Origin of the sequence: Rhizobium sp. R634 (genome assembly GCF_002211305.1) — a bacterium.
Lineage (GTDB): Bacteria > Pseudomonadota > Alphaproteobacteria > Rhizobiales > Rhizobiaceae > Rhizobium.
In genome coordinates, this window is sequence record NZ_LOKW01000023.1 from 114,393 (window position 1) to 172,063 (window position 57,671).

A 57,671-nucleotide genomic window follows, 5' to 3' on the forward strand; every position below is an offset into this window, starting at 1 on the left:
CCCGATTGCAGTTATTGCCGCGCATTACGAGGGCGACCTAACGGTCCAGCACCAGGGACCGGCGGAGGCAAACATTATCATGCTTCCACTATATGGGCGATCGGTCGTTACCGTGGACGGCAGACAAATCCTGTCAGAGGGAAGGCGTGGCGTTTTCGTGAACAGTATGTCGGCGAGTACAACCCAATTCATTGGGCCCAGGAAACATTTGGGTCTTAGGATCTCCCATGATGAGCTGACGCGCCGTTTAGCACGTCGGCTCAATACGCCAATAAGAGGCAGCCTCGATTTTTCGCCAGAAATCGACCTATCGGTCGGGTTCGGCTCCCTTTTGGTGCAACTGGTACCAGTGCTTTATGCTGGATTACGAGACGGAACCCTCCTTCAATCGCCGATAGCACTTAATCTCCTCACCGAAACGACGATAGAGCTTTTGATCGAAGCTGCGCAGCATCGCTACTCACCTGAGTTATGCCGCGTTGCTGAACCACCCTTACCCAAGGCCGTTAAGCGGGCGGTCGACTATATGCGTGCCAATATTGCTCGGCCGCTATCTCTTGAGGAAATCGCAACGGCTTGTGGCGTGAGCCGACGCACTCTTCAGAGCGGTTTTCGCAACTTCCGAAATACGACCCCTCTGGCATTTCTGCAGCACCTACGGTTGGAATCAGTGCATCAGGAACTGATGACAGGCGAGCCTGGCATCTCGGTCAAGCAGGTCGCTCTGAAATGGGGCTTCATTCATAGAGGCAGATTTTCTGCGGACTATCGCAAGCGCTATGGAGTATATCCCTCTGAAACATTGCGTATATCGGAGGCGGATTGCGCCGACTGATCTACGATCAGTCAGCGCGCTCGACCGTCTTCGAGGCTTGATAGCAACAGAACTCTCCAGCAAACCGACTGGCTCGGCCCAAGATCTGTCTTGCAGATGATCCCCTGAACGCAACGATGTTCCGATCTGCGCAACGCAGTTTCAAATCAGTACAGGGGTTAATCATATGGTAAGTCTGCCGAGCTCATCTCATATGTAGCGGTCGATTTCACAATGTTCTTGACCGCGTCGCTAATGGAATCCGGTGTAATTTATAGTCCATGAGGAACGTATGTCCAGACTGCCGCTATCCCTACTTTTAATGATTTTGGCAATTATTCCGTTGACGGCGTTCGTACTCATCGGAGTATCAACATCACTGGGATATTACCACGAATATTCTATGTTCCGAAGCGCACAAACAACGCAGCAACTTGGGCGGGAAGGCGGATTCCTCGCCCAGGCTATAGCGGCGGAAGCGTTTGCAGGCGCCGACGTCCGTCGGGCGAAGCGAGCCGCATCGGACAGGGCTTTTACAGCGGTCTTTTCCGCTTACGACTCTTGGAAAAAGGCATTTGACGATCCGGCCATAGAACGGGCAGTGCAAATCATTCGTGAAAGGCGAGACAATATCGATAGCTTCCGCCGGCGCATCGATGACGGAACGGCGGGCGAGGCGGAGGGAGCCGTTGCCTTGCGCCCAGCTGCCGTTGCGGGTTTGGAGCTCGTCCGTCGCACTGGGGCGACTGTCAATAATTTGGATTTGGCACGCCAAATTACCGGTTTTCACGCGCTGATGCAGATCACGGAAGCTAGTTTGCTGGAGATCAGGCCCGGCCGAGCTTTCATCAAAAATTCAGCGATGTCCGTCGATCTATTTTCGTCCCTCTTACAATCAAAAAATCTAAAGCAGCTTTATGTGCCTACGATGCGCGAATTTCTCCCTGCCGATCTCGTCAAATCTTATGACGACTTCGAGGCCAGCGCCGCAGGCAAGTTCATCGCGGGCGTTCGCGATCAGATGTATGCGAACCAGCCGGGCGTTTCCTTCCCCCCCGAGACGTTGGATCGATGGAATGAAATCACCCAACAGCGGGCTGCTTTGTTGACCGAGCTCATAATGCGCACCGGCGACAAGTTGGACGAGATGGCATTTCAGCGGTACGCCGATCTTCGCAATGCCTTTATCGGCTACTCCGGCGCCACGCTTCTGATCATGTCTACGGTACTCATTCTGTGCATTTCGGTCGTTCGGAGAATTTCAAATTCCATTCGGACTCTGACAAGCCGAATGAAGGCACTCGCAGAAGGCGATACGTCGGCGCCGGTACCCTTGACGATCCGACGCGACGAGATCGGGGACATGGCGCGTTGCCTTGAGTTTTTCCGCGGCGCGGCCATACAAAAAAATCAAATGGAGACATCCGCGGAAGCTGAGCGCATTCGTTCTGAGAAAGAGAAGCTGGATATTCAGATAAGGGCTGAAAAAGAAGCAGATGAGCGCCTCGTTCGAGCGACGACGGCATTGGCAACCGGGTTGAAGCGGATGGCGGATGGAGACTTGATTTATGAGATTGAGGAGCCGTTAGCGCCACAGTTTGAAAGGTTGCGCGGCGATTTCAACGCTTCCATTCGTCAGCTCCGGGGCGCGCTTGTTACCGTCGGCCATTCAGTCGAAACGGTCACGAATGGCAGCTCGGGCGTCTCGGCCGCATCTGAAAATCTTTCAAGACGCACCGAGCAGCAGGCGGCTTCGCTCGAGGAAACTGCAGCGGCGTTGGAGGAAATAACCGTCAACGTTGCATCGACGACAAAGAGGACGGCCGAGGCGCGCGGAGCCGTCCAACAGATGCGAGATCATGCGGAAATGTCCGGTCGGGTTGTACGCAATGCTATCGGAGCCATGCATCGCATTGAAAACTCCTCCAAACAGATTTCGCAGATCATCAGCGTCATCGACACGATCGCCTTTCAAACGAACCTCCTGGCGCTGAACGCCGGCGTCGAAGCAGCGCGTGCTGGCGACGCGGGAAAAGGCTTTGCGGTTGTTGCCCAGGAGGTCAGGGAGCTTGCGCAGCGCTCAGCGACAGCGGCAAAAGAAATCAAGGATCTCATCGGCAATTCAGCTCTGGCCGTCGACGAGGGCGTAAGGCTCGTGAGCGAAACCGGATCGGGCCTGAGAACGATTGAAGAGCTTGTGCAGGATGTAAATCTTCATATGGACGCAATCGCAACGGCCTCCCAAGAACAATCGTCGGGCCTGCGCGAGATCAACGGCGCGGTTAATCATATGGACCATGCCACTCAAGAAAATGCGAGCATGGTCGCGGAGATGAATTCTGCAGGATCACACCTCGCCCAAGAGAGCCAAAGCCTAGCCGCGCTGTTGAGACATTTCCACTTCAAAGACGAGAGCGGGGATTTCAAGCCACAGAAGGTCTCGGGCGAACCTGGCAAGAGTTTCCCGGCCGGTCAGACAATGGTTGACCGCGGAAACTATCCGATGCGCCGCGGTAACCTGGCGCTCGCGCCTTCGAATGATGATTGGCAAGCGTTCTAAATCATATGGGCGGCGTCGCCGACCACAGTCAAATACACATCTTTGATGATTGTGAACGAGAGCGATATCCCGGTGGGGTAGCGGCATGGTACTCCGCCAAATGACTTGTGCGGTCCTAACAAAACCCTGGCTTGACGCATGATTGTTCAGCCACGTTACAAGAGGACTTGGCACATGAAACAGATACGTCAATCGGAACTAACATCCCGCCTCGGACAGCCTGTAGAAACGCAGATGGCGACTGATGCTCAAAACATCCAGGGGCGTCACGCCTTACGCAATGCGGTCAATGCCAGTCCTCCGCTTGCTACGGGCACGGCACCGCCATTTTCGGAGGCCTCCATTGTCCGGCCATCGCCCGGTCACGACGAGGATGTCGCGAGGCTTGGGCAACCCTTTGAGAAGTCTTTTCGGGCGCCCCCCCGGCAACCTGAGATAAACGTCGACATGCCATTCAACGCCGAAGAGATGTCCAGTGCCGTCGTACTCGACGCGATCCCGTTACCCGTCTTCTTCAAGAACAGAGATGGGGTACACCTTGGTTGCAACAGGGCGTTTGAAAGCTTCTCCGGTCGCTCAAGAGCAGAGATTATCGGAAAAACCGTTTTCGATTTGGTACCCGCACCCATAGCCGAGACGTATGCCGCGTTGGACGAGGCGCTTTTTGCAAATGGCGGTGTTCAGCAATATGAAGCAAAGGCCACCGCCGAAGATGGTGGCGTAGTTGATCTTTTACTCAGCAAAACAGCGATCACTGATATAGCTGGCAATAGGGTCGGCTTGGTTGGCGCGATGTTGGACATCACAGAGCGGAAACGTACGGAGCATGATCTCAAAGAGGCTCTTGAATTCGCAGAGGGAATTATCGCCGCCATTCCTGACGTTCTGTTCGAGGTAGATGCCGACGGTCGCTACCTGCAGGTCTGGGCCAGGGATCAGGAGCTCCTGGCGCAACCAAAAGAGGTGCTGCTCGGCAAGCTTGTCCGCGATTCGCTCCTTCCAGATCAGGCCGACATCGCTATGCTGGCTCTTGAAGAAGCCGATGAAACCGGCGCCTCCTACGGTCGATGTATCCGTATCGCCCTTCCGAATGGCGAATCCCGTTGGTTTGAACTGTCGGTCGCAAAGCGACCAAGCAGCAATCACTCAACCGTCACTTTTCTTGTGTTATCTCGCGATATTACAGAGCGAAAGCACGCCGAGGGAACAATCATTGAAGCTCGGACTCGCCTCTTGAGTGTACTGCAGACCATTCCGGACATGGTATGGCTGAAAGACGTAACAGGCAAATATCTGTTGTGCAATCATGCCTTCGAAGGATTGGTCGGCAAGGCAGAAGCGGAAATCGTCGGGAGAACGGATTATGATCTGTTTACTCCCGAACTCGCCCAGTTTTTTCGGGACAAGGATAAAGAGGCCATGCAAGCCGGCCGTATTCTCATCAATGAGGAACGGATCACCGATCACGAGGATGATCGATCAGTGCTTTTGGAAACTCGTAAGGTTCCGGTATTCGCGGGGGGAAAGCTGACCGGGATTCTCGGCGTGGCCCGCGATATCACCGAACTGGACACGTCCCGTAAGAAAATCCGTCAGATGGCATTCTATGATTCTCTGACCGGCCTCCCTAACCGGACACTTTTCAATGAGCAGTTACGCGAGATGATCAGGGACGCGGCTTCGGCGGGCCAGCGAGCCGGGGTGATGCTGATCGACATGGACCATTTCAAAGCGATCAATGACACTATGGGACATCCCGTCGGTGACGATTTGCTGCGGCAGGTGGCGACACGCATGAAAGAAGGCGTCCGTGCCAGCGACACAGTCGCGAGACTCGGTGGCGATGAATTTGCAGTTTTGCTGCCGAATGTTCAGGACAATGACGATTTGGCTCAAATTGCCAGCAGAATGCTCGCCGCATTCGGCGAACGCTTCATGCTTTCCGACAGGGAGATCTTTGTATCCTGCAGCATCGGGATATCGGTATTTCCAAATGACGGCGACGCTCCCGACGATTTGGTGAAATATGCAGATTCTGCGATGTATTTAGCGAAGCGTTCGGGGCGTAGCAACTTCCGATTCTACTCAAGGGATCTCACGATTGGGGCTGAAAAGCGCCTGGCGCTAGAATCAGACCTACGCCTAGCTATGAAACATGGGCAACTTGAACTCCATTATCAGCCAAAGGTCCTATTGGACAACGGAAAGGTGATTGGTTCAGAAGCACTGCTTCGATGGCATCATCCGAAGATGGGAATGATCCCTCCGGGAGAATTCATAGGTGTCGCCGAGGAAACCGGACTGATCATCGATCTCGGACGATGGGTGCTGCATGAGGCGTGTCGCACGGCTGCCATCATGAATGCAGATGGACTGCCCCCGCACAAGATCGCAATAAATTTGTCTCCTAAGCAGTTTCAATGCCCTCATTTGTCGCAAACGGTCGCGGACGTATTGCAGGAAACCGGTTGTCTTGCGGAGTGGATCGAGGTCGAAATAACTGAGAGTCTCCTGCTCCACAACTGCGAGGGCGTTTCGACGACACTCTCTCAATTGCATGCGAGCGGAATTTCCATAGCGATCGATGATTTCGGCACCGGCTACTCATCTCTGAGCTATTTGGCTAACTTTCCCATTGATACCCTGAAGATTGATCGGTCATTCATCAATCGATCAGACAAGCGAAGTAGAGAACTGGTGAAGGCAATTCTCTCGATCGCGCGCTGCCTAGGGCAAAATGTGGTCGCTGAGGGCGTGGAGACGGTCGATCAAGAAAAATTCTTGGTTGAAAGCGGCTGCGCTGTGGCACAAGGGTTCTACTATAGTAAGCCCGTCCCGAAGTCCGAACTTCTCGTCGCAAACGCACGCCCCGAGGCATCGAAACGTTAACGGACCTTGGGATTCGCTGTGCGATGATTGAGCATGACAGACCGGGACCACCTTATCGCCGCCACCGCTTTCCTGCTGAATTGTTGCCCACGCAGTGTGGCTTTATCTCCGTTTCCCTTTTGAGCCTAGGGATGGTCGAGGACATGCCGGCCGCTCGTGGAATCATTGTCTCGCACCAGACGATCCGCCTGCGGGCAGGTAAATTTGGTCGTACCTTCGCCAACGACATTCGCCGCCGCAGTTCCGGTCGGCTCGGCCACAAGTGGCATCTGGATGAGGCCGTTTCCGTGACAAGAAGCACTGGCTCTGGCGAACCCTAAATCAGGACGGATCTGTTCTGGATGTGCTCATACAAAGCCACCGCTATACCAGGCGGCCATGCGGGCCGCGCATCAGCCTGCTGCTGATGCTTGTTTCCATTCCAATCGTGATTGTTGCCGTGGCGCTGCTGATTGTGCGCGTGAAGTATGCGCTCGAGGCCGAAGCATAAACGTCACGGAATTTGATGTTCCGATGTGAGGGACGAGGGCGGACCGTCATTTTCACGCCAATGGGGGCGCAGGAAAGTGACCTTTATACAATGATTCTAGAGGCTTAGCGAAAATCAGGTAATCAATATTATGGAACAGGATCAGTAACAGCCCAGTAGAATATGCCCAGCATCCGGGGCGAGAGTGCCCAGGCCTTTCTTCGGAACCGGATTGTTTCTATAATTCCTGCTGACGCGACCAGCGGCATCCACCATGTCGTCAACCCCGCCCCAGGCCGGGCGGGGTAGCGTTTCGCAGCCTATACAGCGTGCAAGATCAGTTTGTTGGCCGCCAAGAAAGCGGATCTGCTGGATTGTCGAAATATTTAGCGGCAGCGTCAGCAGTCCACCAAGCTGCATCCTTCGGTTCGAGCCAGTCTTCAGTATTGGGATCGCAATCGGCTGGCAAATCCGCTTTTACATCATCGATCGTGTAAGGAATTGCCGGTCGCAGAATGGACTGTATCTTCGGACCTTGGCCCTCCAGAGTGCGCATCATCACGTCCCATACGAAACGAGCCTCGGAGCGCGGCGGCCAGAAGTGAAAGCTCCTGCTTACAAATTCAGGATTCTTACGCCAGAAGCATGATGCCGAAGCCTCTCCGCCAAGCACGATCGGCACTATCTCGCGCCCGGACTGGCGGACGGCGTTGATCACACCAGACTCAGCTCCCGACTGAACAATAATACCGTCAATTCGGCCAGGGTTAGCGGCGAGAAATTTCTGCAATTCTGATTGTGCGACGCTGTCTGTCCATTTCCCGTCAACCTGTCCGACGACGTTGATCTCGGGATAGTACTCCAAGGCTTTCGTGGCGCCGACTTGGAAGCTGTCTGAGGAGGCGAAGCCAGTGATTCCGGACACAAGCAACACATTGCCGCTGCCTTCGATCTCTTCAGCCAACCACTTTGACGCCTCAAAACCGCCTTGCATGTTATTCTCTGTCGCATTGATTGCGAACGGCGACGTCACATAACCGGAGTATGAGATAACAGGCACGCCTTTCGAATAGGCGTACTCTATTGTCGGGTTGAGCGCTGTAAGGTTGGAGCAGCATATGATTATGGCGTCGACACCATCATCTACCATCTGCCGCATTTGGCTGATCTGGGCGTTATCATCGAGATTGGACTGTGTAACGACGAGCTCGGATACCAGCCCAGCTTTCTTAAAAGTCGGCAGAAGCTCATTTGTAAACTCATCAAGGACGTTCGCACGCCATGTGTTGTCAGCGTAGCTCGAGGCGTAACCAATTTTCCACGGTGGCGCTCGCTTTGCTCTGAAATTCCGAAATACAGATTCTCCCGTGGGCAACCGCGGGTCCAATAACTCGTAGGTCTTCCGCTCTTCCCGTGGCAGTTCACTAAGCCCACCAGCCTTCACCGTCAGCGGCATGGCCAGCGTTGCGGCGAGAAAAAATCCAATAATCAACTCACGTACGCACACGGATAGACACCTTTCAAAGTCTGAGCACTGGAAGATAGTTTCTTTGTCTTTAGGTTGACCCGGCTGTGCTGAATCCTGCGGGACGGAGAGCGACAAAGAGCTACCAGGAGAGAGACCGGCGCATCGAAGCAAAATCGTGCGCTCGGTTATGTGACCTTCATTCGATTGGATGGCCGCATGGCGCGCCATCGGAATGCTTCGAATCTAACTACGGCTCCCTTATGCAGCGAGACTTACCCGATGAGCCGGCCTATCATCTGTCAACTTGAACCCAGCAAGCCGTTCGCTGAGTTCGATAGTCTGATCAGAAAGCGTCTTCGTTGCAGCGTTTGTCTGCTCAGCCATGGCTGCATTCTGTTGCGTCCCCTGATCAAGAACATTGACGTTGTTATTGATCTCAGCCAGCGAACTCGCTTGTTCGCGGCTGGAACTCACAATCTGGTCGATGCGATCAGAAATCTGCACGATTGATGCCGCTATACTGTGCAGAGCCTCCCCGGTCCTGCCGACGTAATCCGAACCGACGGCCACCTCTGACGAAGATTCTGAAATCAACTGCCGGATCTCGAGCGCTGCGGCTGACGATCTTTGGGCAAGCTCGCGTACTTCTTGTGCAACGACCGCGAAGCCTTTTCCAGCATCGCCGGCACGAGCTGCTTCAACGCCGGCATTCAGCGCAAGCAAGTTCGTCTGGAATGCAATCGTATCGATCAATCCTATGATCTGACCGATCTTGTAAGATGCATCCTGAATTCGTGCCATGGCGCTTATAGCATCAGTTACAATGATGGCCGCGCCCTCTGCATGTTCCTTGACTGCAGAAACAAACGCTTGTGTCTCGCAGGCATTCTCCGAGGAGTTCCTCACCGTCGCAGTCACCTGCTCAACGGCTGCTGCGGTTTCTTCGAGGGAAGCAGCTTGTCGTTCAGTCCGGCGTGACAAATCATCAGAGGCTTTGAAAAGTTCGTCGGTTCCCCATTTGATTTGTTGGGTGTTTTCGTCGATATGGGACACGGTATCCCTGAGGACGCACAGTGAGTGGTTGAAGTCACGCCGCAGTTGCTCGAGATTGGGATGGAAGTGGCGGTCGATGGTCTGCGAGATGTCTCCTCGCGCCAATCTAGAGAGTGCCTCCCCGAGTGTTTGTACAGCGCTGGACACTTCTTTCTCAAGCTGAGCACGTTCAAACTCACGATCCGTCCGCTCCTGATCAGCCGTTTTACGGTCGTCTTGCGCGCGGGCTTCAACCTCGAGCTTCGAGACCGCATTTCCGCGAAAAACTTCAAGCGCGCGAGCCATATCGCCAATTTCGTCTTTCCGCTGGCAGCCAACGATGTCTGATTGAAGATCACCGGTTGCTAGCCCCTGCATGCGCCTTGCGATCCGTTCGATTGGAGCGCGCAATGTCACCATGAGGCCGGCTCCGGCCAAGAGGGCGACCAAAACACCGGAGACGGTAGCAGCTGCGGACAATAGTCGGGCGAAATCACTTTCCCGGTGAGCGTCATGTTCCTGAGTCGACGCGAACGACACGAGATTTTTCCATATCGACTGGACGGTTTTATCCGCCTCTGCGTATTGCGCCTGCCGCCCTTCCGCGATCTTGACCAACTTCTCGGTATTCTGTTCGATGGCATTCCCCTGTAAGTAGAGGACCTCCTCCATTTTGGGGAAGTCTGGCAATGAACCGGCTACGCCTCCAACCGCTACGGTGTCACGAGTCAGTTTCGTAAGCTGCTCAATGAGTCGCTCCTGGTTTTCAATGCTGGCCGCCCGCAACAGGTTGTTTATCTCAATCTCTATCGAATCGGCATCCTGGCCTACCGATGCCACTGCCGCAATGAGCGTCTCCGATTCCGCCAATGGCTTATCCAAGGCTCGAACTGCGTGGGTTCCCTCGATCATATGCTGTATGGCGTGATCTCGCAGTCGCGGGGCAAACGCACTAAGGTCGATCCCTAGGCTGTGACGGAAAGCGCTATCCAGCCCGGAATTGGCGACGACGCTGGAGATTGCCTGTTCCAAGTTTGCGACTGCTTGTCCACCATCGCCCGTTGCAACGACGCGCTTGACGGTTTTCATCGCCTTTTTGATCATGAGCGCCTGTTGCTGTGCCTCGGGGGTTTGCATCGCGCTGGCCGGCAGATTCACCAAATTTTCCGACAACCGCTGCATAATTGCCGCCGTGTCGATTGAGCGGGTAGCCTCTCTGAGCATCGTTTTGCCAGAGTTTTCCTGGTTGCGGACCTGCGCACGGACTTTAACCGCGGCCAGCTTCAGGTCGGCCGCGACCTGCTTGATCTCGGTCAAGCTTGCGGCAACGTCACGACGAATGGACAGCTCATCGTTGTGCAGGGACCACATGCGGTCCATGCTGTCAGAAATCGCGGACATCGCGGACTCACTGCTTTCAAGAGCACGAGTGTCACTACCAACGTCAGTGGCGACTTCCTGAAGCGACAGCATCGTGGCGCCCTGCCCCCTTAGACTTGCCAGGGCCTCATCACGGTTCTCCGTAGAACTCTGCGCCAAAAACCGGTTCATGCTCTCAGAGACGTCCCGAAATCCGCTCAAAGTCTCGAGAACTTCGCTCGATAGCCGAAGGCGAGATTGCAGCAATCCGGTCGCCTGTAGGCTCACGACACCGACGGCCGCCAGGATCATGACCAGCGGCACCAGTACTAATAAGACTTTCGCTCTGATGCTGAAAGCGGATAGCAAGCGATCGACGAACATAAAACCTCCAGATGACTAAAGCGGGCACTGCCACCCATTTCTGGAGTTTTAGTTATTCGACCTAAACGAAGAGGAAGAAAGTTCGAATGCGGAAATGCAAAGTGCTTTACATCTTGTTAGGATTTCCACGTCGAATTGACGCTCAAACTATCAACTTTAACGACAAGTTAATGTCTTCTCGAGTTATCTTCGGAAGGGACTATCGTCAGGTTTCAGGTCGATGTGCAGGACGTTCCCCGTGAGCTTTCCAGACAGTTCTGGATTTGCGAGGAATTGGACAGCTTGAACAAGTGTCCTAAGCGTCTCACTTTGAACGTAAGATGTAGAACGCGCATTTCTGGTATGAACAGCGTTTATCCTAAGCCCCGAGTCGAAATACTTCTTCGCCATCGCACTCGTCGTAGTTCGTAAGGCCGCTTGGAGCACAGCTTCGCGGTCGGCCTCTAGCAGCGACTTCTCGTCAAACCAGGCGATATTCACAACAGCGAGTTCCTCTCCCTGGAGGCGGGAGCCGAAAGCACTTGTCACCCTTATCAGGTTGGAGACGGCATCAAGCCCAAGATCCGTAGCGGAAAGCGGTTCGGCGCATTCACGGCGACGGAAGGCTATGTTCACCAGAATATCGACCCGGCTCCAGCGTAGGTAGACCTGATCGACCATTGAATTGACATACACGTCCCTATTCAAATTGACCTTAACCGGAAACAAATTCGTCCCCGAGACTGCGGTTAATGAACTGAAGTCTGAAGGGTCGAGGTCACCTACGGCGACACGGTAGCCAGTTTCGAGGAAAGACTGCGCAAGACAGAAACCGACTGGGTTTGACGCGCCCACCAACACGCATACTTTGCCTGCATGAGAGCCGGCATCGGTTTGTCCTCCTTGGATAAACCCTTCCGTCGGCGGCGTCCGGCAAGCGTTGTGAGCCTTAGATCCTGGTTTCACGCGGAAAACGGTCCATGTGTGAAACCGTGAGATCCAGCAACTCGTTCGTATCTCAACAGGGAAACCACCACACACTTATCTCCAAATCACGTTGTCTCCCGCCTCTCCGACCCCAAGCCATGAGGACATGGAAGATGATCGACGGACAATCCAGCGATCCGGTTTCACGAGGTCTTTGGCCCGCGCCGGTTTGGTCTCGCCGTGCCACAGTTGGACCTTCCATGGAACAGCCCGTGGATGTCTCTGGGGAACGGCATCTTTCCGGAAAGTCCTACGCTTTCACACGCGGCTCTCTGACGCGTATGCATTCGTTTGGCCCTCAACGCTTGCACGCGCAGCATCGTCGAGCGCGTCAACGTCTATTGCAGACTGGCCTTCAGATAGGCACTCGCATTCTCGCGTTCCACGGTCGAGGTCGGTGGAATGATAATGCTGTCTTTCAAAAACTCGCTCATGTTTCGTTCCTTCAATAGCTGCAGGTGACAAGGTCGTTCCGCGCAATGCTCACGAAAGCGTGGCGTGCTTCCGCCACGTCACTGATAAATCCCTGCTAGACCTCGTCCTTCAGCGTCTCCTTCTGGGTAATAAGGCGGGCAGAGTGGTGTCCGGAGGTAAATGCCCAAAGCCAGCTCAGCGCGACCGCCATGCGGCTCCGTGTTCCGATCAAAAAGTAGATGTGGGCAAAGCCCCAGATCCACCAGGCGATGGAGCCCTTGAGCCGAAGCCTGCCGAAATCGATCACCGCGGAGCTTGGCCCTATGGTGGCAAGATTACCAAGATGCCTGTACTTGAAGGGAGGCGGCGCTGAGCGCTGCTTAAGGCGGGCGTTGATCACCTGGGCGACGTATTTTCCCTGCTGCTTTGCGGCAGGAGCGATACCAGGAACCGGCATTCCCTCGCCGGTCTTAACGCTCGCGGTATCGCCGACAACGAAGATCTCCGGGTGTTCTGAGATCGTGAGGTCGGGCTGCACGATAGCCCGCCCTGCTCGATCTGTCTCCGCCCCGACCCATACGGCGGCCTTGGATGCCTGCACGCCCGCCGCCCATATGACCGTACGGCTCGGGACGAACTCGTCCCCGATCGATATACCTTCCTCGGTGCAGTCGGTTACCGGCCGTCCCGTGCGAACCTCGACGCCCATCGACGCAAGGGATCGCTCGGCGTATTGCGATAACGCCTCGTGGAAAACAGGCAGAACACGCGGTCCTGCCTCTACAAGAAGAATACGCGCCAAAGTCGTATCGATGTTTCTGAATTCCTCGACAAGCGTCCTTTGAGCCAGTTCGGCGATGATCCCGGCCATCTCGACGCCTGTCGGTCCGGCGCCGATTATCGAGAAGGTCAGCATTGCGGCCCGCGCTTGGGGATCGGTTTCCAGCTCCGCCTTTTCGAACGCCAGGAGAAGACGACGGCGGATGGTGGTGGCGTCTTCCAACGCCTTCAGTCCGGGCGCAAAAGGCTCCCATTCATCCCGGCCGAAATACGCGTGACGGGCCCCTGTTGCGAGAACAAGGGTATCGTAGGGAATGGCATGACCGCCCTTGAGCGAGACGAGCCGCTTCTCGACATCGACGCCCACGACCTCGCCAAGAAGCGTTGTGACATCTTTCCTTCCACGGAAGACTGCGCGAATGGGCCAGGCAATCTCGGAGGTCGCCAGGACGGTCGTTGCGACCTGATAGAGCAGCGGCTGGAACAGGTGATGATTGCGTCTGTCGACGATCGTGATCGAAAGGTTTGGACATTTGAGATCCTTGGCCAATTGGAGACCGGCGAAACCGCCTCCCACGATGACAACTCGATGCTCCATTTCGTCCTCCCGCGAGCCTTTGAAAAAAACCCACCTCGAGCGCGTCCTTCGGTGTTGCACGATCGCAAGCTCAGTCGCTGATGCGACTGCTCACAATGATGGAAGGGGGGCTTACCAGCAACGGAAGCAACGGTTCGAGAACACGCTTGACGTTCGCAGATTCTCCGTGACGCGCGGCTGCCTCCTCGTTTGCCCAACCATCGAGAATGAAGAACGTATTCGGCTCGTCGGAGCGCTGGTAGAGATTGTAGTAGAGGCAGCCCTCTTCCTCGCGGGCAGGGCCGACAAACTCCTGGAGCAGTGTTTTGACACGGTCCCGGTTACGCGTCGATGTTTTAAACTCAACGATGAGATGCTGTTCGTCGGACTTGCTCGATGGCATGTGGGAAGCTCCTAATTGAAGACGATGACGGGCTTGATCACGCGGCCAGCTTCGGCATCGGCGATGGCCTCGTTGATTTTCTCGAACGGATACTTTGTGATCAGCTTCTGGAACGGGAACAGGCCGGCCTGGTTTAGTTCGACCAGTTGGGGGATGAAGAGCTGCGGGATCTGATCCCCGAGGATGGCACCCTGAATTTTCCGGTTGAAGACCATGAGGTCCAGCGGGATTGGAATATCCTTGCCGAGCGCGTCGAGCCCGAGGAGGACGACATGACCCCCTGCCCGCGTGCATTTGATCGTGTTCAGGATGACGGGAATGATACCCACGGCGTCGATGGCAAAATCGGCACCGCCGCCCGTCAAGGCGTGGATCTGCTCCACGACGTCTGGGTCCCTGCCGTTGATAGCGTGGGTCGCGCCCAACGTCTCAGCCATGGCCAAACGCTGCTCGTTCAGGTCGATGATGATGATCTTGCTGCACCGCCGGACCTTGGCGGCCATCACCGCAGCCATGCCGACCGCTCCCGCGCCGAACACGGCAATGGTTTGACCGATCTCCGGCTTCATGGCGTTGATGACGGTACCTGCTCCCGTTGCCATGCCGCAACCGAGCGGGGCCGCATTCGTCAGGTCGAAATCCTTGGGAAGCTGCGCGGCGTTGTTTTCAGTCGCCAGGATGTGGGTCGCGAAGGATGACTGGCCGACAAAGTTGCTGCCGATGCCGACTTCATCACACAGCAAGGCCTTCTTGCCGTTCGGACGAAGCCCCGTCAGATTGTACTGGGTGTAGTTCTGGCAGTTCATCGGGTGAGAGCGCCGGCAATCGCCGCAGAAGCCACATGAACTCTGGCTGAGCGCAACGTGGTCGCCCACCCTTAAATCTTGGACGTCCGCCCCGATGGCCTCGACGATACCAACACCTTCATGTCCTGGTATGACCGGGGCGGGAGGTCCAAATATCCCATCACGGAGCAACAGGTCGGTATGGCAGATGCCCGTGGCGACCGTCCGCACGAGAATTTCATTGCCTTCTGGATCCGCCAGCTCAAGTTCACGAAACTCAAGCGGAGCTTTCGGTTTTGCGGCCACGGCCGCCGTTATCTTCACCATTCTTATCTCCTGCATTCTCCCGCGTTGACACCGGGAATGACCTGTTTGGCAGATCCTTGCGGCTAGACGCGACCGACGCGTGCTCCGTAAATGATCGCAGCAAGCGCGATGATCCCGCCCTGGACGATCAGCTTGCCGGGCTCCTGGATGCCGAACACCGTCAACATCGCGAAGAGGAAACTGAAGGCGACGACCGCCACGAAAGGCCCCGCGACGCCACCGCGGTCGACGCCGAACGTCACCCCACCGAGAATCGTCGCGGCGAGAGCGTTCATGAAGGTGTCGAAGCCGGGCTTGATCGTGCCAACGGCCAGAGCCGACACCTGAACCAGGGCGGCGATGCCTGTCAGCGTGCCCGCAAGCGTATGGGAGACAAAAATCGTGCGGGCCAGAGGTATGCCTGTTATCTCCGCCGCCCTTGGATTGTCGCCGACAGCGCGGAAGTAGCGCCCGAGGATCAAGAAGCGGAACGCTAATGCGACGAGAACGGAAATCCCGATCCAGACGATCACGGAGTAAGACAGGCCGTAGATGTTCCCGCTCGTCAGGACGCGAAGCCAGCTTGGTGTCGAACCCGGTGCACGGCCCGAACTCATGAATTGGATGATCCCGATGAGGATCGCCGATACGCTCAGCGTCGCGATGACCGCGGAGGCGCGGACATAGGCCACGAGGGCGCCGTTGATCAGACCGACGGCAAGGCCGATGACGATCGGCATCAGGACCGTGACGAAGGGCGGGTAACTGTTGAGGAGCCCGGAGCTGGCGAGATAGATCGAAAAAGCAAAAACGCCACTGACCGAGAGATCAATAGAACGCACCCGCATGACAAGAGATTGCGCCAGCACCGCGATCCCAAGCGGTGCTGACTGTTTCAGGATCACGAACCAATAGTTTGGATTGATCAGCGTCGCGCTTACAGCGGGGGCCACAGCGATCAGGATTGCGAGCACGTAATATGCCGGGGGCAAACCGAGCACCCAGGAAAGTATGCGCCTGGCGGTGAGAGTGCGCGATGGCGTCACAATTTTCGCATCCGTTGTGGTCATCGAGAGGTCCATCTCTTTCAAAGTCCGATCGTTTTGCGACGCTGTGAGACGACGAGTGCTAGCAGCAGAAGGCCCTTCACGACCGACTGGAGGAATGCCGAGACGTTGGCGAGGTTCATCACGTTGTTGACGATGCCGAGGATAGCCGCGCCGGCCACAGTGCCGAGGATGCTGCCGATACCGCCAGCTAGGTGAACACCCCCCAGCGCTGCTGCGGTAACGGATTCAATTCCGAATGTGGCGCCCCCCTTGGGATCGCCCGAGGCAAGGCGACCTGCGAGGAACATCCCGGCAGCGCAAGCAAATAGCGCCGACAGGATGTAGGCCTTGATGACTGTGCGCTCGACCGGGACGCCATTCATGCGGGCATTGAAGTCGTTACCACCTGAAGCGAACAGGTAAAGGCCAAACGGCCTGCGATAAAGCAACCAGGCAGCAACGAACGTGGCGACGATCAGCCAGAGCAGCGAGTTTGGCACGGGCCCAACGGAACCCGCGACTGACGCCGAAAGCCATTCGGGCACCTTCCCGCCGGGGATAGGAAGAATGATGAGCGCCAATCCCTGGCCGATACCCATGGTTGCCAGGGTCATGATGATCGGATGGACTTTGAGCCTGGCTACGCCGTAGCCATTCGAGAATCCGAATGCGATCGCAACCGCAATGCAAAGCATGACACGGACAACCTCGGGCATGTCGAGTGTCATGATCGTAGTCGTCACGCTGATGATCGAACCAACGGAAACGTCTAGGCCGCCCGTCAGGATCACAAAGGTCTGGCCGAGCGCAGAAATGACAAGAACAGTGGATTGGGCCAGCAGGTTCGACAGATTCTCCGGCGCCAGAAATTGTGGAAGCAGGATAACCGAGGCGACCACCAGCACGAATAGCGTCCCGATCGACAGCCGGATCGCACCCGCCCTATAGGGTGCCTTCAGGAACTTTGCGACGGTATTCATGTATCCTCCTCAATGAACAGCGGCGCGCGGATCGTGCGCGGAGTTCGAACCGAGTGCGGTTCCCAGGATGGTTTCCTCTGTGGCATCAAGCGCGGGCATCTGTCCGACGATCTTTTTGTCGTGAACGACCAGGATGTTGTCACAGAGCCCGATCAGTTCGGGGTGCTCGCGTGACGAGACGATCACTGCACCGCCACGATCGGCAAAGTCGCGAAGCAGCTTATAGATTTCCGCTTTAGCGCCGACATCGACGCCACGTGTCGGCTCCTCGATGACAAGGATATCAACCCCCGAAAGCAGCCAGCGGCCAAGAAGGACCTTTTGCTGGTTTCCGCCCGAAAGTTTGCCGACGGGCGAGGCTGGGTCGGCAGCCGCAACACGGAGCGACTTTATGACATCGTGAACCCTGGAGATGGAACGCCATGCAACGCTCGCCATGTTCCGGTTCAACTGCTTGCCAAGTGCGATGTTATCGTAGATCGGAAGCCGAAGAAATAAGCCTTCCTGCTTGCGGTCTTCAGGAATGAAACCAATGCCGGCTGAGATCGCACTCGAAAAGCCGGAGGATACGTTCACACCGATCATGCTATCGTCGCGGCGACGCCGGACGGTCACAACTGCGGCGGTTTCGACCCCGACGACCGCACGCATGATTTCGCGCTGCCCCTGGCCTTCCAGCCCGGCCAGTCCGATGATCTCGCCCGTGCGTACGGAAAAACCGACTGGCGGGCCATGGTCATTGAGACGAAGCCCTGCCACGTCGAGCATCGGCGACCCAATGGTCTGCGCCCTCGGCGGAAAGAAATTCTGAAGCTCGCGTCCAACCATGTTTGCCACAAGCGTTTGGAGATTGAAGTCTTCTGCCCTGGCTGTCTTTACCCAAGCCCCATCCTTCATGACGGTGATGGTGTCGCACAGTTCGAACACCTCGTTCATCCGATGCGAGATGTAGACGACAGCCTTCCCTTGCGCCTTCAGATCGCGGATGACCTTGAAGAGATGAGCGACGTCCGTCGAGTTTAGTGCCGCGGTCGGTTCATCGAAAATGAAGACATCGGCATTGGATGTCAGACCTTTGGCGATTTCCACTGCCTGCTGCTGGGCAACCGTCAGCGTTTCCACAATCGCCGTGGCGTACAGTTGAGGGAAAACGTCGGCAAGCAGCTTGCGGGATCGCTCGACGACCTCGGCGGTGTCTATCGACCCATCGGCACGCCGCGGTTCGTGTCCAAGAAACATGTTTTCGGCGACCGTGAGATTGGGGATCAGGGTGAACTCCTGAAACACTGTCGACACCCCGGCGAGACGCGCTTCCTTGGGGGAACGGAAGGTCACCTCTTCTCCTCGCAGACGGATGCGTCCAGCGGTCTGTTGATAGACGCCGGCCAGAATTCGCATCAGCGTGGATTTTCCCGCCCCGTTCTCGCCCATCAATGCGTGGACGGAGCCGCGTTCAAGCGAAAATTGAACATTCGACAGGACTTTGGCCGCACCAAAGGACTTGTTGATGCCGACCATCTCGACAAGCATACTCATGAACACTTCCATCTGCGAGGGTGAAGAGGGCGCGCTTTGTCCGCGCCCTCCATGCGTCAGGCCTTGAAGTACTCGAGGAGCTTCTCATTCGGCATTTCTGTCGGAGCCCAGTAAGCGTCCGTGAGATCGGAGCGGTAAAACTGTGCAAGATTGTCGTCGACGATCGGCTTGGGCCGGTTGGTCCAGTTGCGCTGGATCGGCTTGCCTTCGAGAAGCGCGAAGGCCGCACGCAGGGCTGCCGTCGAAAGAGCCGGAGGGCAAATGGGCCCAATCGAAGAGAGCTTTTCGTCATTCCAACGACGCATCCAACCGTTGAGCGCTTCTCCCGTGATCGGTGGAATGGTGGAAGCCCCGGCTTCCTGCAGCGCGTCCAAGACCCCGAGCGACATGTTCGCGCCGTCAGTCCAGACCCCGGCGACATCTGGATCAGACAGATAGAGGCTTTCGGCTATCTTCTTTGAGTCCTCGTAGGACCAGCTGCCGTGCTGGGTTGAGGTGATTTGGAGACCGGACTTGCTGAAGACTTCCATCGCCCCGGCATAACGATCAGCATCGATCGGATGTCCGGCGACGCCACGCAGCACCCACACTTTTCCCTTGTTGCCCAGCTTATCGACCAGGAACTGCGCCATCACCCGGCCGAAGTAGAAGTCGTCGCCTTGGACCTGCACCGTGAATTCGTCGGTGTCGACGCGACCGAGATAGACGACCGTCGGAATGCCGGCAGCCTTCGCCTTCCTGATGCCTTCCACGGCCGAGCCTGTCGTAAGCGGCGCAATGATGATTGCATCTACCTTTTGTGCGATCAGATCCTCGATGTCGGCGACCTGTTTTGAGGCGTTGAGGTCGGCGCTTCGGAATTGATAGTCGCCGACACGAGCCTTGTTCCTGCTGATTTCGTATTCGGCCTCGAATGCGGTTTGATAGGTGTGCGTCGAACCGGCCAGGCCATAGTGGCTGTGACCAATCTTCCAGAGACCTGACTTGGCAAACTTACCAGCGTCGACGACGGGGTTTTCCCCTTCGGACGGCCAAGTGTCGGGTAGCAGGGTGATCGTATCCTCTGCCCGCAGGATGCCCGGTATTCCGAACGCGCCAGCTGCAATCAAGGCACTGCCCGTCTGTAGGAATGTACGTCTTTTCATCGAAATTCTCCTCCTCTTGCCACCCAACGTGGCCATTTTGTCTGCGATCTGGAGCGCCGCTATCCTCCAGACATCGCCGAATTCTCCCCACAAACGGCAGATCGCATCATTATGAATAAGCAGACAATCTGTCAATAAACTATATTGAATTTCAGCTTTTCGACGTGTCTTCTGTGTTATCATACTGATTTATTTATTCTTTTATTGGTGCTTGGTTCGATATAGCAATAAGACAAAGCAGCCACCCGTTACCTCACCCCACGAGCGCGCCAACAGGAAACAGAGGAGACCGCGCCTCGCCGGCGAGGTTCATAAAAAGGACGTTTGGAGCCATAATCGCTACCATCGCCCGGAAAACGAGACCGCGAGGCAGGAAATACGGGCACCACCGTCAGCCGGCGCGTTCGATGAACGCCACGTCAGTCAATCTGTCACGCGAATTCCAGTTTTAAGACAGCCAACAATTCGGACCAAGATCTAGATCGGCCGAATGCCCTGAGGAAGCAATTGATATTACATTGATTTGGTTCTTTACATGTCCGTGTAACGCGCTGGGATGGCCTCAGCGAGCATCTTGGCTCACTGAAGATAATTGACTGATTGTCTGCGAACGCCTACAAGTGTCACCTACCGGCCGAGCGCGCACTGAAGGAGTCATTTTATGAAAGAAGCATACGCTGCAATTTCGCGCGAAAAGGCAAAGCCTCTTGTTCTGGAGTGCATCGGTATCGATCAACCTCGCCCCGACGAAATCCTCGTCCGTATCGTGGCGAGCGGTGTCTGCCACACCGACATGGTTGTTCGCGACCAAGGATATGACGTACCGCAGCCCGTGGTTCTCGGCCATGAAGGCTCCGGCGTCGTGGAAGTGGTCGGGGCCGATGTAAAAGAGCTTTCGCCCGGCGACCACGTGGCTCTAAGCTACGCATATTGCGGGAAATGCGAGAAGTGCCGGGGAGGCACGCCTTATTATTGTGAAGACTTTTTCGGCAGAAATTTCCGTGGCACCCGGCCGGATGGCAGTTGCCCGCTACATGATTCACACGGTACCCAGATCAGCGGGTGCTTCTTCGAGCAGTCTTCTTTCGCCACCTATGCCATCGCCAGCGAGCGCAACGCGGTCAAGGTTTCCAAAGATGTTCCTCTCGAACTCATGGGACCGCTGGGCTGCGGGCTGCAAACTGGCGCCGGAGCGGTTCTCAACTGCCTCAAGCCCCAACCGGGATCTTCCATTGCAGTGTTCGGCGCGGGTGCGGTCGGCATGGCAGCCGTCATGGCGGCGAAGATCGCCGGATGCTCGACCATTATCGTGATCGACCTTAACGATGAACGTCTCTCACTGGCGATTGAACTGGGTGCAACCCACATCATAAACGCCCGCAATAGGGATAGCGTCAAGGCGATCAGGGAAATCATTCCCGAAGGCGCAGACTTCAGTCTCGAATGCACGAGCTCGCCGAAGGTGTTTCGCCAGGCGGTCGATTGCCTCGGCACCCCAGGAACCTGTGGACTGGTCGGATCGTCCGCGCTCGGAACGGAAGGGATCGTCGATATCGGCAACTTTCTGTTCGGCCGTACGCTCGTCGGTGTGGTCGAAGGCCAGAGCATTCCCTCCAAATTCATACCCGAGCTCATCGAATACTGGCAGCAGGGACGGTTCCCGTTCGACAAGCTCGTCCAGTTCTACGATCTAAACCAGATCAACGAGGCAATGGCCGATTCCGAGAGCGGCAAGGTCATCAAGCCAATCCTGCGCATGAAGCACTAAGCTCTCGTCACAAACATTGTCCAGAAGTCAGCCTCCCAAGGCAACGTCCGGCGGGGCCGTGGTCGTCACGGTCTCGCCCGGACACTCTGGAACGCAGGTGTGAGGCGCAACCCCGTTTCATCATTGCAACGCGACCAGGTCGCGGTAACGGTAGTGGGCTCTTCCAGGTCAAAATATTAGTCTGCGACGGCGCAATTTCTCGGCGATCCGTGCCCCCCTCATCAAGGCCTTGCGGCAGTTGACGACCGCACGTCATTCAACTGATGCTGCCCTTGGGCCATAAGAGCACTCGGGCCGGCAGGCCGAGCGTCCCCCGACACGTGCGCCTTGCGTCGACGTGCCACCAGCAAAATGCCAGACAATCGGCGATGATTTTGCCAGCGAGTGGCCGGTGGCGCGCTTTCTCCGTCCCGTCGAAAAATACCAACGAAACTTTCGAGATGGGTCATCAGGCGTTGGGCCAACGGAAGCCTTAAGCAGACAGACCCACGACAAAGCCGAGTCTCGCCCCTGCCTCTCTCCGCACGTTCCGACGTTCCATTGCCGTTCTGCCCTCGACGTTCGCCTGGGCAGCGTGATCGGCCGGGTCCTGCTCGCGGTCGGCCGCCTCGTTTTGAAGGCTGTCGGCGCGGTCTTGACCAAGACTCTCCCCGCCTTCTGCAGAATGTGTCATCGGGCTTCCGTGACGAGCTCAAACCTTGCTGGTGGCGAGCCTTAAGACCCACCACCAGCCGTTGGACTATGACTGTATGCCGCCCATGCAGACGTATTTCATGGAAAGGAAGTCATCCATGCCGTATTTCGAGCCCTCGCGGCCGAACCCCGACTGCTTGACGCCGCCGAACGGTGCAACCTCCGTGGAGATCAGGCCCGTGTTGACGCCGACCATCCCGTACTCCAGGGCCTCCGTAACCTTCCAGACGTTTCGAAGGTCGTTGGCGTAGAAGTAGGCGGCCAGACCGAACTCTGTGTCGTTGGCCAGTTCAATGACCTCTTCCGTCGTTTTGAACCTGAAGACAGGAGCGAGCGGCGCAAAGGTCTCCTCTCGTGCGACCTTCATTTCCTTCGTGGCTTCCGAGAGAAGCGTCGGCTGGACGAAGGTGCCACCACGCTCGTCCCTTGCGCCGCCCACAACGATCTTCGCACCCTTACCGACCGCGTCATCGATGTGACTATAGAGCTTCGCCACCGCATCCTCGTTGATCAGCGGACCGATGGTGGCTCCATCCTCGAACCCGTCAAGGACCTTGAGCGCGGAAACCCGCGCCGCGAGTTTCTCTATGAAGCGGTCGTAGACCCCGCTCTGGACGTAGAGACGGTTGGCGCAAACGCAGGTCTGGCCGGCATTGCGGAACTTGGACAGCATCGCTCCTTCCACGGCCTCGTCGAGGTCGGCATCGTCGAAGACGATGAAGGGAGCGTTGCCGCCGAGTTCGAGGCTGAGCTTCATGATCTTTTGTGCGCCCTGCGCCATCAGGATTCGGCCGACCTCGGTAGACCCTGTGAAGGTCAGCTTCTTGACAACGGGGTTCGAGCAGACTTCTTCACCGAACATCCGGGCGTTGTCTGTCGGCAGGACGCTGAACAGGCCGCCAGGTATTCCCGCGCGCTCAGCGAGTATGGCAAGAGCAAGGGCCGACAATGGGGTTTCGGCGGCCGGCTTGAAGATGATGGCGCAGCCGGATGCCAGCGCCGGGGCGATCTTGCGGCAGACCATGGCGGAAGGAAAGTTCCAGGGCGCGATGGCCGCCACCACGCCGACGGGCTGTTTGATGACTATCAGGCGCTTGTCGGCCTGATGCCCCGGAATGGTGTCGCCGTAAACGCGCTTGGCTTCTTCCCCGAACCATTCAATGTAGGAAGCGCCGTAGGCGACCTCTCCGCGTGCCTCGGCCAGAGGCTTGCCCATCTCGGACGTCAGGATGATCGCGAGGTCCTCGGTGTTGGCCGTGACGAGGTCGAAGAACTTCCGCATGACGCCGGCACGTTCCTTGCCCGATCGTGCGGCCCACTTTTTCTGGGCGAGTTTGGCGACGTCGATGGCTTCGCGGACGTCCTGGAGTCCTGCGCTCGGGAGGCTCGCAATCACGTCCCCGGTCGAGGGATTGTGGACCTGGATCGTCTTGCCGCTCGCGCCCTCTTTTCGCCACTCGCCTCCTACCAGCATTTCCTCGCGTACCAGGGAGGGGTCTTTCAGGCGATCCAGTAGAGCGGTGGAGATAGCCATTGGTATTCCTTTCGATGCAACGTTCAAATCTGATTACGGATGTGTGGTGAGCGGGCGTAGATCGCGACCATGGGGACGATCAGCAACCCTACGACGGCCTGTTGTGCCGGGAAACTGAGCCCCAGGCCGACGAGAAGCGAGGTCAGGACAGTAAGGACGAGGACGCCGAGGACCGTCGCTCCATACCCGCCGGCACCGCCTAGAAGAGACGTTCCGCCGATAACGACCGCCGCCACGGTGGTGAACAGATAGGGATCACCGACCCCGACAAAACCGCCGCCGGAGAAACCGAGGAGCAGCATTCCGGTGAGTGCCGACATCGCCCCGCTGACGCTGTGGATCACTGTCCAGATCTTGAATTCCGAGATTCCGAGGCGGGCGGCGGCCGTGCGGCTCCCGCCAACAGCATAGAGGCTCCGGCCAAACCAGGTGTTGTGCATTATCCAGCCCAGAGCGACGGCGATGAAAGCCCATATGACGATAACCGGTGGAAATGGCAGACCGAAGAACCTGCCATTGAACGCCGAAAGGTTGCGAAGCCATCCGGGGACGGGCGCAAAGACGGTACCGCCGAACTGCGATCCGAGCGAGGTGTAGATCTGGACCGCCCCGACGGCGGCAAAACCAAGACCGAGCGACATGATCAGCGCCTGACCCTGCAGCCGGAAGCTGAGGGCGCCGTTGCAAGCCCCGACCAAAATGCCAAGGAGAAGCACGACGATCATGGCGACGGGGGCGGGAAGACCCGCCACCATGAGGCTTGGAAGCAGGATATTGGCGCCACCGATGATGTATGGGATGGAAAGATCCAGCGCTCCAACGAGCGCGCAGAGCGTCTGCCCAACAGACGCCAGCCCAAGGAAGGCGGCGAGAAGGAGGATCGATCGCGCGTTCTGCGGCGACACGAAGCCCGGCACGAGCAGGGCTCCAAGAATGAGCAGACACGCAAGGAGACAGAAGCCGATCGAAATACTCTTGTGCTTGCGCAAAGGGCTGGCGCCACGGGTCGCGCCGATTTCTGTGTTCAAGACAGTGGAGATCATTTCCTTACTCCTCACGCGACAGTGCGGCGGCTGATGACGAAGACGTTCACGAGAAGTGACCCAACGAGGATCAGGCCAAAGGCCAGTTGCGTGACGAAGCCGGAAACCGTCCCGAAGTTGAAAGTGGACAGAAGATACGAGATGAGGAACATGTTGATCGCGCCGAGCGTCGAGCCGAGCGCACCGCCGCGGCCCCCGGAGAGACTAGCTCCGCCAAGGACCAGCGCCGTCACCGCTTGCAGCGTGTAGGTGCTGCCCTGGGTCGGGTCGCCGGATGAGATCAGCGCGGTGTAGCTCAATGCGGCGAGCCCAGCAAAAACGCCGCCGACCGTATGGGCGATGATGCGCACTACGTCGACCTGCACACCGCTGGTATAGGCCATCCGCTCGTCAGCGCCTGTCATCCGCAGGTTGCGGTAAAACATCGTGCCCCTCAGGACGCCCCAGATTGCGAAAGCGCCGAGCAGAAGCAACAGGACAGGCGAAAATATGCTCGTTCCCGCGCCCCAGCTTAGCATCCAGTCTGGAGCGACACCGCCGGGACGCGACATGACCATCAGGTTGACGCCCGACAGAACGAGGAAACCGGAGAGCGTGACGATGATGGGCGCGACGCGCACATAGATGATCACAAGTGCTTGCACCAGCTGGAACGCTGCTCCCAATCCCACCGCCCAGGCAATGATGGCCAACGGGTGCGTGATGCCGTTGCCGACGAGCCACGTAATGAGCGTGACGTTGACGAAGCCCATGAGCGGGCCCACGGAAAGGTCCACCGCTCCGCGGCCCGCCATGACGATCGGTGTTATCGCGAGCGTGGTCAGGATCAGCGGCGTTGCAACCAGAATGGCTCCGGCCAGACCATTGTTCGTGAACAGACCCTGGCCCCGGAAGGCGACAGCGCAAAGGAGGACGAGGAAAAGCCCGGCCGGAACGAACAACGAGCGGTCCTGCGTGACTTGACGGAAAGCGGTTACGGACATCATGCGGTCCTTTCCAGATCGAAATCAACGGAAGCGTCCCGGGCTTTCCCGAACATAGCGGCGAGGATTGGTGCCTCGGCGATTTCCTCGCCGGTCAGGGATCGAAACAACGTTCCCCCGAAGAACACGTCGACGCGATCGGCAAACCCGATGAACTCCTCGATCTCACTCGAGACGTAGATGACACTGCCGCCTTTTTCAGCGAACAGACGTAACTCCCGGTAGAGGTCACGCTTAGTGCCGAGATCGACACCGCGCGCGGGGTCATTCAGGAGGATGACTTGGGGATCGTTTGCGAAGGCGCGCCCGATAAGCACCTTCTGCTGGTTGCCGCCCGACAGTGAGGTGATCCTGTTCGACGGGCTGCCGATCTTGATGCGCAGACGATCCACTTCGCGCTTAAACATGGATTTCAGCGTGGGCTTGCGGATCACGCCCAGGGGTCCGAGCGTCTTCCTGTAGACACCGATGGCGAGGTTTTCGAAGATGCTTTGTTGCGGGAAGATACCCTCGCGCTTGCGATCCCCGGAGACGTAGGAAACACCGAGCTTCGCCGCATCGTCGAGCGATTGCAGCGCGATCATCTTGTCCGTATCAACCGAGCGGACCTTCACCTCGCCACCGAACGGCTGGATGATGCCGGCCAAGACGCGGATAAAAGCGTCCTGCCCCTGCCCATCAAGCCCGGCTACGCCGACGATGCTCCCCTTGGGAAGGTCGAAATCGAATAGGCGCGCCGACCTGTGCGCGGCGAGACCCGTCGCGGTTAGTATGAGAGGGGCCGATAGCGCCTTCTTTCGGGAGGCGTATTCTGTCGCATCGCTGGCGCGCCGATCTGCCGGCGTCATCATGGACAGCAGGTTTTCCTCGGTAATCTCATCCTTTCCGAGCGTACCGACAGTTATCCCATCACGCAGGATCGTCGCACGGTCGGCGATACGCACGAGTTCCGCGATCCGGTGGGTTACGATGAGGATCGTCGCGCCCTCGGCACGAAGGCGGTCGATTTCCGCGTGGAGCCGGAGGGTCGAGTCGAGGTCGAGCGCGGCCGAAGATTCGTCGAGGATCAGCACCTGCGGCCTGCGAAGAATAGCCCGTGCGATGACGATCCACTGTTTGATGCTGAGCGGCAGGCTGCCTGCCAGTTGATCGAGGTCTACGGATTTTCCAACGAGCCGCGCCAGGATTTCAGCTGCTTCGCTCCGCCGATCGCCGGTCGACTGCGAACGAAAAACACCGTCGCGACCGACATAGAGGTTCTCGAATACGCTAGCCTCGTCAGCAACCAGGACTTCTTGGAAGATGGTGGTCAGGCCGACCCGCTTGGCGTCGACGGGCGAGGCAACCTTTTCACCCAGGATCGTGACCTTGCCTGCGTCCGGGTGCAAAACGCCCGACATGATCTTGGCCATCGTGCTCTTGCCGCTGCCGTTTTCGCCAACGATGGCGTGCACCTCCCCGGCCCGGGCCTCGAAGTCGCACTTCTTGAGTGCCTTCGTCTCCCCGAACGCCTTGGCGACATCTACCATTCTGACTGTTATCTCGCTGCCCATCGCAGACCTCCCACCCGCAACGTCCGCCAAGGCGGCTTTTACGATCTTTCAACGGTCGCCCGGCAGTTATGCCACCGGGCGGATCCGGCTTACTTGGCTACCGGCTTCCAGGGATCGGCAGGACGCTCGAAGTACTGGTCGGCAATCGCACTTGGGAACCATCCGTCCGCCTTCGGTTCGACGAAATCCGTCGAGTTCACATCGCAATCCTCGGGGATCGAAGCGCGAACGTCATCGATGGTGAACGGCAGGACAGGGCGCAGGAAGGACTGTACCTTCGGCCCCTGCCCTTCGAGCGTGCGAAGCATGATCTCCCACATCTGCTGCATCTCGCGGCGCGGCGGCCAGATATGGAAGCCAGCATCGACCCATTCTGGATGCTGGCGCCAGTAACATGCCGCCGAAGCCTCGCCGCCCAGCGTAATGGGCACCATGTCACGACCCGACTGGAGCATGGCATTCAACACGCCGTTCTCCTGCGCGCCCTGTGTCAGAATACCGTCAATCTGAATGGGGTTCGTCGCCAGAAATTTCTGCACCTCGACCTGTGCTACCTGGTCGGTCCACTTGCCAGCCACTTCGCCGACAATCTTGATGTCGGGATACTTTGCCAGCGCTTCTTTGGCGGCCTTGTCGAAGCTGTCGGATGAGGCGAAGCCAGGGATGCCCGACACGAGAAGCACGTTGCCTTTCTTGCCGATCTTGTCTGCGAGCCAGGTCGCCATCTCGCCGCCGCCCTGCGCGTGATTGGCAGCGCCGTTGATCGCGTAAGGCGACGTCACGTATCCCGAAAACGAGAAAACAGGAACGCCTGCCTTATAGGCGTACTCGATCGTCTGGTTGAGGGCGGTGACGTTCGAGCAGCAGATGATGATGGCATCGACCCCATCATCAACCATCTGGCGCATCTGCTGAATCTGGACGGCGTCCTTGAGGTCGGACTGAGTGACCACGACTTCAGATACAAGCCCCGCTTCCTTGGAGCGCGGCAAGAGTTCATTCATGACGGCATCGAGGGCGGCTGCGCGCCACGTGTTGCCGGCATAGCTACTGGCGTAGCCGATCTTCCACGGCGGTCCTTTCTTTGGCTTGAAGTCCTTATAGGCGCTCGCTCCGAGCGGAACCTGCGGGTCGACGACCTCGTAGATTTTCTTCTCGTTGGGGGGGAGCTGGTCGACGCCGTCAGCCCAAGCAGTGGTCGTCAGGGCGCTGACCGCGATCAGCGCCCCCATGGTTCCGGTTAAACTCCGTCTCATTGGATGCTCCTCCCAAGAGATTGTTTCAGGCGACCTTCGCCCTGGTTGCGGATGCCTGCTGGATTTCCTCGAGGATCGGCAGCAGGTATTTTCTGAACTCGGTGTAGTCTTCAGTGACCGGGAAATGACCGAGCTTCTCCATCGTCCAGAACTTGCTGCCCTTGACGAGATCGGCGGCGATCTTGGTGTCGGCCGGGGAGGTATTCGGATCGTATTCGCCCGTCAGGAAGTACAGCATGCACTTCGACGTATCGATCTTGCTCGCCTCTTCGGGCGAGACATTGTGGTCGTAGTAGTAGTAATAGAGGTCACCTGCGAAGACGCCCGGACCGCCGCAGCTATATTCCCACTGGATTTCGCGGACATTGGCTTCTGGTGAGTAGGGCGAGATATTGAGCATCATCGCCGCGCCTATGGAGGTGCGGTTCACGTTTGGGTTGTCGAATTCTTTCCTAATGCCTGCCATGCCGACATCGACATATTCGGCAGCCGAGCGCAGTGCCCCTTCGACGGAGATAGTAGCGCGGAAGTTGTCGGGGTAATTCGACGCCAGATCGATAGCAAGATGTCCGCCCATCGAGCTACCCATATAAACGGGGCGGTCCAGACCAAGCGCCTTAGAGAGTTCCAGTTGGAAATCCATCATGAACTTCTTGGTCATGTTGTACTCTTTCTCCCACCAGCGAACGCCGTGTGGAGGAAGAGACTTCCCGTGATAGGGCAAGTCGAACGCGATAACGCGGAAGTTCTTGGTCACGTCTTCGTCGCAGAGCGTGTGGCGGTACTGGCGGCCGTCGGAGCCCGCCGTGTGACCGACAAGCAAGGGAATGCCCTCTCCGGCTTCCTCGTAATAGACGCGATATTCGATGCCTTCGATCGTCAGGTAGACGTAACGGCCCGTGATTGGATCATGCCTGGTCATGCTGCTACTCCTTCCGGGCAGGCTTCGCGCATCAGGTTCGTCATGCGATTGAGCGCAGGGAGATACGCGAAGGTTTCGTTATTGTTGCTAAGGAACAGACCGTGTTTGATGTTTGACGACTGCAGGCACTGATAAAACGGCCGCGGCTTCTTCTGGAGAAGCGCGTCCCACTGTTCACCCGTGCCCCGGATGACGATCTTGCACTTCTCGTCGTCGTAGGCGGCTTCTTCGACCTTCACCATCTTGCCGTCTTCGAAGTGGAGTGCGACGCTGCGGGTCGGAAAATCGCATTTGATAATGCCGTTGAGATAACGGGTTTCGCGCTTGAACTCGAAGTCCTCCAGCGCCAGTTTTTTGAACTTCTCGAGATCGATGGCCAAGTTCGGCTCCTCCCTGGTTAAAACGGCGCGGCCGATCCACGCCTTTCAAAATTTTCCGCCACGCCCAGCGGCGGCGGCTTCAGATGCCCATTTCGTTGAAGACCTCCTGGGCGTTTCGGAAGCTGTCGATGCCCGCCGGTACGCCGGCGTAGATCGCGACCTGCAGGAAAATCTCCTGGATTTCCTCCTTGGTGAGGCCGTTGTTGATCGCGCCGCGCACGTGGCCCTTGAGCTCATGCGGACGATTGAGAACAGAGATCATGCCAAGGTTCAGAATGGACCGCGCGCGCCTGTCGAGGCCTGGTCGATTCCAGATCTCGTTCCAGCAATACTCAGTGACGAGCTGCTGCATAGGCCAGGTGAAGTCGGTCGCCTTACCGAGTGCTGCGTCGACATAAGCATCGCCCATGACTTCACGACGCGTCGCCAGCCCTTGAGCGAACTGTTCCGAAGGGACAGGCCGCTCCTTGCCGTGTGTTTTCACTTTCGTTTCTTTCGTGGCGGTCATTCGACAACGCTCCTAGCTTTACTGTCTACGACAAGATCAACTGATTATCAGACAATCTGTCTGTTTCGCGCGAATTCTCGAGTTTCCGAGGCTAATTGTGATCTTCGACGTATCGGATGATGCGGGTATGGTCCTCGGATGGGCCTAGCGCCTTCTGTGCAGCATCCCAGGCGTCTGCTGTGCTGGCGAGAGCATCGAGGCGAAGACCAAGCGTCTTGGCGAGATCGGCGGCGATGCGGATATCCTTGGCCATCAGGCCAATGGCAAATCCCGACCCGAACGTCTCAGAGAGGATGAACTGCTTCATCTTCACTTCGGTGGCGTTGTTCTTTCCAGACGACGAGTTGAGAATATCGACGATCGTCGCCGGCTCCAGGCCGAAGGCACGTCCAAGAAGGACACCCTCGATCGCCGCGAGCACACCTGCACCGGATACGAAGTTGTTAATCGCTTTCATCGCGTGACCCGAGCCAACTGGCCCCGTCCGGAACACCTGTTGTCCCACTGCCTTTAGCAGCGGCTCGGCCTCCTCGATATCAGCATCCTCCCCACCGGCCATGATTGTCAAGGTGCCAGAAACGGCGCGCTTGACGCCTCCGGAGACCGGGGCGTCAACCAGCCGAAGGCCACGAGAAGCAAGTTCGAGACCGAGTTCCCTTGTGTCGTTTGGAGCAGACGAACTCATGTCTATGACGACGGCATTTTGCTTCAGGCCGCCACAGGCGTTTTCGCCCAGCAGCGCCTCGCGCACGATCTTGCCGTTCGGAAGCATGGTGATCACGAAACTGGCCCCGACCATGGCGTCAGAAATCGTTTCGGCGGCTCGCCCGCCCGCATCAGCGAGCTTTATCTTGGCGTCTTTCGAGAGGTCGAAACCGGCGACATCGAAGCCCGCCGAGATGAGATGTTGAGCCATAGGTTGGCCCATCGCGCCCAGCCCTATAAAGGCCACGCGCGTTGCGTTGAGTGTCGATGACATTTTTTCCTCCGGACGCGTGCGAGCAATGAAACCCGCCTTCCTTCAGAGAGGATTAAAAAGATTATCAGACAATCTGTCAATCGAAATTTTAAGTTTCTGGCGCTGCGTTCTTCCGGAGGTATTCAAGTGCGACCTTGGCAGCCTGGTCGATATGGAATTTGCAGGCCGCCGCCGCCAACGGCCCGTTGCGATTCTGGATTGCGTTCGCAATATCCCTAATTTCGGCAATGCTATGCGCAAGCCGTCCCGGTTGCGTCATGGTTGTCATTCGAAGGAGATTTATCCGATTATGCAGAGCTGTCAGCATTTGCCTTACGAACACGTTTTTGCTGCCGTCCATCAAACAGTTGTAAAACGCGTTTTTCGCATCTATGAGGCGCGCACCGACGCCACTTTCGGCAGCGGCTTCGAATTCGACCACCGCGGCTAGAAGTGTCGCTATGTCGGCGGCAGTGCCATGCTCAGCGAACTGCTGGCCCGCGAATCCTTCAAGAAGAGCCCGAACGGTATAGAGTTGCTGCGCTTCCTCGTAGGTGATCGTACTGACGACCGGTCCCTTATGGGGATAGCTTGTGATAATGCCTTCAGCTTCGAGCTGTCGCATTGCCTCGCGAACCGAGGTCCTGCCGACGCCCAGCATTTCGCAAAGTTCTCGCTCTACCAGTCGCTGGCCGGGCTTAAATCGCCCACTGGCTATCGCCTGACGTAGAGTCTCCTCAACTTTTACGCGCAACGTCGCACTTTGTCTGGATATCTGTAGGTCCGTCTGCATCGCCCGCCAACATCTGTAATCGGCTCACGCCGCGCTAAATCATTCTCTACATATGGAGGCATTCGCTCTTAATATCAATCCAGATTGTCTGAGAGCTGCCAGCCTCAATTGATCTCTTCGCGACAGCTTTGCCTGCTCGCCGTGTCTGACAGCCATAGACTTGCGGGCTCTTAAGTCGCGGATAGCGCCGCCAGCGCGATCTGACACGGTCCTACAGCTATGGCCTTGAAGTCGTCAGCGCATAGACTGGTGAGAGGGACAGAAGACGGCGCATATCGTGCTCGGTGGCCGCTCGCCTCGCAATCGCAAAAACTTCAAAAAATCTCGAGGCATGGCTAAGAGAAGGTTGGGCATCACGCATATTGCTGTCTCGGCGTTTTAAAGAACGCCGGACGATCTTGCTGCCCGTCAGAGGTTCGATCAGCCTCGCGCCCGCATTTCAGCCGAGGCAGTGTCTTCAAGCCATACGTTTTCCAGCCATTGCCTGAACGCGTTGACCTTTTCTGATCTGAGCCGCGAGCGGACATATGTGAGCGTGTGGCAACGAAGGTTGGGGCCTGTCATCCCGAACGGAAGGACGAGGTTACCTCTTTCCACATCCCGTTCAAGAAGCCGGTAGCTCTCCAGGCACACGCCGCGTCCTTCGACAGCGGTCGCGATCGCCATAAACGCATCGCGAAATCGAGCGCCGCGATTGACGTCAATCGCCAAGCCGTGGTCCTTCGCCCATTGTTGCCAGCTGTAAAGCGTCTGCTCCGACTTGATCAAGGTGTGGCCCACCAGATCCGATGGCTTGCGTATGGGCCGCTCGCCATTCGCCACCTCGGGAGAGCAGGCTACGACGATTGTCTCAAGGGGGAACTCCTCCGCCGCGATAGAGCCCAGTCGAGGAGCGCTGCCGTAGCAGATATCGACATCGACCGAGCCATCGGACAATTTTGCAGGATCCGATGTAGACAGAAGCCTGATTTCGATCGAGGGATACAATTCTTCGAACCGAGGCAATCTTGGCATAAGCCATAGCGAAGCCAGACTTGAAGCACAGCCGACGCTCAGGACGTCGACGCTGTTGCGCCGGCACACCTCATCGGTCGCCTGCTCAATCATCGAAAGCGCTTCTGAAAGATCACGGTGGTATCGCTCGCCAATCTCGGTGAGCGACACGTTCCTTCCAATGCGGTGAAAGAGTTTTTCCCCAAGGTCGTCTTCCATCAGCCTGATTTGGTGGCTGATCGCCGAGGGAGTAAGCTGCAGCTGGGCAGCAGCCTCGAGAAATGAACCCTTTCTGCCGGCTGCGACGAACGACTGTATTGCACGAATGGATGGAAGTGACGTCATCACGTTCTCGATCCATAGACATCTGATCTAAGAGCACAGCGGGTCATAGCAATGCTACCTTGCGCGCGGCACGGTGGCCAAACTCGGACCGAATACTCTCACCTGCAGCAATCCGCTTGATGTCTCCGAGAACTTGCGAGAAGTCTGCGAGGCTCGAGGTGCCAAAGCCCATATAGACCTGCTTGAACAGCTGATAGAGGGTCTCATAACGTCCGCGCGTGCTCGGATCAGGCTCAAACTTTCTGTAGCCCACGCACATGGCTGCCTGAGCGCTCTCGATTGATCCATGATCTTTGGATGCAAGAGCGGCGAATATTCCCGAACCGAGACCGGTCGGAATACCGTCGGGGACCAATATGGGCTTGCCTATAACATTGGCGTAGATCTGGTTGAGGATGTCGTTCCTTTGCGGGATACCTCCCCCATTAATGACGCGGTTGACTGGAACGCCGTGCTGCTCCATCCGCTCCAGGACAACCCGTGTGTGGAAAGCCGTACCTTCAATCGCGGCATACAGTTCGTCCTGCGCTGTATGGCCGAGATGCCAGCCAAGCGTCATTCCACCAAGGTCGGAGCGGACGAGAACCGTCCGGTCCCCGTTGTCCCAGGGGAGACGCATCAGACCGGTCTTTCCGCCTTCGATGCTTTCCAGGCCTTCAGCGAGCCTGGACACCGTCGTGCCGGCACGTCGTGCTATTGCGTCGAACAGGTCGCCTGTCGCAGACAGGCCTGCCTCAACTCCCACAAGGTCTGGATGTGCACTCCCTGGGACGACGCCGCAAACACCGGGGATTAGCTTCACACGTTCACTAACGGCAATGATACAGGTCGACGTACCGATCACATTGACGACGTCCCCCAGACGGCAGCCAGCGCCAATTGCATCCCAATGGGCATCAAACGCACCCGTGGGAACTGGTATCCCGGCGGTCAGGCCGAGTCGTTCGCCCCAGTATGTGCTGAGCCCACCTGCGATCGAAGCAGAGGTCTGATATGTTCCGCCAATCTTCTCGCGCACGCCGTCGAAAAGCGGATCGACGCGGGACAAGAAAGCCTGCGAGGGCAAGCCACCCCATTTCGGGTTCCACATCCACTTGTGTCCCATGGCGCAGACGCTGCGCACCATGCGAGCCGTGTCGGTCACTCCGGTGAGGACCGCGGCTGCCATGTCGCAATGTTCCACGGCGGTCCCAAAGCGCTCGCGCTGGTCGGGGTTGTGGCGCATCCAGTGGAGAAGCTTGGCAAAGCCCCACTCGTGGGAATAGGTTCCGCCGCACCATTCAATTGCTTCAATGTGCATGTCGTGCGCCATCGCCGTTATCTCTTCGGCTTCCGCTTTGGCGCGGTGGTCACACCAGAGGTAGTAGTCCCCCAAAGGCTGCATATTTTTGTCGACAGGCAACACCGAGGACCCCGTCGTGTCGACCGCAATCGCGCGGATCTCCTTGGAATCTACGCCGCATTCGTCGATCACTCGATGCATCGCCAGCACAAGCGCTTCCATATGATCTACGTGGGACTGCGTTGCCAGGTCGGGATCGGAACGACGCCGCTCGAGAGGATATTCCGCGACGCAGGTTCCAAGGGAACCCTTCTCGGAATTAGCTAGCGTTACCCGCACGCTCAAGGTTCCGAAATCAACTCCTGCTACAATCGACATGATAATCCTACTTGAAACTGTCTGGCTGGCCGTAGGTCGCCGACTGGCCGTGCTTGCGTTGATAGTGGAGGTCCAGCAAAGCGTCGGAAATTTCTGGATCGTCCTGGTTCAGTTGCCGGGCGTGGAAGGCAATCTTGGCGACAGCCTCGAGCATCTCCGCGTTATGAACGGCGTCGGCTGCGTCCTTGCCCCAGCAGAAGGGACCGTGATCGTTAACCAGGGCTGCGGGGACGGAGAGCGGCGCATTGTTTCCGAGTGCCTCGACGATGACCTTGCCCGTGTTGCGGACGTAACCGTCTATGATTTCGTCGTCGCGCAGCTTGCGAGTAACGGGGATCGTTCCGTTGAAATAGTCGGCATGGGTCGTTCCCATGGCAGGGATACCCCGGCCGGATTGGGCCCACACCGTCGCGAAGAACGAGTGCGTGTGGACCACGGCACCGATAGACTTGAAGCTTTTGTAGAGTTCCAGGTGCGTATCGAGATCAGACGAAGGTCGCAGCGTGCCCTCTCGGATATTGCCATCGAGGTCGGTTACAACGATATCTGCGATCTGCATTGCCTTATAGGAAACGCCACTCGGTTTGATGGCGACAACACGCTTCTCGCGGTCGATAGCGCTGACGTTACCGAACGTCGAGATGACAAGGCCGCTATCGTAGAGCGCGGCATTTGCATCAAGAACGGACTTGCGGAGCTCGGAATATTTCATCATCGTCTCCTCAGGCCTTTTGGCGGCGACTGAAACGATCGGCTGCCACGGCGATCAGGATGATCGTGCCGATGACGACCTGGTGCCAGAAGGTGTTCACGTTGAGCAGGTTGAGCGCGTTGCGGACGACCGCCATCAAAACGGCACCTACGGCGGTTCCAAAAAGAGTGGCGCGCCCGCCGGACAAACCCGTTCCGCCGATAACCACGGCAGCTATGACATCCAGCTCGTACCCCTGGCCGGCTTCAGGCATGGCGGCTTCAAGGCGCGAGGTGAGCAGAACGCCCGCGAAGGCCGACAGGACCCCGACCAGCACGTAAACGGCGATCTTGACCTTGTCCGTGGGGATGCCGACCAGCCGGGCAGCGTCCGGATTGCTGCCGATCGAGAGAACGAAACGGCCGAAACGCGTGTAATAGAGAAGGTAGAAGGCGATCGCGAAGACGATGGCGGTCAGAATGACCGGAACTGGAACACCGCCGGCATAGCTCTGGCCGATCATTCGGAAGGCGGGGTCGGAGGCTCCGACGATCGGAATACCCTGAGTGTAGACCATCACGATACCGCGGCTGATGACCATGATGGCCATTGTGGCGATAAAGTCCGTGATCCCGACCTTGGTGATCAGGATGCCGTTCACCAGTCCGATCACCGCACCGACCGCAATCCCGCCTGCGCATGCCAGAGGAACGGGATAGCCAAGCACAATCAGGTTTGCGGTCACAAGACCGCTCAGCGCAAGTGTCGAACCGACGGAGAGGTCGATGCCCCGCATCCCGATCACAAAGGTCGCTCCAAACGCGATCACGGCAATGGGGACCGCCTGACGAAGAACGTCAGTCAAGTTGCCGAAGGTGAAAAACCGCGGAGCGGCAAAGCCGAGCGCCACCAGAAGAACGACGAAGGCCAGATAAACGCCGGCATTGCCGCCGCTGCGTGCGAGCGTAAGGGGCGAGCGCGGGCGTGTAGCTGCAATATCAGCCATGGATACCTCCCTGAAGATGATGGCCTTGCGGCGGCCTCACCGAATGAAGAGCGAGTGTTTCTTCCTTGGAGGTCGCCGCATCGACGACCGCCGAGATCCGTCCTTCGAACATGACCGCGACCCGGTGACACAGTCCAAGAAGTTCCGCGTTGTCGGCGGACACCACGATGACAGCACAGCCGTCTTTCGCAGCAGCCTGGATGAGGGTGTAGACCTCGGCCTTGGCACGCACGTCGACGCCACGCGTTGGCTCCTCAAGCATGAGCACCTTTGGCTGGGTGAGCAGCCAGCGAGCAAGCATGACTTTTTGCTGGTTACCGCCGCTCAGCGATGTGATGTCGGCACCGGGGCCGTCGCATTTCACGCCGAGCTTGGCGATGTAGCCGGAGGCAATCTCGCGCTCCTTTTTCGGCATCAACGTGATTTTGCCGAGCGTTCGAAGGTTGGCGATAGAGAGGTTCCAGCCGACATTGTGTTGTGGAAAAATCCCCTCGGTTTTACGTTCGGCGGGCAAGAAGGCGACGTGTTGACGAATAGCGTCCGTCGGGTCCGAAATCGCCGCTTGCTTTCCGTCGATCAGAATCGAGCCGGTCTCATGCGGGATCTGCCCGAAGATTGCCCGCAGGAGCGCGCTCTTGCCTGATCCTTCGAGACCCGTGACGCCGAGGATTTCACCCTGGGCTACCGAGAAGGTGATGTCTTCGAAGACACCCCTTTTCGTCAAACCGCGAACGTCCAACGAGGGTTCGGACCTTGCCGGGACGCGGGGAGGAAACTGTTTTGCGAGAGAGCCGCCGATCATCGCACTGACGACCTTGTCTACGTCGAGCTCCGATACGGGCAGGTCTGCGACCGCGCTGCCATCGCGCAAGACCATCACGCGGCTGACGATGCCGAGGAGTTCCTGGATCCGGTGAGACACATATATGAGAGCTTTACCGGCCTGCTGAAGCTTCTTGATGATGGCGAACAGCTGTTTGCGTTCGACCTCCTCGAGCGCTTCGGTCGGCTCGTCCATGATGATGATGTCGGCGTTGCTGCTAATGGCTTTGGCGATCTCGATCATCTGCCGATGCGAGAGGCTAAGCTCTCGAACTGGCCTGTCGAGAGGTACGTCGGCGCCTAACTCGCCCTTCAGGATACGCGAGGCGGCTGCCCGCATGGCCAAATGGTCAAGCGGTGATGCACTTGCACGCCCGTGGCGCAGCTCCCTGCCCGCGAATATATTTTCGGCGGCGTCAAAGTCCGGAAACAGGCTCAGCTCCTGGTAGATGATCGCGATGCCGGCCCTGGACCCGTCTTTGGGATTGTTCAGATCGACCACCTTACCTCTGACAGCAATGGTGCCTTCGTCGCGTGCATATGCACCAGAGAGGATTTTCATGAGCGTCGACTTGCCTGCGCCGTTCTCACCGACCAGGCCGAGAACCTCGCCGGGATTGAGTACGAGCTCGATGCCATCAAGCGCCTTCGTGTTGCCGAAGCGTTTGGCAATGCCTTTCATCTCGAGCAGCGGAGCGTTTGTCATTCAGGTCGCCCTTTTTGAGTGGGCGGCCCCGCGCGAGGCGGGGCCGCGTACTGTCACATCTACTTCTGCTGGACGTAGACGTAGTCGTTCTGATCGAAGGTCTTGATGTTCTTCGCATCGTAGGTTTTGGGCGCCACGAAGATCTTCTTCGGCAGGGCGGTGCCCTTCATCACGAACTCATCCACCGCTCGAATGATGTTGCGACCTTCTTCCTTGGCCCCGGTGTCGACCGTTGCTGCAAAGTCGCCGGTGAGGATCGCGTCGTTGGCTTCCTTCATATTTTCGTAGCCGACGATTGCCACCTTGCCGTTCAGCCCCTTAGCCTTGAGAGCCTGCAGACCGCCAAGGGCCATCTCGTCGTAGAGCGCGACGAGAACTTCGATATCGGGGTTGGCGGTGAACATGTTTTCAGTCACCGACAGGCCTTGGGCACGCACCCAGCCAGCCGGCTGCTGAGCGACGATTTTGAAGTTGGGGTGCTTCGAGATGACCTCGTTGAAACCCTTCATGCGCTGGCTCGTATGCGGACCGGGCAGGCCCTCCAGGATCCCGAGCTTGACTTCCTTGTCGCCATAGGTGTCAACCAGCCATTGCGCCTGCGCACGACCACCATCACTCTGGTCGTAGCCGATATCGCTGACATAATATGGGTTGTCGGCGACGGGTGAATTGAAGAGGAAGATCGGAATGCCCGCCTCGGTGGCGCGCCGGATGGAGGGCAGCAACGCGCCTTCGTTGTATAAGGCAACCGCGATCGCATCCACACCGTCGTTGATCCAGGCTTCCATGGTCCTGATCTGGTCGTCCGTGGCAGACTGGCTGCTCGGAGCTTGCACGAGAAGCTGGATAGTGCCGTCGCCACCGCGCTTATCGATTTCTTCTTTCACGCCAGCCAGAACACGCTGATAGTAGGTGTCCATCGCCGTCGGCAGGAAGCCGACCTTGAGCGGGCGGTTATCCTTCTTAGCAGGTTTGACTTCCTGGCCTGTGGGCTTGATGTCCTTGTCCATCAAGATGCCAGGAAACACCTTCGAATAATCCAACTGCTGTGCAAGCGCTGGGCTGAAGGAAAGCGAAGCGGTGAGCCCGAGAGCAGCACCGAAGATTAACGTCCGTCTGAAAATTGTCACATGATCCTCCCTGGTCGTGACAAGACAAAGTTTTCCCAACCGCGGAACGGGTCCGCGGCGAAGCTTAGCAATCTGAGATTCAAATCTTCGGCTTACAGTCCCGGTGCGATCGTGAAGACCATCCGGATCGGGTTGGAGCCGTAGTTTAGGCACTGGTAGCTGATGCCGCCGGGCAGGAAGAAAGACTCGCCGTCACGGATGTGAAAGGTTTCGTCGGTATCCGCCAAATAGAAGGTTGCGGGGCCTTGCAGAACGTAGAAGACTGCGTCCCCTCCATGGCTGTCGGGTTCGCTCGCGCGCGGTCCAACGCCACCCACAGGGATAGTCAGCTCTCCGACGTGCATGTAATCGTTGCTGACGCAGAACTGGATGAGAATGGGATGATCGCGGCCGGAGACGATGTTCAGACGATCGCTTTTTGCGACCTTCACCAGGTCGCCCCTCTTGCGCGCCTGAGCGCCGTCTACTGGATAGGCTCCGAGTTTCTCAAGGCTCATCACGCTCTCCCTTCGTGCTTATAGAGGCGCGTCGGCCCGTCATAGCCGGTCGGAGGGCCATTCTCGTCCCAGATACGCGGTGCGATGCAAAACAGGATAACTGCAGCCTTGTCGCTGAAGTTATAGCCGCGATGCGGAGCGCCCTTGGGGATAAGCACCGCGTCACCGGGTCCGAGTTCCTCTGTCTGCCCGGTTTCGGGGTTTAGGAGATGCACAACACCTTCGAGGACATAGTACACCTCGTCACCCGCGTGAATGTCGGCCGGGTCGAAGTTGCTTCCCGGCGCGAGCTGATAGATGCCAGTGGTCTGCTGGTCCGTGCTGGCGAGCAGGTAGTTGAGGTCGCTCGAGTACGGCTTCGTCCCCGTATAGATGAACATCTTGTAGCTACCGCGCGTCAGATGGACCGGCTTCTTTTCGCTGGGCGGATGTGGAAAATTGCCGAAGTAGCTTGGCAGTTTTGGCATTTTAGTACCTTAGGTCCGGAGTTCGCGGAGCAGCGACTTGAGAAGCCGCCAGGTCGGATCGACTGTCGTGTGGTTGAGGCGCTCGCGCGTGGTGTGGACGTCGAACGCTTCCGGTCCGATCGACAGCATGTCAATGTCAGGAACCTTCTTTCGAAAAAGGCCGAGCTCGAGACTGGAGTGAGAGACTTCCACATGTGGCTGCTCGCCGAACTCGCGCTCGTAAGCGGCTTTGGCGGCGTTGAGCATTCGCGAATGAGGATTGTATGGCCATTCCGGGCAATCCGCGAATGTCTCCACGCTCGTGCCGTTGCCGATGAGTTCTGACAGCTGCCGGATTTTGTCGACGATGTTGTAGCGACGGGAGCTGACGGCGCTTGGGACCGTATTGACGATTTCGATGGCCTCTTCATCGCTTGAAAGCAATGCCACGGTGTTGGAGCTCTCGACGAGGCCCTCGACCTGAAGGCTTTTGCTCTGGACGCCGTTGGGAAGTAGGTTCAGGGTATCGACCAGCGCCCGGGCGGACTGAGCCGAGAAGACTTCAGTAATCGGCCTCCCTGACTCGCTGACTGTGACCTTGAGGTTGGGATCGCTTGCTTTGTACTCAAGCGCAATCGAAGCCGCTTCCGCTTCAATTCTCTGTCTGAGATCGACAATCCGCGAGGCATCGATCGAAATGAGCGCCTCCGCCTCACCCGGGATAACGTAACGGTTCACGCCACCCTTGACTTCGGCTACGCTGGCCCCAGCATCCCGGATGGCAATCCGGAGCAGCCGTCCGAGCTGGACGATCGCGTTAGCGCGTTCAAGATGGATGTCGAATTCGGAATGACCGCTGCTCAGGCCGGAGATCCGCAGCGAAAGGGCGGCCTGCCCCGAAACGCGCGGTTCCCACTGAACCGGAATGTTGAAGCGCACTGAAATATCGCCAGCGCAGCCTGCGAAAAGCGACTTGGGATCGTGCCAGTTCATGTCGAGAAGGCGCTTACCGCTAAGCTTTGTGCCGTCGAAGTGTTGTGCGCCGCCCTTGCCGACTTCTTCTTGAACCGTCAGGACCACTTCAAGCGGCGGATGCGGGATATCGTCGGATGCCAGCAACGACATTGCGAAAGCCACACCAACGGTGTTGTCCGCCCCAAGGGTTGTCCCCGTCCCATGGATGAAATCGCCGATAACCTGAAGTTTGATGCCTTCGTTCTCAAAGTCGTGGTCAACACCCTCGTCGCTCTCGCAGACGATGTCGGTATGCCCGTGAAGAATGACGGTCGGCGAGTTTTCGTAGCCGGGTGTGCCGGGCTTCTTGATGAGGAGATTGTAGATCTCGTCTTGGTAAACCTCTAAGCCGCGTGCCCGGGCAAAATCGGCGATGTGATCGCTGACCTGCTTCTCGTTGTAAGAACCGCGCGGGATCGCACTTAGCTCTTCGAAAAAGCCAAAGAAGATCGCCGGTTCGAGACCAGCAAGAATAGAATTGTCGCGTTTATCTACAGTTTTTCCAGCGGGGAAACTCATTCGGCCCTCCTCCTAATACGGCATCTGCGCAATACTTCTTCCCTCGCCGAACATAGTCCGGCGACCTCGTAAACCGTATTGCATCTCATCTTACGCGCTAAGGCGATCCAGGTTCAGATGCCCTCCACGCATCGAACCATCTCTGCTTTCAGCTCCTATTTCAAACGCAATATTTCATAAAATAGATGAGCTTTTTTCATCCGACTTCGTTATGGTATAAGCTAACGCATCCATTGAAGCGCAGGCCGAGACCTCCACGAGTTTCGGATACCATGTAGGCATCTGCGTAATTCGGAGCTGGCTCGCGAGATCCCTTCAATCGTCCGGAAGCGGCGCCTTAAGGTGGTCGAGAAACGTCCGGAGCGCGGACGGCACCTGTCGGTGCGAAACGTAGTATGCATGAAAACCCGGCCCAGTAGACGACCAGTCCGGCAGCACCACTTCGAGCAGACCAGCCGCCAGTTTGTCCTCGACGCGTGCGCGCAGGCAGTAAAAGAGACCGCCCCCCTCCTGCGCCATGCGGATGGACAGTTCTGAATCCCCGAGCGTGAGCAGTCCAGGGACGTCTAGGGTAACCATGCGGTCTCCGTCGCCAAGCTCCCATTTGCAGACGTGGTCTGTACCGGTTCGGATCCGGATGCACTCGTGCGTCAAGAGATCTTCCGGCCGCTCCGGCCGCCCTCGTTCGTTGAGATAGGTTGGAGAGCCGACGACGATCCATTCAAGTTCGGCAGTCAGACGCGACGCGATCATCCCCTCGGGAACTGTTCCTCCATAGCGGATGCCCGCGTCGAAACCTTCGGCGACCATATCGATAAAGCGATCCTCGACGCTGACTTCGATCTCGACATCTGGGTAGTTGCTGCGAAAACTGTGCAGTCGAGGAGCGATCAACAGCTCGGCGGCGTCACGCAGCGTGGTCACTCTCACCCTGCCCGTAGGACCGCTCCTGAAACTGTCCAGGAGATCCATCGCAGCCTGGATGCCGAGGAAACGGGGCTCTAGTTCGGCAAGCAGTACTTCGCCGGCGGCGGTGAGACTGATGCTCCTGCTTGTCCGATGAAACAGACGGACGCCGAGACGGGCCTCCAAACCCCTGATCGAGTGGCTGAGAGCGGAGCCGGAAACGCCGCGAAGCGCGGCCGCCTTTCGGAACCCCCCCGCCCTCGCGATCGCGACGAAAGTTTCAAGGTCGGCCAGATCGGCCCGCGTGGATAGCATGAGTTATGGATACTCCCACTTCGACTGAATAAGATCGTCCTGGCCGATGCCGACCTTGCTTCAGACGGCTGGCGTCTTCAATCCTTATTCAACCAACCTGGCTTTGGTATGTGATGACCACGGAAGCAGTCAAAAATTTGACATTAGTTGATCCATGTCGGATCCGGGGAGCTACGACGGGAGAGGGGCCGGGTCGCTGAATAGCACCTCCGGGATTAGATCGTCATGCAATGAAGATCATCTTGTCCACAGCCACGAGAGACGGCACCGGTTGGAACGGGATACCACCTCCGCGCGGGCGGCCTGACAGTCCCGGAGGTTCAAGTTCTGAGCTTTCGAAAACGCCGGCTACCAGTCCTGCCGGGTTGGATGGACGACAATGTCGTTGATCGTGATCTCTGGGGGCTGATCTAGGGCATAGACCACGGCTTCAGCCACCGACGACGGCGGAATACCTTGCTTGTTGAGCTCTCCGGCGATCTTTCTGCCCGACTCGTCATGAACCTTGTCGGCCCAGCCGGTATCGATCACGCCAGGGCTGATCATAGACACCTGGATCCCACTTCCCACGCCCACCTCCTTTCTGAGGCTTTCGGTGATACCGCGTATGAAGAACTTCGTGGCTCCATAAACGCCTGCCGCCTCGCCGACATGAACGCCGGCGATAGAGCCCATATTCAGGATGCGGCCGGACCGGCGCTCCAACATCGACGGCAGCACGGCGGCAATCGCATGTAGATAGCCACGCAGGTTGGTATCGATCATCTTGTTCCAATCGCCGACCGCGGCATCCTTCCAATAGGAAAAGAGCATGAGGCCCGCATTGTTGACCAATATATCGACCGGGCCGTACGTCGTCGTGGCGAACGGGACGAGGGCCTTGGTACTCTCAAAATCCGTGGCATCGGCAACCTTGTAGCTGGCAATACCTCCGGAACCGGCGATGTCTTCGACAATCTGACTGAGGCGTTCCTCATTGCGGCCGGCAAGGACGACGCGCGCACCTTTTTCCGCCAATCCTTTGGCGGTCGCTGCTCCAATGCCCGAGGAAGCTCCCGTGACGATTGCGACCTTGTCTTTCAGATGTGCCATGATGTGCTCCTTCACTGCGGTTGGGTCAGTTCGGCTTGCCGGGCGGCTTTAACAGGCTCCGGGGTTGTCCGGTTTTCCAACACCTGCCGCTTGGTATTCTGGTCTCCGCCGACGACATGGTCGATGTCGTTCATGAGGGCCTCGAAGCCCTGCTTGGCGACGAGCGTCTTGTCGTTTTTCTGCTGGCCACCGAGCTTCGTATCGCCCATCCCAGCGTTCGCGTGGAAGTCGCTGTTGGTGGCGCCCGGAAGGAGTGCCGTCACCGTGACCCCGGTCGAGCGCAACTCCTCGCGCAGAGATTCCGCGAACATGTAACCGAATGCCTTCGACGGGCCGTAGACGGTTTCGTATGGCGTGGGCAGGGTCGCCGAAACCGAGGATGTGATGAGGATCCTGCCGCGGCCGTTCTTGACCATATGTTGGACGACGCGTTTGGCCATATGGACGGTCCCAGTGACATTGATTCTAAGCAGGCGAAACTCATCCTCGAGATCGTTATCGACGAAGGCGCCGCCGATACCGATACCAACGTTCAGAGCCGCGGCTTCCAGTGGGCGCCCCAGCCCCTGCGTGAAAGTCCAGAAACCCTCAACGCCATCGTATGTCGAGGCATCCGCTTTGAACGGATACGCTTCGGCGTCAAGGCTTCGTAGCGCATCGGCGGCCTCGTTTACCTTGTCGCTTGAGCCTGAAATAGCAACGTCAAATCCATTCTTGGCGAATTGTTTGGCAAGCTCGAAGCCTATTCCAGATGAGCCGCCCGTGACCATTGCGAGTGGTTTATTACCAGTCATGATTTCACTCCTTTGGTTTTATCAGCACCACGATCGCCTCGAGGCGCTGGTGACCTAATGCCCGTGGAGCCGGTTGGTTACATGAGCAAAATCGATCGGGGCGGTGAGCAAAAATCAACCACCGATCTGGCAGATACCAGGAGTGAGGGACCTTTTGGTCGCGTTCGCAGCCAAATTGACGAGGCATTCCCGACGTCACGAAGGCACCCAAGAGTGAACACCCCTCATCGGTGCGTGCGATCCAGCTCACTTCAAGTGGTCGGCGGAGTGGCCTATGTTGTTAGGAGGATGAGCTGTCGTTCGCAGCCAGCAGATATGGTCCGACCACACAAGCGCCCGCGTAGCGCTGGTGCCTTCGGCCGAGAAAATCCACCGCGACGGCGTGTCCGGCACACCTTCCAGCGGTGACGTCCAATGACGGGAAAGACAAAGATGAGCGAGAGAATGAACAGTATCGTTGCTCCTGGCCGCGTTGCGGTCATCACGGGAGCTGCGAAGGGCATCGGCTTGGCAATCGCGAGGGCTCTCGCGGCCCGCGGCATGAAGCTCGCATTGTTGGATCTCGACACCCACGCACTTGATGATGTTACCTCGACACTCGATACGGACACTCTGGTTGTGAGCGGCGACGTCTCGGATCTATCGACACTGACGAGGTTGCAGGACGAAACGCTCTCTCGGTTTGGCGACGTGGCCATCCTTGTAAACAACGCGGGCATTACGCAAGGAGCCGGCCCCTGGGATGATCCTGTAAAGTGGCGACGCCAGATCGATGTAAACTTCGGAGGTGTTCTAGCCGCACAACACGTCTTCGTGCCCTACCTGATCAAGGCAGCCCGACCATCGGCGGTCGTCAACCTCGGCTCCAAGGAAGGAATTACAACTCCTCCAGGCAATGCCGCCTATTCGGTGGCAAAGGCAGCTGTCAAGGTGCTGACCGAACAGCTGTCGCACGAGCTTTTGAAGGAGACGGGAGGTCGTGTATCGGCTCATCTCCTCGTCCCTGGCTACACGTGGACACCCATGAACATCGCACTCAAGCCGAAGGGCGCTGCCAGGCCCGATCAGGCATGGACCGCAGAGCAGCTGGTGGAATACTTCCTGGCCCGTCTGCTCGACGAGGACTTTTACATCATTTGTCCTGATAACGCGGTCACGTCTGCGATCGATGCCAGACGGATCCGCTGGGCGGCCGACGACGTGATCCTGAACCGGCCGGCGCTTTCACGCTGGCACCCCGACTGGATGGATAAATTTGCAGCCTGGATGAAGGTAGGCCACTGACGGTGGAATGTTTGTAGAGGAGCGTAGTCCAATGCCTAGACCCTATGTAATCTGTCACATGATGTCGCCGCTGGATGGCCGATTGATCGTCAATGATTGGGCCGAGGCAACCGGCCATTCGGTCGATGAGCTCGTGAAGATCTATGACGACCTGCATGAGAAGATCGGCGCCGACGCCTGGCTTTCGGGAAGAGCGACGGGAGAAGAGTTCGCGGACGCCGTCGACCATCCCTATCAAACAACCGGCACGGCCGCGCGACCGATCCGTATCGCCAACCCGGATGCCGACGAGTTCGCTGTTATCGTTGATAAGGACGGTCGGCTACGCTGGGACAAGAACGACATTGAGGGGGCTCACCTTGTCGTCCTGACAGGATCTGACGTGGATGATGCTTACCTGGCGGGCCTCACCCAGGCTGGCGTTTCCTATATCGTATCGGAGAAAGATGGCGTCGATCTGAAAAACGCGCTCGACGTTCTCGGAACCGAGTTCGGTGTGAAGCGCTTGATGCTGGAAGGCGGGGCGCAAACTAATGGCAATTTCTTGGATGCGGGTCTTGTTGACGAGGTCAGCCTAGTCATCTTCCCTGCGATCGGAGGCAAGTCGAATACACCGGCCATATTCGAGGGCGGTGAGGATGGGCTTGCCGGCGGGGCGAGGCTTACGTTTATCAGCGCCGAAGCCGCTGGCCTCGGCTCCGTCCATCTGAGATATCGCGTTGAACGTCCATAGGAGAAGCCCACAGGAGAAGATTGTGGAAGGGCTCCCCCCATCAAGGGCCGAACTTGAGATTCGGGGACAGGTGCCGCCTTGCGCGGCATCTACCCGAAGGATCGTTGGCCATATTCACTTCCTCTCCTGCGGTGCCACTCTAAGCTGCACATTGGATCCTTCCAAAGCCGCGCGGACGTCGATTGGCGGTTCCTGGTCGGTGATGATAACTTCGAACTCGTCAATGGTGGCCAGGACATGAAGAGCAGTATGATTGAAGCGCTTATGGTTTAAGAGCAAGCAGCGACGCGCGGCGCTTGCAATCATCGCTCGCTTCGAGCGGACAACGTCATCATCCATATGGTAGACGCGCAATCCAGAAACTGCCGGCGTTGAGATAAAGGCGATGTCGGCGCTGAGACGCGACAATGCCTGTTCGGCGACGACGCCGAAAAAACCATTGAACTTCATCGAATAGCGTCCACCGACCGCAATCAGGTTGATCCCTGATTCCGTCTTGAGCCGATCGATGACCGCCGCATTGTTGGTGATCACCGTCAGCGGCCTCCTCTGAGGCAGCAATTCCCCGAGCACCGACGCCATAGATCCGTCGTTGACCATCACCGTCATGCCGGGCTCGACGAGTTCAAGGGCGGCCTCTGCCATCCGGCGCTTGGCCTCGCCCTCCTGCTGCTGGCGAAACCGGAAATCGCTTTCGAAATGGCCTCCTGCCTCGATCGTTGCCCCGCCACGGACCTTGCGAAGCATCCCTGCCTGCTCAAGATCATCCAGATCCCGGTGGATGGTCATCTTGGATACAGCGAACCGATCGGATAGGTCGTCGAGATCCACCACCCTCTGCGCGACCAACAGGTCCATAATGGCCTGCCTCCGATCATCTCTCTTCATATTCTAGTCCTCCGGCGCACTAATCCGATCCTTTAACATCAAGATCCGACGCTACAAATCACATGCAAACATCATTTTTCGTTAGTTTGTGTTGCTCTATTCGACAACGCCCGTGACGCTGCTGGCATGATGGGACACGTGAAGACGCATGATGGTGCGATTGCACCACTCCATGCATGGCCGAAGGCGCTCATTTTCTAACGAAACAAGGATGGTTTGGAGGTTCAAGCGCAAATATCATCGCCATGGAGAATGGTCCCGCGCGTCAGCCGCGCACGGAAGACGGAGGCCTTGTCCTCCAGGGTGAACATCGCGGACTACCGGGCCGTCATCAAAGCGGGCGCGAATATAGGGCTTCTTCACCGGGCAGATCACCGTAGCGGGCAAGGTGTTTGGAAAAGGCCGGAGTCACTGTGAACTGACACCCGGCCTTTTCTCTGCTTATCGCCTTGGGAGGACGATTGTGAACGATGCAGCTTGGCGTTCGCGCTGCTTCAAATCGATCAAACTCTTGATACGTCTCCGTCGGCCACACAAATCTCGACGAGCATGAGCTGGCGAGCCGTCAGACGCGAGGGATAGATTTTTGACAGCTGCTCCTCGTGCATGGGAACAATTCGTCGTTCGTCCATACCAACGATTTTGAGCATCTCCTCGGCGGACTCGATCAGACGTGTCTGGCTGCCATTGGCAAGGCCCGGCGGCACAAAGCAGGGATCGGTGGCGTCCTCACCCGTGAGGTTGCTGTAGGTGTAGATGACGTCGCCGGACAGGATAAACTTGCCGTCTCCACCGCCGGTCTCCACCACCACATATTGCGATCCTGCGGTATGGGTGTCGAATGCCGGATAGACATGAACGCCTGGCACCAGGTTTTCCCGCTCTCCCTCCACCAGCTCCAGGCGGCCTTCGATATTTGCCTGGGTCAGATAGAGGATATCCGCCGGATTCAGTCCGGCCTGCAATGAACGGAAGCGCCGACCCTTTGCCAGAATCCACATCCAGGATTCCAATTCTTTTTTCTGAATGAAAATCTTAGCATTTGGGAAGAACTTTAGGCCGCCAATGTGATCGAAGTGCGCGTGCGTGAGGATGACATGCGTGACGTCATGGGGCCTGATCCCGCATTCCCCGAGAACGATTTCCGGAGGCGTCCAACCGGTAACGCCGATTGAGTTGGCGATCTGGCCTCCGAAATCGGCGGCGTCGTGACCGGCATCGACCAGAACGACTGCATCTCCTGACTTGATGAGTATGTATGCGAACGGCAGGTTCATCGTGCCCTGATTATGGGCGCCGTAAAAAACCCCGCTGACCGGGTGCACCGGGCTTCGAGAGTATTCAAGCACCCAGATCGAATGCGTTCCCATGGTCTTCCTCCCCATGTCCAAGTAGGGACCCTCCACAGCATGCTGTCGTGTCGAAGGTCGACGTGCCTAAGATGGCGGCCGATCGTTTCAGCTCGATCGCCGCATTTGAAAGCAGCCCCAGCAGGGGTGCATCTGAAACCAGGACACCGCGCTGCAGGTGCTCCTCCGCCTCGACAAGCAGGCCATCTGCCCGTCCAAGATGGGAGAGTGCGTGGCCCTGCCCCGCGAGACCGCGCAAGCCCGCAAGCGAGGAACGGACGGATCGCTTTATCTCTGTGGCGCGATTAGCGAGTTCTCCAATCAAGAGGCGCATGCTCTTCTCCCTCAATGCCATATGCATGAAGGAGTAGATCGCGAGGAGCTCGCCATATGTCCTGACGAGCGCCTCGAGGCATGCGCGCGCCTCCGGCGATGGAACCGAACCCACGAGCGCTTCACAGCGGAAGCCGCCGAAAACGGTGCCTCCGCTGGCCATCATCGTACAACCGTCGGCAGCGGAGCGTTTGACGGAAGAAGGCTCGCCTCAGTCAAAGCGTCCCAAAATGCAGCGGGTATTGTCTCGTTGATCGCCTTCACGTTCTGCTCGACTTCCAATGCGCTCTTTGCACCCATGACCAGCGTGGCCACTGCCGGATGCGCATAGACGAATTGCATCGCCGCTGCAGGCAAGCTCACCGCATATCTTAAGCAAATGCTCTCGATGGCCTTGACCTTTTCGACGACGGCCGCCGGAACCTTGCCGTAATCGTAAGTGGCCGCGGGACCGCTTACGCCGGTCGCGAGGATCCCGGAATTGAAGATCCCGCCGGCGATCACGGAGACGTTCCGCTGGAGCAACTCGTCGAACGCGGCCTCAAGCGGGGTATGATTCAAAAGGGTGTAGCGGCCGGCGATCAACGAGCAGTCGATCGGAAATTCACGGGCGACACCCACGACAGACTCGGTCTCGTTGACACCCAGACCAATGGCCGATACGGCTCCGCTGGAGCGAAGTTCGTCCAGTGCCTTGTAACCGGAGGCCCGCAACTGGTTCCAATAGAATTCGCTCTGGTCGCCGTGCCATGCCCGACCAACGTCATGCACGAGAAGAACGTCAATATAGTCTAGGCCGAGGCGCTGTTGGCTGTCTTCGAATGCACGCATCACGCCGTCATAGGTGTAATCGTAGGTATCGAGAAACGGAAGCGGGTCGATCCACTCGATGCCGTAGACGGTCTCTAACTTCTTCGTCCTGCTTGCGGGCTTCAATACGCGTCCGACTTTGGTGCTTACCACCACGTTTTCGCGCAGCTTGTTCGCCCTGAGGGCATGGCCAAGATAATGCTCCGACTTGCCGAATCCATACATCGGCGCGCAATCGAAATAGCGGATGCCGGCCGCATACCCGGCGAGGATCGTCGCTTCGAATTCGTCGTAGGAGACATCGGCGTTGAAGCCAGAGAGCGGCACTGTGCCTAGCCCAAGCGAAGTTACCTGAACTTTGCTTTTTCCGAGCGGCCTAGTTTCAAGTTCGGTCATGTGATCATCCCTAGATGTCGATAGGAGGCGTCGAAGCGATGTAGCTTCCGCCATGCCGTCATTGTTCGGGTAAAGCCCGTGTCCCAAATGCGTGTCATGTCGCCGGCGTCTGCCGCCAACCACACCAGAAATGCTTGATGGACCTCCGTGGCCTGACTCCTCCATCGGCAAAGTGTAAGGTATAAGGTCATACCTATAGAGGCAAGCGTTTTTTGCGTGCCGCCATCCGCAATTGCTTAAAAATGCCGCCTACGCGCAACGGGGCGCGGCAGCTCGTCTCAGCCGATCGTTGATTGCCCTGCCAAGGCCAATCAGAGGCACAGGGGCGAATGCAATCACGTCACTCGCGCCGGCCAAGGCGTCGGCTTCACTCATGGCGGTGTAGAGGTTGCGGGCAGCTTCCTGAAGGTCACCGGAAGAAGACAGCGTCAATTGACAGCCCTCGCACTCCGGTCCGAAACCGACCCAGACCATATTGGCGGCAGGACGGTCGACATTCATCTGAACGGCGGCTTCCGGAGCATAATGGCTCTTTAGCTGGCCTGGTGCCGAGACTTTTTGGGGCCCAGTGTCCTCGTCAATCGGGCCGAGTAAAGCTTCCAGTGCCTCCCGCGGAACTGACCCGTGGCGTAGAATGATCGGAGATCCGACCAAAGACAGAATAGTCGATTCCAGGCCGTGATCGCATATGTCTTCTTCCACGATTCCCGAAATCCGTCCGTCCAACTGGCGGACAACTTCCACGAAGCGGGTCGAGGTGACCTTCCCGGAACGATTGGCTGAAGGCGCTGCCACCGGAAATCCGACGGCCCGGATCAGCCGTTGGGCGACACTCGACGAGGGAAATCGGATTGCGACATTTTTCATGCCCGCGGTAACTGCGGTTGCGAGCCCCGCGTCTTCCCGCTTTGGCAGGAGCAATGTCAGAGGTCCCGGCCAAAAGCTGGCAGCAGCCAACTCTGCCTCCGGATTGAAATGTGCCATCCTGCGCGCCATTTCCACGTCCGAAACGTGGATAATCAGGGGATTATGCCGCGGGCGTCCTTTGGCTTCATAGATGCGCTCGATCCCGGCGGGGCTGCTGGCGTCCGCGCCGAGCCCGTAAACCGTCTCCGTCGGAAACGCGACAACTTCGCCATTTCGCATGAGCCGGGCGGCAGCTTCAATCGCGCTGTCGCTGACGTCAAAATGACGGGTGGTGGCCATCTTTTTTCCTCGCGCTGGTTCTGGAAGGGAGCAGAGATCGATACGACCAAAGCCATTGGCTCAGGAGGCCCGGTTCGGCGTGCCTCCTGACAGCCTCAACGTCGTCCCCGCTGAGCCAAACTCAGTTCAAGCCGACTACGCTATGCGGCACGTATGGCTCCTCGAGTTCGCGGACCTCGTCGTCGCTTAGCTTCACGGCCAAGGAAGCGACGGCATCCTTCAGATGCTGTAGCTTCGTTGCGCCGATTATAGGAGCCGTCACGCCCGCCTTTGTGTTAAGCCACGCCATCGCAACGAGGGATCGCGGGACGTTCTTGTCCTCTGCAATCTTTGCGACGACGTCTACGACGCGGCGATCCGCCTCGTCCGCGTGACCGTAGAACCGAGCGGTGACATTGTCGGTCTCGGACCTCAAACTGCTTTCCTCCCAAGGCCGGCTGAGGCGCCCGCGAGCCAGCGGACTGAATGCGATGATCCCCACCCCTTCAGCTTTACAGAGCGGCAACATCTCCCGCTCTTCCTCGCGATAAAGGAGGTTCATCTGAGCTTGCATCGAAACGAAACGCGACCATCCGGCAGCGTCCGACTTGTAGAGCGCGCGCGCAAATTGCCATGCGTAACAATTGCTGGCTCCGATGTAGCGAACCTTGCCGCTTCGAACGAGATCGGTCAGCGCTTCCAGCGTCTCTTCGATCGGGGTCGAATTGTCCCAGAAATGAATTTGGTAGAGGTCGATGTAGTCGGTCGCCAGCCGCTTGAGGCTGGCCTCAGCCTCCGCGATGATTGCTTTGCGGGAAAGTCCGACCGCATTCGCTCCGTTGCGCATCTTGCCGTAGACCTTGGTGGCAATGACAACCTCATCACGCTGCACCATCTCCCTGAGCAGCTTGCCGATGATCTCCTCGCTGGTGCCGTCCGAGTAGGCATTGGCCGTGTCGAAGCAGTTTATGCCCTGTTCGAGTGCCTCTTTGATAAATGGCCTACTGTCGTCTTCGGACAAGGTCCAAGCATGGTTGCCGCGATCGGCGACGCCGAAACTCATGCAACCAAGAACCAGTTGCGAAATTTTGAGACCTGACCGGCCAAGCTGACGATATTCCATCTGTCATCTTCCTTCTGATACGGTTTTAGAGCCGAACTTGGCGAGCGACTGCGCCAGCTCTGGATGAGATTTGGCATATTCATGGAGATCGATTCCGGCGACCGCGGCATCCCAGGCCGCACGAACCGCTCTGACACCCGCCGACGGCCCGCCGGGATGGCTGACGACGCCACCACCACAAAGGTAAAGGTGGTCAAGCGTCTGCTCCGTCCTTCGATAGGTCTCAGGCGCCTGTCCACCCCATTGACCCGAACAAACGACCGGTAACGGGCGGTCGGCATCACTGAAGATCGGTTTCTGGAGATCATGGAACGACTGAACGAAAGACGCGTCCGGCTCCCAGTATTTGGCGGCAATGCCGTTGATCTGGAATTGGTCGACGCCGAGAAGTCGCCAAAGCTGTTGGTAGACCGAGAAATCGAACCCAAGACCAGGATGTCGGGTGAGAAGATCCCAGCCGTTGCGATGGGCGTGCAAGACAAGGGACGACCGCCGACGCAGGAACAGAAAAGCGCCCATGCCGATCGAATTGATGTTGATGACAGCGGCGTTTCCACCCTCGCGCACGACCAAGTCGTGCTTGCGAACCATCTCGTCGGGATCGACGTCGGAAATGCCGAAGGCATACATCACCTTCTTGCCGGTGCGCTGCTCCTGATCCCGGATGATCGGCATGATCGCTTTCACCCGCGCCTCCAACGAGGAGTACGGTGGCGACATCAGTTTCTCGTCGTCCTTGATGAAGTCGACACCGGACGCGACGAGTTCAGCAACCACCTGCGCCGTTTCGTCCGGGGTGAGGCCGAGCGCGGGCTTGATGATCGTGCCGATGATTGGCCTATTGTAGACGCCGGTCAGACGCCGGGAGCCTTCGATCCCAAATTGAGGCCCCGGGTAGACGCCTTCAAACTCTGGAGGCAGCTGCAGGCCGACGACCCTCAGCCCGGTGAATTCCTTGATCGACCAGACCCCGCCCAATGCAACCGTGGTGACTGCCGCAAGGTCAGTTCCGACGGCCTCCAGGGGATAGGCGATTGTTGTCTCCGCTCGGTTGAAGACTTCGCCCGCTGCAGGGAGCGAGGGAACCTCGACAGAGTCCAGTTTCTCGAAAGCGACCACGCGCGCGGCCGCGCGCGCCTTCAGTTGCGGCGTCTCTCCCGGCAGGTCAACAAATGTACCCGTCGACTGGTCGCTTCCGATCTTGACCGCCAAGGCCTCAACGCTCCCGGCGGTCTCAATCCGATAGGTGACCAGAATGTCCGAGGGCCTGCGCTGAGCCAGATCCATCGCTATCATGCCTCCGGAACTGGCGCGGCTTCAGGGATGAGGCCCGACGACTTCAGGTCGGCCCAGAACGCAGCCGGAACCGGCGTCGAGATCGCGGCGACGTTTGCGGCGACGTGTTCGGGCGCCAGCGCTCCCTGTACCACCGCGGTCACTGCAGGATGTGCGTAGACAAATTGTGTCGCTGCAGTCGCAAGCGAGACGCCATGGCGCTCGCAGACGGCTTCGAGCGCCTCGACCTTGCGGACGATCGCTTCAGGCGCGGGCTGGCAATCGTAGGTGCGGGTGGTTGTCATCGACTTGCTACCCTCGGCGAGGATGCCGGAGTTGTAGATGCCAGCCGCAATGATACCGATGCCGCGACGCTGCATTTCTGGATAGAAATGGTCGAGAGCGCCGTGGTTGAGCAGGGTGTAGCGCCCGGCGACCATGGAGCAGTCGAGATCAAATTCCTCTGCCACCTGCAGGACCGACGCGGTTTCATTGACGCCGAGGCCGATGGCCTTCACGGAGCCTGTGCTGCGCAGCTCGTCACACGCCTTGTAACCGCTCGATCTCAGCGCCGAAAGGTGGGTGCTATACGCCTCGCGGTGCCATTCGCCGCTCACGTCGTGGAGATAGAGGATGTCAATGTGGTCCATACCCAGGCGCTGCTGGCTATCTTCGAAAGCGCGCATGATGCCGTCATAGGAATAGTCGTAGTCATCGACGAATGGCAGCGCCTTCACCCAGTCGATGCCGTAAAGGCTCTCGGCGCGCTTTGCGCGGCTTTCCGGCTTGAGTATCCGCCCCGCCTTGGTGCTGACCACGACCTTGCCGATGAGATCGTTGTTGCGAAGGACATGGCCGAGGGAATGCTCGGACTTTCCAAGGCCGTAAAGGGGCGCGGTGTCGAAATAGCGGACACCCAAGTCGTATGCCTTGAGGACGACCGCCTCGAAAGTCTGGAAGCTCACATCGACATTGCACCCACCGAGCGGCGAGGTACCCAGCCCTAGCGAGGTCAGCGTCACATCGGTCTTTCCAACTTTTCTCTTCAACATGATGGTCGATCCTATTTCCCTGGTGTAAGGCGGACGGCCGTATGGGCCGTCCGCCGTTGTCCGATTACATGTACTTCTCGACATTGGTGGAATCGAGCACGAGCCACGGCACGACGTAGTCCTTCTCGGTGCCGCCCTTCCATTCCATCAGCGAGCCCCAGATTTCGGACTGCGGCTTGTAGCTCTCGCCCTTGATCGCCCGCAGTGCGAGGTCGACCGCGCCCTGGCCTTCGGCGCGGGCGTACTTGTAGAGGCTGACCGCCATCTCGCCCTTCTTCACGGCGCGCTTTGCGTCCGGAATGCCGTCGATCGCAAGAACGGGAACGGTCTTGAGATCGATGCCGGCGCTCTTCATGGCTTCGATCGCGCCAAGCGCCATCTCGTCGTTTTCCGCAAGGACGCCGTTGATCTCACCCGGGTGTGCGAGCAACCAGTTCTCCATGAGCGCCTGACCCTCGGCGCGGCTCCAGTTGCCTGTCTTGTCTTCGATGAGCTTGAGGTTCGGGAACTTGGCGAGACCAGCGTCGATGCCTGCGCGGCGCTCGATCTGGGCCGACTGGCCGATCGGACCCTCCATGAGGACGACGTTGCCGCCGTTCGGAAGGCGCTTGGCGAGTTCCTCAGCGATGATCCGGCCGCCTTCGGTATCGTTAACGATGATGGACGCGGTGTATTTCATCGACTTGGTCTTGAGCGCCGACACGATAAGCGGGATTTTCGCTTCGGCGGCCTTTTCGATCGGCGGCGCCGAGGCCTCGAGGTCGAACGGTGACATGATGATCGCGTTGAATTGTTGGGTGATCGCTGTGTCGATCTGGTTCGCCTGTGTCAGTGGATCATACTTGCCGTCGAAAACGGTGATCTCGACCTCGCCCGATTTGACGGCGGGATGGTTCTGGATTTCCGTCGACCAAGCCTTCATGTACTCGCCGGACTCACCGAACGAGAGAGCCGCGATCCGAATTTTGTCCTGCGCGAAGGCGAAGTTCCCGCCAGCCAACGTCGCTACGGCGATTGCCATACCCACACCCGCATTGAGCAGGTTCCTCCTAGACATCTGCATTTCATATTCTCCTCTGGTTTAAGATACGTCCGGACGCGACACGCTGGGCCGGACATTGTCGCCGGCCTTCCCCGGCGGCAATTTCGGGATTGGTCTTATTTGCGGATTTGGTCGGCAATGACCGCGACCACGATGATCGTGCCCTTGAGGACCTGCTGGTAGTATGAAGACACGCCCATGAGGTCCATGCCGTTGTTGATCGTGCCGATGATGAGCGCGCCGATCAGTGTGCCGAGCAGCGATCCGCGGCCGCCCGCAAGGCTCGTCCCGCCGATCACGACGGCGGCGATCGCGTCAAGCTCATAACCGATGCCCGCTTGCGGCAGCGCAGCGGTGGTGCGAGCCGTCAGGACAAGCCCCGCAAGACCAGCCAGGAGGCCCGAGATCAAATAGGTCGCACCGACGATCACCTTGGTGGAAATGCCGCTCGTGCGAGCCGCCTTCTCGTTGCCGCCAACTGCGTACACATAACGGCCGAAAGTCGTATAGTTTAAAACGGTCCATCCAATCAGGAAGACGACGAACAGGATGACGATCGGTACCGGGATATACATGATCTGCCCGGAGCCGATCCACTTGAAGGGATCCGACAGATTCGGGATGGGGCGTCCTTCCGAAAAAATCAAGGTGAGACCGCGGGCCACGCTCAACATGCCAAGCGTCACTACGAACGGCGGGACCTTGACCGCGGCAACAAGCACGCCGTTCACCAAGCCGAGGCCGGCTCCCGCCGCGAGGCCCGCAAAGATACCGAAAAGCACGAACTGCTCGTTGGTCTCCGTTACGAGGCTGGCGGCGATCATGCCCGCGAGCGCCATTACGGAGCCGACCGATAGGTCGATGCCCTTAGTAAGGATGACGAAGGTCACTCCGATCGCCAGAATGCCGTTGATCGACGACTGGCGAACGAGATTCAGCCAATTCAACCATGTCATGA

The 57,671-nt window shown here is 57.8% G+C and carries 48 protein-coding genes and 1 pseudogene (2 of these 49 cut by a window edge); 7 read left to right on the forward strand and 42 right to left on the reverse strand.

All coding sequences use genetic code 11. The features are described from left to right. The 4 genes and pseudogenes from ATY77_RS18550 to ATY77_RS18565 form a co-directional block, all read left to right on the forward strand. Window positions 1-835 carry the 3' portion of a helix-turn-helix domain-containing protein gene (locus tag ATY77_RS18550; RefSeq protein WP_170961507.1) on the forward strand. The gene continues 197 nt to the left of window position 1, outside the view, so 835 of the gene's 1,032 nt are visible here — the last part of the coding sequence; the start codon falls outside the window, past its left edge; it ends in the stop codon at window positions 833-835. Between the two features lie 271 nt (window positions 836-1,106). Next, window positions 1,107-3,374, forward strand: a complete 2,268-nt coding sequence (locus ATY77_RS18555; RefSeq protein ID WP_088688496.1) for a methyl-accepting chemotaxis protein — start codon at window positions 1,107-1,109, stop codon at window positions 3,372-3,374. Between the two features lie 174 nt (window positions 3,375-3,548). Beyond that, complete coding sequence (locus tag ATY77_RS18560; RefSeq protein ID WP_088688497.1) at window positions 3,549-6,263, forward strand: EAL domain-containing protein; 2,715 nt, start codon at window positions 3,549-3,551, stop codon at window positions 6,261-6,263. 23 nt (window positions 6,264-6,286) lie between these two features. Further along, a pseudogene (locus tag ATY77_RS18565) lies at window positions 6,287-6,627 on the forward strand (IS6 family transposase); the annotation flags it as partial. A gap of 442 nt (window positions 6,628-7,069) precedes the next feature. Here the strand turns inward: ATY77_RS18565 and ATY77_RS18570 are convergent. From ATY77_RS18570 to ATY77_RS18615, 10 genes are all read right to left on the reverse strand, one after another. After that, entirely contained in the window at window positions 7,070-8,188 is a 1,119-nt protein-coding gene (locus ATY77_RS18570) for an ABC transporter substrate-binding protein (protein WP_088688604.1), read from the reverse strand. A 270-nt stretch (window positions 8,189-8,458) separates the two neighbouring features. Further along, on the reverse strand, window positions 8,459-10,975 hold the full coding sequence (locus tag ATY77_RS18575; RefSeq protein WP_088688498.1) for a HAMP domain-containing methyl-accepting chemotaxis protein: 2,517 nt from the start codon (window positions 10,973-10,975) through the stop codon (window positions 8,459-8,461). A 183-nt stretch (window positions 10,976-11,158) separates the two neighbouring features. After that, window positions 11,159-11,815, reverse strand: coding sequence for an SDR family oxidoreductase (locus tag ATY77_RS18580; RefSeq protein WP_183621733.1), 657 nt, complete (start codon window positions 11,813-11,815; stop codon window positions 11,159-11,161). A gap of 655 nt (window positions 11,816-12,470) precedes the next feature. Then, window positions 12,471-13,733 carry an NAD(P)/FAD-dependent oxidoreductase gene (locus tag ATY77_RS18585; RefSeq protein ID WP_088688499.1) on the reverse strand — a complete coding sequence of 421 codons (1,263 nt, stop codon included), beginning with the start codon at window positions 13,731-13,733 and terminating at the stop codon, window positions 12,471-12,473. Between the two features lie 70 nt (window positions 13,734-13,803). Continuing rightward, window positions 13,804-14,115, reverse strand: coding sequence for a putative quinol monooxygenase (locus ATY77_RS18590; protein WP_088688500.1), 312 nt, complete (start codon window positions 14,113-14,115; stop codon window positions 13,804-13,806). A gap of 11 nt (window positions 14,116-14,126) precedes the next feature. Then, the gene (locus ATY77_RS18595) at window positions 14,127-15,227 is read right to left on the reverse strand and encodes an NAD(P)-dependent alcohol dehydrogenase (RefSeq protein ID WP_088688501.1); all 1,101 of its coding nucleotides are present in this window, start codon (window positions 15,225-15,227) and stop codon (window positions 14,127-14,129) included. Window positions 15,228-15,289: 62 nt separating this feature from the next. After that, window positions 15,290-16,288, reverse strand: coding sequence for an ABC transporter permease (locus ATY77_RS18600; protein ID WP_088688502.1), 999 nt, complete (start codon window positions 16,286-16,288; stop codon window positions 15,290-15,292). Window positions 16,289-16,293: 5 nt separating this feature from the next. Then, on the reverse strand, window positions 16,294-17,235 hold the full coding sequence (locus tag ATY77_RS18605; RefSeq protein WP_088688503.1) for an ABC transporter permease: 942 nt from the start codon (window positions 17,233-17,235) through the stop codon (window positions 16,294-16,296). 9 nt (window positions 17,236-17,244) lie between these two features. After that, window positions 17,245-18,771 carry a sugar ABC transporter ATP-binding protein gene (locus tag ATY77_RS18610; RefSeq protein ID WP_190237667.1) on the reverse strand — a complete coding sequence of 509 codons (1,527 nt, stop codon included), beginning with the start codon at window positions 18,769-18,771 and terminating at the stop codon, window positions 17,245-17,247. Window positions 18,772-18,827: 56 nt separating this feature from the next. Then, entirely contained in the window at window positions 18,828-19,916 is a 1,089-nt protein-coding gene (locus ATY77_RS18615; RefSeq protein ID WP_088688505.1) for a substrate-binding domain-containing protein, read from the reverse strand. A gap of 661 nt (window positions 19,917-20,577) precedes the next feature. Here ATY77_RS18615 and ATY77_RS18620 point away from each other — a divergent pair. Then, window positions 20,578-21,684, forward strand: coding sequence for an NAD(P)-dependent alcohol dehydrogenase (locus ATY77_RS18620; protein ID WP_088688506.1), 1,107 nt, complete (start codon window positions 20,578-20,580; stop codon window positions 21,682-21,684). A gap of 739 nt (window positions 21,685-22,423) precedes the next feature. Here ATY77_RS18620 and ATY77_RS18630 read toward each other — a convergent pair. From ATY77_RS18630 to ATY77_RS18735, 22 genes are all read right to left on the reverse strand, one after another. Continuing rightward, a complete protein-coding gene (locus ATY77_RS18630; RefSeq protein WP_088688508.1) occupies window positions 22,424-23,911 on the reverse strand; it encodes an NAD-dependent succinate-semialdehyde dehydrogenase in 1,488 nt (495 codons plus the stop codon). 23 nt (window positions 23,912-23,934) lie between these two features. After that, complete coding sequence (locus ATY77_RS18635) at window positions 23,935-24,954, reverse strand: ABC transporter permease (protein ID WP_013984697.1); 1,020 nt, start codon at window positions 24,952-24,954, stop codon at window positions 23,935-23,937. A gap of 11 nt (window positions 24,955-24,965) precedes the next feature. After that, window positions 24,966-25,940, reverse strand: a complete 975-nt coding sequence (locus ATY77_RS18640; protein WP_088688509.1) for an ABC transporter permease — start codon at window positions 25,938-25,940, stop codon at window positions 24,966-24,968. Next, window positions 25,937-27,490, reverse strand: a complete 1,554-nt coding sequence (locus ATY77_RS18645) for a sugar ABC transporter ATP-binding protein (RefSeq protein ID WP_013984695.1) — start codon at window positions 27,488-27,490, stop codon at window positions 25,937-25,939. The genes ATY77_RS18640 and ATY77_RS18645 overlap by 4 nt, the downstream gene beginning before the upstream one ends. 89 nt (window positions 27,491-27,579) lie before the next feature. Then, a complete protein-coding gene (locus tag ATY77_RS18650; protein WP_245314365.1) occupies window positions 27,580-28,722 on the reverse strand; it encodes an ABC transporter substrate-binding protein in 1,143 nt (380 codons plus the stop codon). 49 nt (window positions 28,723-28,771) lie between these two features. After that, a complete protein-coding gene (locus tag ATY77_RS18655) occupies window positions 28,772-29,668 on the reverse strand; it encodes an alpha/beta hydrolase (protein WP_064843734.1) in 897 nt (298 codons plus the stop codon). Next, a complete protein-coding gene (locus ATY77_RS18660) occupies window positions 29,665-30,048 on the reverse strand; it encodes a hypothetical protein (RefSeq protein WP_088688511.1) in 384 nt (127 codons plus the stop codon). The genes ATY77_RS18655 and ATY77_RS18660 overlap by 4 nt, the downstream gene beginning before the upstream one ends. Before the next feature lie 79 nt (window positions 30,049-30,127). After that, the gene (locus tag ATY77_RS18665; RefSeq protein WP_176439447.1) at window positions 30,128-30,556 is read right to left on the reverse strand and encodes a carboxymuconolactone decarboxylase family protein; all 429 of its coding nucleotides are present in this window, start codon (window positions 30,554-30,556) and stop codon (window positions 30,128-30,130) included. Window positions 30,557-30,647: 91 nt separating this feature from the next. Further along, window positions 30,648-31,535 carry an NAD(P)-dependent oxidoreductase gene (locus ATY77_RS18670; RefSeq protein WP_088688512.1) on the reverse strand — a complete coding sequence of 296 codons (888 nt, stop codon included), beginning with the start codon at window positions 31,533-31,535 and terminating at the stop codon, window positions 30,648-30,650. An 88-nt stretch (window positions 31,536-31,623) separates the two neighbouring features. Continuing rightward, window positions 31,624-32,307 (reverse strand): GntR family transcriptional regulator, encoded by a 684-nt coding sequence (locus ATY77_RS18675; RefSeq protein WP_015341888.1) that lies wholly within the window; start codon window positions 32,305-32,307, stop codon window positions 31,624-31,626. 420 nt (window positions 32,308-32,727) lie between these two features. Further along, a complete protein-coding gene (locus ATY77_RS18680) occupies window positions 32,728-33,645 on the reverse strand; it encodes a LysR substrate-binding domain-containing protein (protein ID WP_088688513.1) in 918 nt (305 codons plus the stop codon). Window positions 33,646-33,688: 43 nt separating this feature from the next. After that, complete coding sequence (locus ATY77_RS18685; protein ID WP_088688514.1) at window positions 33,689-35,305, reverse strand: ribulokinase; 1,617 nt, start codon at window positions 35,303-35,305, stop codon at window positions 33,689-33,691. Between the two features lie 7 nt (window positions 35,306-35,312). Further along, window positions 35,313-36,017 carry an L-ribulose-5-phosphate 4-epimerase AraD gene (araD, locus tag ATY77_RS18690; protein ID WP_088688606.1) on the reverse strand — a complete coding sequence of 235 codons (705 nt, stop codon included), beginning with the start codon at window positions 36,015-36,017 and terminating at the stop codon, window positions 35,313-35,315. A 10-nt stretch (window positions 36,018-36,027) separates the two neighbouring features. Beyond that, a complete protein-coding gene (rbsC, locus tag ATY77_RS18695; protein ID WP_040140044.1) occupies window positions 36,028-37,002 on the reverse strand; it encodes a ribose ABC transporter permease in 975 nt (324 codons plus the stop codon). Then, window positions 36,995-38,530: a sugar ABC transporter ATP-binding protein gene (locus ATY77_RS18700; protein ID WP_088688515.1), complete on the reverse strand. Its 1,536-nt coding sequence runs from the start codon at window positions 38,528-38,530 to the stop codon at window positions 36,995-36,997. The genes rbsC and ATY77_RS18700 overlap by 8 nt, the downstream gene beginning before the upstream one ends. A gap of 59 nt (window positions 38,531-38,589) precedes the next feature. Beyond that, complete coding sequence (locus tag ATY77_RS18705) at window positions 38,590-39,660, reverse strand: sugar ABC transporter substrate-binding protein (protein ID WP_004129729.1); 1,071 nt, start codon at window positions 39,658-39,660, stop codon at window positions 38,590-38,592. Between the two features lie 92 nt (window positions 39,661-39,752). Beyond that, window positions 39,753-40,157: a cupin domain-containing protein gene (locus ATY77_RS18710; RefSeq protein WP_088688516.1), complete on the reverse strand. Its 405-nt coding sequence runs from the start codon at window positions 40,155-40,157 to the stop codon at window positions 39,753-39,755. Beyond that, window positions 40,157-40,624, reverse strand: coding sequence for a cupin domain-containing protein (locus tag ATY77_RS18715; RefSeq protein ID WP_088688517.1), 468 nt, complete (start codon window positions 40,622-40,624; stop codon window positions 40,157-40,159). The genes ATY77_RS18710 and ATY77_RS18715 overlap by 1 nt, the downstream gene beginning before the upstream one ends. A 9-nt stretch (window positions 40,625-40,633) precedes the next feature. Further along, window positions 40,634-42,136 (reverse strand): aminoacyl-histidine dipeptidase, encoded by a 1,503-nt coding sequence (locus ATY77_RS18720; protein ID WP_088688518.1) that lies wholly within the window; start codon window positions 42,134-42,136, stop codon window positions 40,634-40,636. Between the two features lie 315 nt (window positions 42,137-42,451). Beyond that, window positions 42,452-43,357 carry a LysR family transcriptional regulator gene (locus ATY77_RS18725; RefSeq protein WP_088688519.1) on the reverse strand — a complete coding sequence of 302 codons (906 nt, stop codon included), beginning with the start codon at window positions 43,355-43,357 and terminating at the stop codon, window positions 42,452-42,454. A 348-nt stretch (window positions 43,358-43,705) separates the two neighbouring features. Beyond that, window positions 43,706-44,449 (reverse strand): SDR family oxidoreductase, encoded by a 744-nt coding sequence (locus tag ATY77_RS18730; RefSeq protein WP_088688520.1) that lies wholly within the window; start codon window positions 44,447-44,449, stop codon window positions 43,706-43,708. An 11-nt stretch (window positions 44,450-44,460) separates the two neighbouring features. After that, window positions 44,461-45,243, reverse strand: a complete 783-nt coding sequence (locus ATY77_RS18735) for an SDR family NAD(P)-dependent oxidoreductase (protein WP_190237661.1) — start codon at window positions 45,241-45,243, stop codon at window positions 44,461-44,463. 432 nt (window positions 45,244-45,675) lie between these two features. Between ATY77_RS18735 and ATY77_RS18740 the strand changes: the two genes are divergently transcribed. Both ATY77_RS18740 and ATY77_RS18745 read left to right on the forward strand, forming a co-directional pair. Beyond that, the gene (locus ATY77_RS18740; protein WP_088688522.1) at window positions 45,676-46,527 is read left to right on the forward strand and encodes an SDR family NAD(P)-dependent oxidoreductase; all 852 of its coding nucleotides are present in this window, start codon (window positions 45,676-45,678) and stop codon (window positions 46,525-46,527) included. A gap of 31 nt (window positions 46,528-46,558) precedes the next feature. Next, window positions 46,559-47,260 (forward strand): RibD family protein, encoded by a 702-nt coding sequence (locus ATY77_RS18745; protein ID WP_088688523.1) that lies wholly within the window; start codon window positions 46,559-46,561, stop codon window positions 47,258-47,260. A gap of 114 nt (window positions 47,261-47,374) precedes the next feature. Here the strand turns inward: ATY77_RS18745 and ATY77_RS18750 are convergent, their stop codons facing one another. The 10 genes from ATY77_RS18750 to ATY77_RS18795 form a co-directional block, all read right to left on the reverse strand. Continuing rightward, window positions 47,375-48,148: a DeoR/GlpR family DNA-binding transcription regulator gene (locus ATY77_RS18750; RefSeq protein ID WP_088688524.1), complete on the reverse strand. Its 774-nt coding sequence runs from the start codon at window positions 48,146-48,148 to the stop codon at window positions 47,375-47,377. Window positions 48,149-48,651: 503 nt separating this feature from the next. Beyond that, entirely contained in the window at window positions 48,652-49,518 is an 867-nt protein-coding gene (locus ATY77_RS18755; RefSeq protein WP_088688525.1) for an N-acyl homoserine lactonase family protein, read from the reverse strand. Further along, window positions 49,490-49,831 (reverse strand): hypothetical protein, encoded by a 342-nt coding sequence (locus ATY77_RS18760; protein ID WP_245314367.1) that lies wholly within the window; start codon window positions 49,829-49,831, stop codon window positions 49,490-49,492. The genes ATY77_RS18755 and ATY77_RS18760 overlap by 29 nt, the downstream gene beginning before the upstream one ends. Window positions 49,832-49,992: 161 nt before the next feature. Next, on the reverse strand, window positions 49,993-51,036 hold the full coding sequence (locus ATY77_RS18765; protein ID WP_088688526.1) for an aldo/keto reductase: 1,044 nt from the start codon (window positions 51,034-51,036) through the stop codon (window positions 49,993-49,995). A 249-nt stretch (window positions 51,037-51,285) separates the two neighbouring features. Beyond that, window positions 51,286-52,242, reverse strand: a complete 957-nt coding sequence (locus tag ATY77_RS18770; protein WP_013984677.1) for an L-threonylcarbamoyladenylate synthase — start codon at window positions 52,240-52,242, stop codon at window positions 51,286-51,288. A gap of 121 nt (window positions 52,243-52,363) precedes the next feature. Then, window positions 52,364-53,344, reverse strand: a complete 981-nt coding sequence (locus ATY77_RS18775) for an aldo/keto reductase (RefSeq protein ID WP_013984676.1) — start codon at window positions 53,342-53,344, stop codon at window positions 52,364-52,366. A 3-nt stretch (window positions 53,345-53,347) separates the two neighbouring features. Continuing rightward, window positions 53,348-54,631, reverse strand: coding sequence for a 3-oxo-isoapionate-4-phosphate decarboxylase OiaX (oiaX, locus tag ATY77_RS18780; protein ID WP_088688527.1), 1,284 nt, complete (start codon window positions 54,629-54,631; stop codon window positions 53,348-53,350). Between the two features lie 5 nt (window positions 54,632-54,636). After that, window positions 54,637-55,671, reverse strand: a complete 1,035-nt coding sequence (locus ATY77_RS18785; protein ID WP_013984674.1) for an aldo/keto reductase — start codon at window positions 55,669-55,671, stop codon at window positions 54,637-54,639. Window positions 55,672-55,735: 64 nt separating this feature from the next. Continuing rightward, on the reverse strand, window positions 55,736-56,734 hold the full coding sequence (locus ATY77_RS18790; protein ID WP_245314368.1) for a substrate-binding domain-containing protein: 999 nt from the start codon (window positions 56,732-56,734) through the stop codon (window positions 55,736-55,738). Between the two features lie 95 nt (window positions 56,735-56,829). Then, window positions 56,830-57,671, reverse strand: the 3' portion of a protein-coding gene (locus ATY77_RS18795; protein ID WP_088688529.1) for a sugar ABC transporter permease. The gene runs 121 nt beyond the window's last position; only the last 842 of its 963 coding nucleotides appear in the window; its start codon lies beyond the right edge, outside the window — the gene reads right to left on this strand; its stop codon occupies window positions 56,830-56,832.

Coding starts and splice junctions, on each gene's coding strand:
- ATY77_RS18575 (WP_088688498.1), bottom strand. CDS start 10,975: ATGTTCGTCGATCGCTTGCTATCCGCTTTCAGCATCAGAGCGAAAGTC.
- araD (WP_088688606.1), bottom strand. CDS start 36,017: ATGAAATATTCCGAGCTCCGCAAGTCCGTTCTTGATGCAAATGCCGCG.
- ATY77_RS18730 (WP_088688520.1), bottom strand. CDS start 44,449: ATGGCACATCTGAAAGACAAGGTCGCAATCGTCACGGGAGCTTCCTCG.
- ATY77_RS18640 (WP_088688509.1), bottom strand. CDS start 25,940: ATGATGTCCGTAACCGCTTTCCGTCAAGTCACGCAGGACCGCTCGTTG.
- ATY77_RS18630 (WP_088688508.1), bottom strand. CDS start 23,911: ATGGCTATCTCCACCGCTCTACTGGATCGCCTGAAAGACCCCTCCCTG.
- ATY77_RS18750 (WP_088688524.1), bottom strand. CDS start 48,148: ATGAAGAGAGATGATCGGAGGCAGGCCATTATGGACCTGTTGGTCGCG.
- ATY77_RS18595 (WP_088688501.1), bottom strand. CDS start 15,227: ATGGTGAAGATAACGGCGGCCGTGGCCGCAAAACCGAAAGCTCCGCTT.
- ATY77_RS18770 (WP_013984677.1), bottom strand. CDS start 52,242: ATGGCCACCACCCGTCATTTTGACGTCAGCGACAGCGCGATTGAAGCT.
- ATY77_RS18775 (WP_013984676.1), bottom strand. CDS start 53,344: ATGGAATATCGTCAGCTTGGCCGGTCAGGTCTCAAAATTTCGCAACTG.
- rbsC (WP_040140044.1), bottom strand. CDS start 37,002: ATGGCTGATATTGCAGCTACACGCCCGCGCTCGCCCCTTACGCTCGCA.
- ATY77_RS18650 (WP_245314365.1), bottom strand. CDS start 28,722: ATGGGGGCGCTGATCGCGGTCAGCGCCCTGACGACCACTGCTTGGGCT.
- ATY77_RS18620 (WP_088688506.1), top strand. CDS start 20,578: ATGAAAGAAGCATACGCTGCAATTTCGCGCGAAAAGGCAAAGCCTCTT.
- ATY77_RS18605 (WP_088688503.1), bottom strand. CDS start 17,235: ATGAATACCGTCGCAAAGTTCCTGAAGGCACCCTATAGGGCGGGTGCG.
- ATY77_RS18755 (WP_088688525.1), bottom strand. CDS start 49,518: ATGGGAACGCATTCGATCTGGGTGCTTGAATACTCTCGAAGCCCGGTG.
- ATY77_RS18655 (WP_064843734.1), bottom strand. CDS start 29,668: ATGACCAGGCATGATCCAATCACGGGCCGTTACGTCTACCTGACGATC.
- ATY77_RS18680 (WP_088688513.1), bottom strand. CDS start 33,645: ATGACGTCACTTCCATCCATTCGTGCAATACAGTCGTTCGTCGCAGCC.
- ATY77_RS18635 (WP_013984697.1), bottom strand. CDS start 24,954: ATGATCTCCACTGTCTTGAACACAGAAATCGGCGCGACCCGTGGCGCC.
- ATY77_RS18685 (WP_088688514.1), bottom strand. CDS start 35,305: ATGTCGATTGTAGCAGGAGTTGATTTCGGAACCTTGAGCGTGCGGGTA.
- ATY77_RS18590 (WP_088688500.1), bottom strand. CDS start 14,115: ATGCCATCGAGCAAGTCCGACGAACAGCATCTCATCGTTGAGTTTAAA.
- ATY77_RS18765 (WP_088688526.1), bottom strand. CDS start 51,036: ATGACCGAACTTGAAACTAGGCCGCTCGGAAAAAGCAAAGTTCAGGTA.
- ATY77_RS18645 (WP_013984695.1), bottom strand. CDS start 27,490: ATGGGCAGCGAGATAACAGTCAGAATGGTAGATGTCGCCAAGGCGTTC.
- ATY77_RS18710 (WP_088688516.1), bottom strand. CDS start 40,157: ATGAGCCTTGAGAAACTCGGAGCCTATCCAGTAGACGGCGCTCAGGCG.
- ATY77_RS18675 (WP_015341888.1), bottom strand. CDS start 32,307: ATGCAGACGGACCTACAGATATCCAGACAAAGTGCGACGTTGCGCGTA.
- ATY77_RS18745 (WP_088688523.1), top strand. CDS start 46,559: ATGCCTAGACCCTATGTAATCTGTCACATGATGTCGCCGCTGGATGGC.
- ATY77_RS18570 (WP_088688604.1), bottom strand. CDS start 8,188: ATGCCGCTGACGGTGAAGGCTGGTGGGCTTAGTGAACTGCCACGGGAA.
- ATY77_RS18585 (WP_088688499.1), bottom strand. CDS start 13,733: ATGGAGCATCGAGTTGTCATCGTGGGAGGCGGTTTCGCCGGTCTCCAA.
- oiaX (WP_088688527.1), bottom strand. CDS start 54,631: ATGGATCTGGCTCAGCGCAGGCCCTCGGACATTCTGGTCACCTATCGG.
- ATY77_RS18735 (WP_190237661.1), bottom strand. CDS start 45,243: ATGACTGGTAATAAACCACTCGCAATGGTCACGGGCGGCTCATCTGGA.
- ATY77_RS18700 (WP_088688515.1), bottom strand. CDS start 38,530: ATGACAAACGCTCCGCTGCTCGAGATGAAAGGCATTGCCAAACGCTTC.
- ATY77_RS18670 (WP_088688512.1), bottom strand. CDS start 31,535: ATGTCATCGACACTCAACGCAACGCGCGTGGCCTTTATAGGGCTGGGC.
- ATY77_RS18725 (WP_088688519.1), bottom strand. CDS start 43,357: ATGCTATCCACGCGGGCCGATCTGGCCGACCTTGAAACTTTCGTCGCG.
- ATY77_RS18555 (WP_088688496.1), top strand. CDS start 1,107: ATGTCCAGACTGCCGCTATCCCTACTTTTAATGATTTTGGCAATTATT.
- ATY77_RS18760 (WP_245314367.1), bottom strand. CDS start 49,831: ATGCGCCTCTTGATTGGAGAACTCGCTAATCGCGCCACAGAGATAAAG.
- ATY77_RS18715 (WP_088688517.1), bottom strand. CDS start 40,624: ATGCCAAAACTGCCAAGCTACTTCGGCAATTTTCCACATCCGCCCAGC.
- ATY77_RS18600 (WP_088688502.1), bottom strand. CDS start 16,288: ATGGACCTCTCGATGACCACAACGGATGCGAAAATTGTGACGCCATCG.
- ATY77_RS18790 (WP_245314368.1), bottom strand. CDS start 56,734: ATGCAGATGTCTAGGAGGAACCTGCTCAATGCGGGTGTGGGTATGGCA.
- ATY77_RS18610 (WP_190237667.1), bottom strand. CDS start 18,771: ATGAGTATGCTTGTCGAGATGGTCGGCATCAACAAGTCCTTTGGTGCG.
- ATY77_RS18740 (WP_088688522.1), top strand. CDS start 45,676: ATGAGCGAGAGAATGAACAGTATCGTTGCTCCTGGCCGCGTTGCGGTC.
- ATY77_RS18560 (WP_088688497.1), top strand. CDS start 3,549: ATGAAACAGATACGTCAATCGGAACTAACATCCCGCCTCGGACAGCCT.
- ATY77_RS18615 (WP_088688505.1), bottom strand. CDS start 19,916: ATGAAAAGACGTACATTCCTACAGACGGGCAGTGCCTTGATTGCAGCT.
- ATY77_RS18785 (WP_013984674.1), bottom strand. CDS start 55,671: ATGTTGAAGAGAAAAGTTGGAAAGACCGATGTGACGCTGACCTCGCTA.
- ATY77_RS18665 (WP_176439447.1), bottom strand. CDS start 30,556: ATGACCGCCACGAAAGAAACGAAAGTGAAAACACACGGCAAGGAGCGG.
- ATY77_RS18720 (WP_088688518.1), bottom strand. CDS start 42,136: ATGAGTTTCCCCGCTGGAAAAACTGTAGATAAACGCGACAATTCTATT.